The following is a 54,939-nucleotide window of genomic DNA, read 5'->3' as shown; positions in this document are numbered from 1 at the left end:
GGCTGCCTCTACAGGGCGACCGTGACAGGAAAGTCTCAGACTTTCCGCTTCATACGAACCTCGCGGACGGTGCCCGTCGACGAGTTCATCACCAGGGTGTGGGTGTGCACGCAGCCGTCGCGGAAGATCACCCCATCGACCAGGCCGCCACGCGTGACGCCGGTCGCGGCGAAGATCGCCTCGTCACGGACGATCTCGTGGAGGTCGTACTTCTTGTCGAGCTCGGTGATGCCCCAGCGGGCGGCGCGGGCGCGCTCGTCGGCATTGCGGAACAGCAGACGGCCCTGGAACTGGCCGCCGACGCACTTGAGGGCCGCGCAGGCCAGCACGCCTTCCGGTGCGCCGCCCGAGCCGACGTACATGTCGACTCCGGTCGAGGGGTCGGTCGTGTTGATGACGCCGGCGACGTCACCGTCCGTGATCAGATGAACGCGCGCGCCGACCGAGCGGACGCTGGCGATGATCTCGGCGTGGCGCGGACGGTCCAGCACGCAGACGGTGATCTCGGTGGGCGCCACGCCCTTGGCGGCGGCCAGGGCCTGGACATTCTCGGCCGGCGACTTGTCCAGGTCGATCACCCCGGCGGGCAGACCCGGGCCGCAGGCGATCTTGTCCATGTAGGTGTCGGGCGCGTTCAGCAGCGTGCCCTTGGGCGCCCAGGCCATCACGGTCAGGGCGTTGGGCTGGGACTTGGCCGCAAGCGTGGTGCCTTCCAGCGGATCCAGGGCGATGTCGACCTTGGGGCCCTTCCCCGTGCCGACCTTCTCGCCGATGTAGAGCATGGGCGCTTCGTCGCGCTCGCCCTCGCCGATGACGATCTCGCCGTCGATGTTCAATTCGTTCAAGGCGTTGCGCATCGCGTCGACGGCCGCCTGGTCGGCGGCCATCTCGTCGCCGCGGCCCAGTTGGGTCCACGACGCGATGGCGGCGGCTTCGGTAACGCGAACGGCGTCCAGGACCAGTGAGCGGTCCAGGGTGTTCGAACTCATCCGTCTCTCCCGGCCTCCGAACGGAGACCTGTTCCCACACTCACCTTGGACGCCCGCTTTGCGCGAGTCGTCAGATGCGCGCGACGCGCAAAAGGCGAGGACGCTCTAGCACGGTCTCGAGCCTTTCGATGCGGCTAATCGCATCCAGCAGCTTCGATTCCGGGGTCGCATGGGTAACGAGCACGATCGGCACGCCACCCGCTCCTTCGACGGGCTTCTGTAGGAAGCTGTCGATCGAAACGCCGCACTCGGCCAGGGTCTCGGAAATCGCGGCGATGACGCCCGGCTGGTCCTGCACCATCACGCGCAGATAGGCCTTGCCCACGGCGCGGGACGGATCGACGGCGATAAATGGGGCCAGCTCGCCGGCCGGGGCCTGGAACACCGGACGCTGGGCCTTGGTCATCACGTCGGCGATGTCGGCGGCCACGGCGGCGGCGGTCGGACCTGCGCCGGCGCCCGGACCTTGCACGAAGATGCGGCCGATGCGGGCGCCTTCGATGAAGAGCGCGTTCAGCGCGCCGCCGGCCTGGGCCAGCGGATGATCCAGCGGCACCAGCGACGGGTGCACCTTCACGGCCACGCCGCCGTCAGCCTTGGACGCGCCGGCGATCAGCTTGATGCGATAGCCCAGGTCCTTGGCCAGCTTGATGTCCAGCAGGTCGACGTCGCTGATGCCCTCGATCTCGGCGGCCTCGAAGTTCGGGGCGCAGCCGAAGGCCAGGGCGGCCAGGATGCTGATCTTGTGGCCGGCGTCGAAACCGCCGACGTCCATGGTCGGATCAGCCTCGGCATAGCCCAGGCCTTGCGCTTCACGCAGCACGTCGGCGAACGAGCGGCCGGTGCGCTCCATCTCCGACAGGATGAAGTTGCAGGTGCCATTGAGGATGCCGGCGACCGAGACGATGTCATCGCCGACCAGGGCCTCGCGCATGATCTTCACGGCCGGAACGCCACCCATCACCGCGGCTTCGAACAGCAGCGGTGTCCCCGTCGCTTCAGCCAGGGCGGCCAGTTCGGCGCCATGCACGGCGATCAGGGCCTTGTTGGCCGTGACCACCGGCTTGCCGGCTTTCAGGGCAGTTTCGACGGCGACCTTGGCCGGACCGTCGGAGCCGCCGATCAGTTCGACGAACAGGTCGACGTCCGGCGACGCGGCGAGCGCCACCGGATCGTCGAACCAGGCCAGACCCGAGATGTCGATCGTGCGTGGACGCGACTTGTTGCGGGCCGACACGGCGGTCACGACCGCCTTGTCGCCGGCCGGCGCGAAGCCCGGGCGCTCGGCCAGGAACTGCAGGAGGCCGCCGCCCACGGTGCCCAGGCCCGCGACGCCGACGCGCCAGGTCTTGTTGGTCATCTCGGAATCCTTGGAAGCGAACTGGAGGCCCTAGGCCTGTTCCATCTTGTTGTGGGCCTTGGCCAGGATGGAGTCGGCGTTGGCGATGAATTTCTTCACATTGCGCGCCGCCTGGCGGATGCGGTGCTCGTTCTCGACCAGACCGATCCGCACATAGCCTTCGCCGTACTCACCAAAGCCGATGCCTGGAGCCACGGCGACGCCGGCCTCCTCGATCAGCAGGCGCGAGAACAGCATCGAACCGGCCTCGCGATACTGTTCGGGGATCTTGGCCCAGGCGAACATCGAGGCCGGCGGATTGGGGATGTCCCAGCCCGCGCCCTTCATCGACTTAATCAGGGTGTCGCGGCGGCTCTTGTAGATGCCGCGGATCTCGTCGACGCAGTCCTGCGGGCCGTTCAGCGCCGCGGCCGCGGCCACCTGCACCGGGGTGTAGGCGCCGTAGTCCAGATAGGACTTCACGCGGGCCAGGGCCGCGCAGATGCGGGCGTTGCCGACCACCATGCCCACGCGCCAGCCGGCCATGGCGTAGGTCTTCGACAGCGAGTTGACCTCGACGGCGATGTCCTTGGCGCCGTCGACCTGCAGGATCGACGGCGGCGGGTTGTTGTCGAAATAGATCTCGCCATAGGCCACGTCGCTGATGACCAGCAGATCGTGCTTCTTCGCGAGAGCAACCGCGTCCTTGTAGAAGTCCAGGTCCACCCACTGGGCGGTCGGGTTCGACGGATAGGACAGGATCAGCACGGACGGCGGCGGCACCGAGTGCTTCACCGCGCGGCTGATGTTGGACAGGTACTCTTCCGGCGACAGCGCCGGCACGTGACGGATGATGCCGCCGGCCATGATGAATCCGAAGGCGTGGATCGGATAGGCCGGGTTCGGACAGATGATGACATCGCCCGGACCGGTCAGGGCCTGGGCCAGGTTGGCGAAGCCTTCCTTCGAGCCCAGCGTCGCGATGACTTCGGTGTCGGGGTTCAGCTTCACGCCGAAACGGCGGCCATAGTAGTTGGCCATGGCCTTGCGCAGGCCAGGAACGCCCTTGGACGCCGAATAGCGGCCGGCCTTGGGATCACGCGCTGTCTCGATCAGCTTGTCGACGATGTGTTGCGGCGTCGGCATGTCGGGATTGCCCATCCCGAAGTCGATGATGTCAGTCCCCTCGGCGCGGAGGCGCGCCTTGATCTTGTTGACCTCTTCGAAGACGTACGGCGGCAGGCGGCGGATACGGTGGAAATCGGTGCTCATGAGGGCTCTGTGCGCCGCTTCGGCGCTCTGGGAGCGGAAAGTCGGGCATGGATAGACCCCAAGCGGGGCCGCGCCAAGCCAGTTCAAGGAAGATTATGCCTCCGTCGCCCGATTAAGGCTTGGACGGAGGCGCGCTAGCTCGGCCGCGGGCTGCGCGGGCGAAGGCTTCGGTGGCTGCACGGTCGGCGTCGGTCGGCGCGGCGATGGCCGAAGCCTTCACGTCACGCTGCGCCTTGGCGGCGTAGCCTTCGCTGTCCTTCAGCTCCCAGGTGTTCGGCGCGACGGCCTTGGTCACGGCCGCGCCGGCGGTTTCCTGCTGCGAGACAGCCGCACGGATCTGGTCGTTGGTCGGCACATCCTTCGGAATTTCCGGGATGTCCGAGAACTTGCGGCGCTCGCCCTTCTCGCTGGCGGCGGCGGTCACCGAGGCGGCGACCGGCGAGCTGGGATCGACCTGGGCGGTCTTGAACGGGCTGGCGCACGCGGTCGCACCGGCGACGAAGCCGACGATCAGACCAAGGCGTACGATTTTGCGGGTTTCGCCGTTCATCGGTTCTGGTCTTATGCGATGATCGCGGCGAGCGAAAGGCGTTCGACGCGGCTTTTCGCAGACGGACTTCGGACCAGCGGAGGAAACACATGGCGACGGCGAAATCGGGTTCAAAGCCTCGGAAAGAAGCCGCCCCTGGAGCCGAAACGCCCGAACCCAAGCCTGCAGCCGCCAAAAAGGCCTCCGCGCCCAAGACCGCCCCCAAGGCTGACAAGCCCAAACCTGAGGTGCCCCGGCCGCCGCCGCGCCCCGAATCGGCCGCTGGCGCTGAACAGAAGGCTCCGCCCTTCTCCGGCTTCGCCGACATGCTGTCGGCCGACCAGCTGAAGGTGGTCGAGACCCTGTCGGCCAACCTGGCCCGCGCCGCCGTCACGGCCCAGGGCGCGATCGCCGAGGCCGCCCTGCGCCAAGCTGACCGCCCCGCCGCCCTGACGCCCGACCCGTTCCACGTCGCTCCGGCCCTCAACGAGGTAATGACCCGCCTCGCGGCGCAGCCCGACCGGCTGATGCGCGCCCAGGCGGATCTCTTCGGCCAGTACATGGAGCTGTGGCAGTCGGCCGCCCGCCGCGCGTCCGGCGAAGAGGTTGCGCCCGTCGTCAGCCCCGCCGCCGGCGACAAGCGCTTCAACGATCCCGACTGGGCGTCGAACCCGATGTTCGACCTGATGAAGCAGTCCTACCTGCTGTCCTCGAACTGGCTGAACGGCCTGGTCGCCGAGGTCCAGGGCGTGGATCCGGCCGCCAAGCGCCGGGTCGAGTTCTTCACCAAGATGCTGACCGACGCGTTCTCGCCGTCGAACTTCCTGATCTCCAACCCCGCCGCCCTGCGCGAAGTGGTGCAGACGCAGGGCCAGAGCCTGGTGCGCGGCATGGAGAACTTCGCCGCCGACCTGGAGCGCGGCGGCGGCCAACTGGCCATCAGCCAGACGGACCTGGCCAAGTTCAAGGTCGGCGAGAACGTCGCCACCGCGCCTGGAAAGGTCGTCTACCAGAACGACATCCTGCAGCTGCTGCAGTTCGATCCGACCACAGAGACGGTCTGCGAGATCCCGCTGCTGATCTTCCCGCCGTGGATCAACAAGTTCTACATCCTGGACCTTCGCCCGGAGAACTCTATGATCCGCTGGCTGACGGGCCAGGGCTTCACGGTGTTCGTCGCCTCGTGGGTCAATCCTGACCGGCAGCTCGCGGCCAAGACCTTCGAGGACTACATGCTGGAAGGCGTCTATGACGCGACCCAGCAGGTCATGACCCAGTGCGGCGTCGATAAGGTCAACACGGTCGGCTACTGCATCGGCGGCACCCTGCTGTCGGTGGCCCTGGCCCACATGGCCGCGCGCGGCGACCAGCGGATCAACTCGACCACCTTCTTCGCCGCCCAGCAGGACTTCGCCGAGGCCGGCGACCTCTTGCTGTTCACCAACGAGGAATGGCTGCAGTCGATCGAACAGCAGATGGACGCCGCCGGCGGCTTCCTGCCCAGCCAGTCGATGGCCGACACCTTCAACGCCCTGCGCGGCAACGACCTGATCTGGTCGTTCTTCGTCAGCAACTACCTGATGGGCAAGGAGCCGCGCCCCTTCGACCTGCTGTTCTGGAACGCCGACCAGACGCGCATGCCCAAGTCGCTGCACCTGTTCTATCTGCGCAATTTCTACAAGGACAACGCCCTGACCACGGGCCAGCTCAGCCTGGGCGGCGAGCACCTGGACCTGTCCAAGGTGAAGACCCCGATCTATGTCCAGTCGTCCAAGGACGACCACATCGCCCCGTTCCGTAGCGTCTATCGCGGCGCCAAGGCGTTCGGCGGGCCCGTGACCTTCACCATGGCCGGCTCGGGCCACATCGCTGGGGTGATCAACCATCCGGACGCCAAGAAGTACCAGCACTGGACGAACGAGGCCCTGCCCGCCGATGTCAGCGACTGGATCGCCGGCGCCCAGGAGAACCCGGGCTCGTGGTGGCCGCATTGGGCCGAATGGCTGCGCGCCAAGTCCGGCAAGCAGGTCCCGGCCCGCGATCCGGCCAAGGGCAAGCTGAAGCCGCTGGAGAACGCGCCGGGCAGCTTCGTGCTGGTGAAATCCCAAGCCTGATTAGGGCCTAGAGTTCGCCGGCGGCGTAGACCTCCTCGAACACGTCGGTCTCGACGCGCTCGACCAGCGGCCGGATGCGCTCCAGGTGGGCCAGCCGGCGTGGGTCGCGCGCGAACTCCAGCACGTCCAGCGGATCATCGAAGCTGGAGATCACCACCACCACCTGACCGGCCCGCAGGCAGCGGACTCCGCGCAGGCCCGCGACTCGGCCGGCCAGGCGGCGATGTTGAGCCTCCTGCGCGGCCAGCACAGCCTCGAGCCGCCCAGGCTTGGGATGGATCACGCTGATCGAGACGGCGGGCGCGGCCGGCCCCAGCACTTCGAAGACCTCCAGGCGGATGGCGGCGGCGGGCGACATGCTTGCTCCTTTGGCGTTGCCGGTCGGGAGCCCTTCTCGTAAAACCTCAAGTATGGTTGAGGTCAAGCATCGATCCGCGACAGGCCCCCTGCCCGCCACGCTCAGCGTCGGGGACGTGTCGCGCCGCAGCGGCGTGGCCGTTTCCACCCTGCACTTCTATGAAGCTAAGGGCCTGATCCGCAGCCTGAGGACCGAGGGCAACCAACGGCGCTATCCGCGGGCGGTGCTGCGCCGGGTGGCTATCATCAAGATCGCTCAGCGCACCGGCATCGCCCTGGCCGATATCCGTCAGGCGCTGGAACACCTGCCCCAGGACCGCCCGCCCAGCACCGAGGACTGGCGAGCTCTGTCCGAGGCCTGGCGTAGCGAACTGGACGCCCGCATCCGCGCCCTGACCGGCCTGCGCGACCAGATGGATGGCTGCATCGGCTGCGGCTGCCTGTCGGTCGAGGCCTGCCCTTTGCGAAATCCTGGGGACATCATGGGGGAGTCCGGGGCCGGACCTCGCGTCCTGGTCGACGACTGAGCTATAGACGATCAACGTTCGCCCAAATCTCGCCGGGATCGTAGCGAAGCTTCCGCCCATGCTCAGCTTGAGTCGCCGCACAGCCCTGACGATGTTCGCCGCGCTGCCTTTGGCGGCCGAGCGCGGCCATGCGGCGATCACCAACGCCGGGGCCAAACTGGCCGCAGCGGCGCGCTAGCAGATCGGCGTGACGGTGGAGTACGACCCGGGCTATCGGGCGATCGGCTATCCGGGCGGCGACGTGCTGCGCACCAGCGGCGTCTGTTCCGACGTGCTGGTCCGCGCCGCCCGCGACGCCTGGGACATCGACCTACAGCAGCGGGTGCACGATGACATGGTCAAGGCGTTCGCCGCCTATCCCTCGCGCCGGGAGTGGGGCCTGACCAAGCCCGACGCAAATATCGACCACCGGCGGGTGCTGAACCTGGAGACCTTCCTGGCCCGGCAGAACGCCAAGCTGCCCCTGCCCGACTCAGGACCGCTGGGCGGCGACGCGTTCACCGCGCCGCAGCCGGGCGACATCCTGACCTGGCGGCTGAGCGGCGGCGGGCGTCCACACCTAGGCGTGGTCGTGGCCGGCCCTCAGAACACGCGTGTCGCCCACAACATCGGCGATGGCGTCCGTGAGGAGCCGCTATGGCGCTTCAAGCTACACAAGCCCGCCGGCCACTACCGCTGGCGGGTATAGACGCGCGCTAGAGGCCCGCGTCTTCCTTCAGGGCCAGGGCGATGTTCAGGTTCTGAACCGCCGCGCCCGAAGCGCCCTTGCCCAGATTGTCGAGCAGAGCCACCAGGCGCGCCTGACCGCTGGTGTCCGAGCCGAACACGAACAGCTTCAGACGGTTGGTGCCGTTCAGGCCTTCCGGGTCCAGGCCCGTCAGGCTCTTGGCCTCGTCCAGCGACGCGACCTCGACGAAGTGCTCGCCCTTGTAGTGTGCGACCAGGGCCTCGTGGATGGCGCCCAGAGACGGCGCGCCTTCCAGGCAGGCGAAGTGCAGCGGCAGCTCGACGATCATGCCCTGGTAGTAGCGACCCACGGCCGGGGTGAAGATCGGACGGGTCAGCAGGCCGCCGTGCGTCTGGATTTCCGGTACGTGCTTGTGGGTCAGCGACAAACCATAGATCCGATAGGAATCGCGGCTGAAGTTCGGGAGGCTCTCGTCCTCGAACTCGGCGATCATGGCCTTGCCGCCGCCGCTGTAGCCCGAGACGGCGTTGTAGGAGAGCGGCAGCTCCGGCGGGATGATGCCGGCGCTGACCAGCGGCCGCGTCACGGCGATGGCGCCGGTCGGATAGCAGCCGGGGTTCGAGATCCGCTTGGACGCGGCGATCTTGCCGCGCTGCTCGCCGTCCAGCTCGGCGAAACCATAGGTCCAGCCGGCGGCGGTGCGATAGGCGGTCGAGGCGTCGATGATGACGGTGTCGGGATTGGTCACCAGCGACACGGCTTCCTTGGCCGCGTCGTCGGGCAGGCACAGGATCACCGCGTCGGCGCCGTTCAGCATCTCGGCGCGAGCGTCGGCGTCCTTGCGCTTGTCGGGATCGATCGAGACCAGCTGCAGGTCGGTGCGGCCAATCAGGCGCTCGCGAATCTGCAGGCCGGTGGTGCCGGCTTCGCCGTCGATGAAGACCTTGGGGGCGTTCGCCATGGCGCGCTCCAATCCAGACTAGAGAAGAACTTGAGGAGTCAAATGACCAAGAAAAAGGGCGCTTCGGAAACCCGAAGCGCCCTCTTCCAAACGCGTACGAACCGCGTTTAGCGCTTCGAGAACTGGAAGCTGCGGCGGGCCTTGGCCTTACCGTACTTCTTACGCTCGACCACGCGGCTGTCGCGGGTCAGGAAACCGTGCGGCTTCAGGACCGGGCGCAGGCCGGGTTCGAAGTAGGTCAGAGCCTTCGACAGGCCGTGGCGGATCGCGCCGGCTTGGCCCGACAGGCCCGAGCCTTGCACGGTCACGAAGACGTCGAATTGACCCAGGCGCTCGGTCACTTCCAGCGGCTGGGCGATCATCATGCGCAGCACCGGACGAGCGAAGTAAACTTCCTGGTCGCGGCCGTTGATGGTGATCAAACCCTTGCCCGGCTTGATCCAGACGCGAGCGATCGCGTTCTTGCGCTTGCCGGTCGCGTAGGCGCGGCCTTGGGCGTCGATCTTGGGCTCGGCCGGAGCAGCGGCGACCGGGTTGCTGGACAGGCTGGCCAGCGCGTCAAAGCCTTGTGCGTCGGTCATGGCTTAGATGCTCCGGGTGTTCTTGGCGTTGCGGCCCGCGAAGTCGACGACTTCGGGGTTTTGCGCTTGGTGCGGGTGCTCGCCGTTGTTGTAGATGAGCAGGTGGGTCAGCTGCTTGCGAGCAAGCGGGCTTTCCTTCGGCAGCATGCGCTCGACGGCCTTTTCCAGGACGCGTTCCGGGAACTTACCGCCCAGCACCTTGCGGGGGGTGGTTTCCTTGACGCCGCCCGGGTGACCGGTGTGACGGTAATAGACCTTGTCGTCGAGCTTCTTGCCCGTGAACTTCACCTTGTCGGCGTTGATGACGACGACGAAGTCGCCGCAATCGACGTGCGGGGTGTAGTCAGGACGGTGCTTGCCGCGAAGACGCATGGCGATGAACGTCGCCAGACGACCGACAACGGCGTCCTGGGCGTCGACCACGATCCACTTCTTTTCGACCTCGGCCGGCTTCAACGAAGCCGTGATCTTCTGCATGGGATTGATCCGTATTTCTTGGGCGTTCGAACCCGAAAAATCCGGCTTCGTCCGTGTGAGGTGCGGCCTGTACGGGACACGTAGACGACTGTCAACAACGATCGCGCCAAAAACATGGAAAAATCAACAAATACAACATCATAAAGAATGAGGTATTATAATACCGCAGACTTCATCGTTGAACTGTCACGAAAGCCGGGCATAGGCATCGCTGTTACATATTAACAGGAATATCCGATGCCCTTTTCCCGCAGGCGCTTCCTTGGCGCGGCCGCCACCAGCCTGGCCTTCGCCGCCTTCTCGACCCGGGCCCAGGGCGCCGAGACCTATCTGAACGAAGTCGAGGGCTATGGTCCGCTGATCGAGGATCCCAAGCGGATGCTCGACCTGCCCAAGGGCTTCAGCTACCGCGTCATCGCCCAGGCTGGCCAGACGATGGACGACGGCCTGCTGATCCCTGGCAAGTTCGACGGCATGGGCTGTTTCGCGGCCGGCGAGGACAAGGTCTTGCTGGTCCGCAACCACGAGCTCTCGCCTGGCGACGACAGCGCCTTCGGTCCCGGCGCGCGCCTGCTGGATAAGATCGACCGCAGCAAGGTCTGGGACTTCGGCCAGGGCGCGCCCCTGCCCGGCGGCACGACCACCCAGGTCTACAATCTCAAGACCGGTAAGACCGAACGCCAGCACCTGAGCCTGGCCGGCACGCTGGTGAACTGCGCCGGCGGAATCACGCCCTGGGGCTCGTGGCTGACCTGTGAGGAGACCGTGACCCCGGCCGGCGACAAGGCCGGCAAGAGCCACGGCTGGGTGTTCGAGGTCCCCAGCGCCCACGCCGGCCTGGTCGAACCCGTCGCCCTCACGGGCCTGGGCCGCTTCCGCCACGAGGCCGCCTGCATCGATCCGCGCACGGGTGTGGTCTATCTGACCGAGGACGTCGCCGACGGCCTCTTCTACCGCTTCCTGCCCAACGACCGGCGCAACCTGGCCGCCGGCGGACGGCTCCAAGCCCTGGGACTGGTCGATTCCCCCCAGGGCGGCGACACCCGCAACCAGGCTGAAAAGTCGTTCCCGCTGGGCAGCTGGAAGGCCGCGCGCTGGATCGATCTGGACGGCGTCGACAATCCGCACGACGACCTGCGCCGGCGCGGCCATAAGGCGGGTGCGGCGGTCTTCATGCGCGGCGAAGGCGTGTTCTTCGGCCAGGGCGAGCTCTACTTCACCTGCACGTCCGGCGGCGCGGCGGGTGCGGGCCAGATCTTCCGCTATGTCCCCAGCGCGCACGAGGGCCACGCCGGCGAGACCGATGCGCCCGGCCGCCTGCAGTTGTTCGTCGAGAGCGGCGACAAGACCATCCTGGACTATGCCGACAACCTGGTGGTCGCGCCCTGGGGCCACATTGTGGTCTGCGAGGATCGCTATTCGGACACCCTGCGCAACCACCTGCGGGGGATCACGCCCGACGGCAAGGTCTACACGCTGGGCCGCAACGTCCATGCCGACAATTCGGAGTTCTGCGGCGCGTGCTTCTCGCCGGATGGCGGCACGCTGTTCGTCAACCTGCAGAACCCGGGCTTTACCCTGGCGATCACCGGCCCGTGGGCCAGCGTGAAGGCCTAGCGATCAGGGGCGTCGCACCCGCCACGCGAAGACGGTGGCGACGCCCAACAGCACGGCCGCACCGGCCTGGTGCAGAATGCCCAGGCTGATCGGCACGGCGGCCATCAGCGTCCAGACGCCCAGGCCCGCCTGCAGCGCCACGACGATGGCCACGGCTAGAGCAGCCTGCTTGCTGCCCTCGGCCAGCGGCCGATCCCGACGCGCAAACACCGCCAAGACGATCCCGCCGACGAACAGGGCATAGGCCATCAACCGGTGGTGCAGCTGCACCGCGCCCTGACTATGCGCCAGCGTGCCCCACAGGCCCTTGCCGGCGTACTCGGCGGGGAAGAAGCCGCCATTCATCAGCGGCCAGTCGTTATAGACCATGCCAGCGTCATTGCCGGCCACCAGCGCGCCCAGCAGGCTCTGGAAGAACACCGCGCCCAGGAAGGCCAGCGACCAATTGCGCCAGGCCGAACGCTCCTCGACGCGGGGCGAACCGCTCCAGGCGTCCAGGGCCGTCCAGATCAGGACGACGAACAAGGCCAGGGCCAGGCCCAGGTGGATCATCAGCCGCTCAGGCGCGACCGAGACCCGTTCCGACAGGCCGCTGGACACCATCCACCAGCCCACCAGGCCCTGCAGGCCGCCCAGGCCCAGCATGATGGCGCAACGCGCGATCAGGCGGCGCGGGATGTCGCGGCGGATCAGGAAGACCACGAACGGGATGGCGAACACCACGCCCACGGTGCGGCCCAGCAGGCGGTGCGCCCACTCCCACCAGAAGATGCCCTTGTAGCCCTCGACGGTCATGTCGGGGTTCACCAGCTGGAACTGGGGGATCTTCTTGTACAGCTCGAAGCTCTCACGCCAGGCCTGCTCGGACATGGGCGGCAGCGCGCCCATGATCGGCTTCCACTGGGTGATCGAGAGGCCCGAGTCCGTCAGGCGGGTCGCCCCGCCGACCACGACCATGGCGAAGACCATGGCGGCGACGATGAAGAGCCAGATCGCGACGGGGCGCGAACGGTCGGAACGCAGGAAAGACGTCATGGGGTCGGAAAAGCGTCACTTCTGGGCCGAAATGCGGCAGGCCCTCCCTACGCCTACCGTTGGCGCGCATCAATGTTTCTGTGGCTCAGCATGACGGCGGCCGTGCTTCGTGCGAGAACGCCTTCTGTCTCGGGGGAGAAACGATGAGCGGCATGGGGGTTTTTGCAGCAGCGGTTATTGGCATCTTGGCCGGCTGGATCGCCGATCTGGTGCTGGGTCGCCGGCACTCGCTGTTCATCAAGCTCTTGATCGGGGTCATCGGCTCGTTCATCGGAGCGTTCATCGCCTCGCGCATCGACCTGCGCCTGCCAGGCTTCCTCGGCGAGCTGGTGGTCTCCAGCGTCGGGGCGATTCTGTTTCTGGCCGTGCTCGGCCTCTTCCGGAGAACCGCGTGAGCGCTCCCCTCATTCCGGCCCGTCTTCGCAAGCTGATCGGCTCGATCGGCGTAATGGCGATTCTGTTCGGCTGGATCTGGGCCTTCGCCGGCCTCTACGACCACCTGCCGCAGAACCGCTTCGTGCACCTGATCTACTTCGTAGCGCTCGGCATGGGCTGGGTCGCGCCGGTGATCCCGCTGATCACCTGGATGGGCAAGGCCGACAAGCCGCTGGACGTCGGTCAGCGCTAGACCCGGAAATGAAAAAGGCCGCCCCGAAGGGCGGCCTTTCGTCTTCCGCTACTTCCCGAAGGAAATGGTCGGAGCGACAGGATTCGAACCTGCGACCCCTTGACCCCCAGTCAAGTGCGCTACCAGGCTGCGCCACGCTCCGACACGGAAGAGGCGCTCTTATAGGCGCCGCTCTTGGGGAGGGCAACAGCGATTTCGGACGAAATCAAACACGGGATCAATCGCGCGTCAGAAGCCCGTCGAGGCGCGATTTGATGGCCGTCAGATCGTCCAGCGCAAAGGCCAGACGATCGCGCGCCTCGCCATCCAGACGCTGCACGCGAGCAGCCGGCGCCTCGTAGTCGATGTCGGGATCCAGGGTGGCCGAGCCGTTCGAGCCCAGGCCTGCGGCGATCACCTGGGCCAGCCCCTGGTCGCGGTGCAGCTTCTGCACGCCCTTGATGGTCAGACCTTCGCTGTGCAGCAGCGTGCGTACGCCGTTCAGCACGGCCACGTCCTGCGGGCGATAGAAGCGTCGCCCGCCGGCCCGTTTCATCGGGCGGATGAAGGAGAACTTGGTTTCCCAGAAGCGCAGGACGTGCTGCGGCACGCCCAGCTCGTCGGCGGCCTCTGAAATCGTGCGGAAGGCGTTCGGCCCCTTCGCCACCGCATCGATTCCCTTAGTCGCCGAGGGCGCGATCGATTCGCGCCTTCATGACCTGCGAGGCGCGGAAACCGATCACCCGACGGGGTTCGATCTCGGCCGGCTCGCCGGTCTTGGGATTACGGCCCATGCGGGCCCGCTTGGCGCGAACCTGAAAGACGCCGAAGCCGGACAGCTTGACCGTCTCGCCCTCTTCCAGCGCCTCAGCGACGAGGTCGAGAGTGCGCTCGACAAGGCCGGCGCAGTCTTGACGAGTCAGGCCAACCTCCTCGTGAACCGCCTCGCACAGGTCGGCCCGGGTCAAAGTAGCGCCCTTCATGCAACCCCTCACGCGTATCTTGGCGGCCTGAGCGACCACCTCTGATGGAGTACTCGCGGTGAATGGCGGCGTGTTGCGGCCGCCCTCAACTGGCCGCGCCCCCATTCATCGAAGACCACATGCCGCGAATATCGCATGAAGTCAAAGACTCAAGGTAATCAGTTCATGCCCGGCGCGAAGGCCGGGCAATTGCTGCACCTAAAGACGCACCACGCAGGCGCCCCAGGTCAAACCGCCGCCCATCGCCTCCAGAAGGAGCAGATCGCCCTTCTTGATTCGACCGTCCTTGACCCCGTGGGCGAAGGCTAGCGGGATCGAAGCGGCCGAGGTGTTGGCGTGGATGGCGACCGTGGAGATCACCTTGTCCTCGTCGATGCCGCAGCGGTTGGCGACACCGGCCAGGATGCGCTGATTGGCCTGGTGCGGAATGAACCAATCGACGTCAGCCACCGCCACGCCGGCCTTTTCAGCGGCGGCGTGGATGGCCTCGGAGATATTGACGACGGCATGCTTGAAGACCTGGTTGCCCAGCATCCGCAGCTTGCCGACCGTGCCCGTGGTCGACGGGCCGCCGTCGACATACAGCAGGTCCTGCTTGGTCCCGTCGGCGCGCAGGGCAAAGCCCAGCATGCCGCGATCGTCCGTGGTGCCCTGCCCTTCGCCCGGCTCCAGCACGACCGCGCCGGCGCCGTCGCCGAACAGCACGCAGGTGCCGCGGTCGCTCCAGTCCATCAGGCGGGTCATGGTCTCGGCCCCGATGACCAGGGCGCACTTGGCATGGCCGCGGGCCACGAAGCCATCGGCCACGCTCATGGCGTAGACGAAGCCCGAGCAGACGGCCTGGACGTCGAAGGCGATGCCGACCGGCGCGCCCAGCTTGCGCTGGACCATGGTCGCCACCGCCGGGAAAGTCAGGTCGGCCGTGGTGGTGGCCACGATGATCAGGTCGACGTCAGCGGCGCTCTTGCCGGCCGCAGCCAGGGCGTCCTTGGCGGCCTCGACCGCCAGGTCCGAGACCGGCTGGTCATCGGCGGCCTGGTGGCGCTGGCGAATACCGGTGCGCTCGACGATCCACTCGTCGCTGGTGTCGACGAACTTGGCCAGGTCGTCATTGGTCACGACCTTGGGCGGCAGATACGCGCCGACGCCGGTCACTACGCTGCGGATCACGCTCACTCGGCCGCTCCCTGATCCGGCTGCTGAGCCGGAGCCTCGTCCTTGGCCGCGACGGCGGTCAGGCGCTTCAGATTCCTGTCGATCTCGGCGCGGAAATCGCTGCGCGCGAGGTTGGTAGCCACCCGGATGGCCGAGGCGAAGCCGTTGGCGTCGGCGCCGCCGTGGCTCTTGACCACGATGCCGTTCAGACCCAGCAGCGGGCCGCCGTTGACCCGACCCGGATCCAGGCGCGCGCGCATCTTCTTCAGCGCGCCCGAGGCGATCACCGCGCCCAACATGGCCATGGGGCCCGAGGTCAGGGTCGTCTTGATCTCGTGCGAGAAGAACCGGGCCAGACCCTCAGCGGTCTTCAACGCGACATTGCCGGTAAAGCCGTCGGTGACGACCACGTCCACCGTGCCGTAGGCGATGTCGGTGCCCTCGACGAAGCCGTGATAATCGAAGTCCAGCTTGGTCTCGCGCAGGATGGCGTGGGCTTCACGCACTTCCTCGTGGCCCTTCTGGTCCTCGGAGCCGACATTCAGCAGACCCACGGTCGGGCGCTTGGAGCCGTGCACGGCGTGGTGGAAGGCCGCGCCCATGATCGCGAACTCGACCAGCTGGGCCGCGTCGCTCTCGACATTGGCGCCGACATCGAGCACCGCCGTGACGCCCTTCAGGGTCGGCCAGTTGGCGACGATGGCCGGACGCTCCAGGTCCGCGCCCATGCGCAGGATCAGCTTGGAGATGGCCATCAGGGCGCCGGTGTTGCCGGCCGAGACGCAGGCCTGGGCCTCGCCAGTCTTCAGCGCCTCGACGGCGTTCCACATCGACGAGCCCTTGCCCCGGCGCATGGCCTGGGCGGGCTTTTCGTCCATGGCGATGGCCTTGTCGGCGTGCCGGACCTCGCTGACAGCCTTGGCGGCGGGGCATTTGGCCAGTTCGGCTTCCAGCTTCGCCCCGTCGCCGTGCAGCAGGAACCGCACGCCAGGCAGGGCCTCCGCGGCCTTGGCGACGCCGGGCACGACGATGGAGGGGCCGTGGTCGCCGCCCATGGCGTCGACCGAGATGACTACGGATTGGGGCACGTGGCGCTTAGAGCTCCGGCAGGCGGACTCGCCGCCCTCAAGGCGGCGGACGATACATCCGCGTGAATATCACGCAAGCGGTGGAATTTGAGCCGCTTAGCTGTCTTCGCCCTTCGTTTTCAAACCCTTCAGAGCCGCAAACGGGGAGATTTCAACCGGTTCGGGCGGCTGCACGAACACCGCGCCCGGCTTGCGGGGGAACGGGTCCAGCTCCAGCGCCAGATGCTCGACCACATAGCCCGAAACGTCGATGGTCTCGCCCTCCAGCACGTCCGGCGGATCATCGCCCTCGGCGTCAGAGGCCAGGTCACCGGACTCTTCCTGCGGGGCGTTCTCGCTGTTTGCCGGCAGGACGCGCAGCGAGAAGCGGGCGTCGATCGGGGTCTCGAAGTCGTCGGCGGTCGCGCTGCAGGTCTGCACCACGCGGGCGCGCAGCACGCCCGACACCTCGGCCCCGTCCAGCCACGAGGCCAGGAACACCTCGGCGCTCAGGGCTTCCAGGCTGACCAGGTCCAGTTGCTTGGCGATGGCCTTGCGCTGGTCAGCCGACGGCTCGAGCCGCAGCTTGACGGCGCCGCGGTCGACCTGGGCCAGCTGGATTTCGCACGGCCAAGCGGCGGTCACGGGTTCGGCCACGTCACATCTCCTTGCAGCACAGTGTCCAGCGGCTGTTCCGCCAGCGCCGCGCGCGTCTTGATCACATAGGCGGTCAGGGCCGCCACGTCGCCCTCGCCGCGTTCCTCGAACGCGTTGCGGGCCAGAAATTCGGTCGTCGCGGCCGAATCCGGCAGGCTGGCGACGGCGTCGTCATAGGCCTTCAGGCGGCCATAGAAGGCGCCGGCCAGCTTCTTCATCTTCTTGCCCACGGCGGTGTCGGAGACGCCGATCTCGCGGAACGCGTCGTCCAGGCCCTTCACGTAGGAATCAAACACCGCCTGCGAGGTCTCGCCGGCGGCCTCGCCCTGCCCTTTCAGGCGCTCAATCAACAGGATGACGTGCAGGCTGAACAGCTCGAAGCGGCCCTCCATCGAGTCGCGGACGCCCATGTCGCGATAAAAAGTCGCCGACCGGGCCTGCGCCACCGCCGAAGCATACAGCTTGGCCCCCGCCGCCTTGGCGGGCCTGGGCTTCAGCCACCTGTCCAGAAACATTAAACGCCTCGATTTCGCCGCGACATCCCGCTAGACGCGGGCCCTGCTCTCACGCGGGCATTGAACTAAGCCCGCGCGAGCGATAGGTCAAAGTCTGCATTTTCCGGTTCGGAGCCTAGATGTCTCGCCCCGCCGTCCTCGCCGCCGCCGTTCTGGCCCTGGCGTTCGCTACCTCGGCCTGTACGCCGCTGACGAGCTATTCCGGCTTCCAGGCCATCGAGGCCAAGCCCGCCGACATGAAGGTCGGCGAAGACAGCAAGTCGACCCTGATGGAGAAGCTGGGTTCGCCGTCGACGGTTTCGACCTTCGACAACAACACCTGGTACTACATCTCGCAGACCACCGACCGCGTGGCCTTCTACATGCCGCGCGTGATCAAGCGCGACGTCGTGGCCATCAAGTTCAATCCGGCCGACGAGAAGGTCGCGTCGGTGAACACCTACACGCTCAAGGACGGCAAGGTGATCGCTTACAACGGTCGCGAAACGCCGACCCGCGGCCGCGAGATGACCATCCTGGAACAGCTGCTGGGCAACGTGGGTCGCGGCGGCATGCTCCCGCGGGACGACGAAGTTCCTGGCCAACGCCCCGGCGGCCGCTAAGCCTCTTCGTCGACAATCCGACAATGACGAAGCCGCCCATCGCAAGATGGGCGGCTTTTTCACGCGCGCGAGTTGCGGCGACATTCCGCAATCCACCGCCGGTGGCGAGTAAACCATCGTCGTTTACTGTGAACTTGAATTTGACCAGCTTTGCGACGACAGATTGTCGCACCTTAAACATTTCATAAACCCAGATTGGGTCACGCTTGAGCTCTGATCGTTCAAGCAATTGCATGACGAATTCACGGCGGCGGTGGAGGCGCACTGTGGAGGCGATGAATCTACGTGCCGTGTCGTTCCTGCTGGTCGACGACAACGCCAACATGCGCAAGGTCATCGCCGCGATCCTCAAGGCCGCCGGCGCGCGCAGGATCTTCGAGGCCGATGATGGCCTCGAAGCGCTGAAGGTGTTCCAGACCCAGGAGATCGACATCATCTTCACCGACCTGGTCATGCACCCGGTCGACGGCCTGGCGTTCGTGCGCTGGGTCCGCACATCCAGCGCCAGCCCCAACCCCTATGTGCCGATCATCATGATGACGGGCCACGCCACCCAGCGAATCCTGACCGACGCCCGCATGGCCGGGGTCACGGAGTTCCTGGCCAAGCCGCTGACCGCGCGCGGGGTCATGCACCGTATCAACGAGGTCATCAACAACCCCCGCCCCTTCGTGCGGGTGAACGGCTATTTCGGCCCGTGCCGTCGTCGGCGGATCGACCATGACTTCCAGGGAACCGAGCGTCGCGCCGGACAGGAGGTCGAAATCCAGGACGCCCTGACCGAGATGGCCATGGAAGACGTCTACTAGTTTCGCGCCATCCCCCGAAAACAGGATGACCGCAGAAAGAACGCCCCGGAGTCTCCTCCGGGGCGTTCCAGCTTTCTGGCTATCCCGAAAGATCAGCCTCCGTGGGCCAGCACCGCCAGCAACAGCAGGGCCACGATATTGGTGATCTTGATCATCGGGTTCACGGCCGGACCCGAGGTGTCCTTATAGGGGTCGCCGACGGTGTCACCCGTAACGGCGGCCTTGTGGGTGTCGCCGCCCTTGCTGTGCAGGACGCCGTTCTTGTCGGTGAAGCCTTCCTCGATCACCTTCTTGGCGTTGTCCCAGGCGCCGCCGCCGCTGGTCATCGAGATGGCGACGAACAGGCCGGTGACGATCACGCCCATCAGCATGGCGCCGAGTGCAGCGAACGCGTCGACCTTGCCGGCGATGGCGTTGATCACGAAGAACAGCACCACCGGCGAGACGACCGGCAGCAGGCTGGGCACGATCATCTCGCGGATGGCGGCCTTGGTCAGGATGTCCACGGCCTTGCCGTACTCGGGCTTGACCTCGCCGGTCATGATGCCCGGGTTCTCGCGGAACTGACGGCGCACCTCGGCGACGACCGACTCGGCCGCGCGGCCGACGGCGGTCATCGACATGCCGCCGAACAGGAACGGCAGCAGGCCGCCAAACAGCAGGCCGACCACCACGTACGGGTTGGACAGGTCGAAGGTGACCGGGCCCATGCCGTCGAAGAAGCTGCCCGGTGTGGCGTTTTCCGAGAAGAACTTCAGGTCCTCGGTATAGGCGGCGAACAGCACCAGAGCGCCCAGGCCGGCCGAACCGATGGCGTAGCCCTTGGTGACGGCCTTGGTCGTGTTGCCCACAGCGTCCAGGGCGTCGGTGGTGACGCGAACTTCCGGCGGCAGGCCGGCCATTTCGGCGATGCCGCCGGCGTTGTCGGTGACCGGTCCGAAGGCGTCCAGCGCGACGATGAAGCCGGCCAGCGACAGCATGGTCGTGGTGGCGATGGCGATACCGAACAGGCCCGCCAGGTTATAGGTCACCACGATGCCGACGATGATGGTCAGGGCCGGCAGGGCCGTGGATTCCAGCGACATGGCCAGACCCTGGATCACGTTGGTGCCGTGGCCCGAGACCGACGCCTGGGCCACCGACTTCACCGGGCGGAAATTGGTGCCGGTGTAGTATTCGGTGATCATCACGATGGCGGCGGTGACCGCCAGACCGACCAGGCCGCAATAGAACAGGCTGTCGGCGGTGTAGACGCGGGTCGCCGTCTCGATCGGCGCCGGAACCAGTTGGTGGATCACGTACCAGACGGCCGGGATCGACAGCACGCCGGTCACGATCAGGCCCTTGTACAAGGCGCCCATGATGTTGTTGCTCTTGCCCAGGCGGACGAAGAACGCACCGATGATCGAGGTGACGATACAGACCGCGCAGATGGCCAGCGGCAGTAGCATCATCGCGCTGACGGTGTCGGTCCCGCGGAAGAAGATCGCCGCCAGGACCATGGTGGCGACCGTGGTCACCGCATAGGTCTCGAACAGGTCGGCGGCCATGCCGGCGCAGTCGCCGACATTGTCGCCCACGTTGTCGGCGATGGTGGCGGCGTTGCGGGGGTCATCCTCGGGGATGCCCGCTTCCACCTTGCCCACCAGGTCGCCGCCCACGTCGGCGCCCTTGGTGAAGATGCCGCCGCCCAGACGGGCGAAGATCGAGATCAGCGAGGCGCCGAAGCCCAGGGCCACCAGGGCGTCGACGACGCCGCGGCTGGTCGGTTCCAGGCCCAGGACGCCCGTGAGCACCCAATAGTAGCCCGCCACGCCCAACAGGGCGAAGCCGGCCACCAGCATGCCGGTGACAGCGCCGGAGGTGAACGCCAGCGACAGGCCCTTGGCTAGCCCCTCGGACGAGGCCTGGGCCGTGCGGACGTTGGCGCGGACCGAGATCAGCATCCCCGCGAAGCCCGCCGCGCCCGAAAGCACCGCCCCGACCAGGAAGCCGCCGGCCGCCCATTGGCCGATCAGCAGATAGACGATGACGAGGATGACCACGCCGACGATTGAAATGGTGAGGTATTGCCGACGCAGATAGGCCTGGGCCCCTTCCTGGATCGCCGCGGCGATCTCCTGCATCCGCGCATTGCCGGCCGAGGCCCGCATCAGACTGGCCGTCTGCACGGCGCCGTACAGCACCGCCAGAAGCCCGGCCCCGATGGCCAGATAAAGCCAAAGACTCATTAGATTGATCGCCCCTTCGCGCTTCCTTGTCACGAGGGGACGCCGATCCTTCGGCGGCGACCTTGAGCCATCGCAAAACGCGCGCTCGAGACGCCGTAGAGGTCGACTGGCGGGCCTTTGGCCTCGTGCCCCCTCGATGCTCCCTGAACAGACGCTCGAACGGCGTCATGCGAAAGAGACTGTCAGAGGACCGAGAGGCGCGCAACCCGCGTCAGGACAAGCGATTCCGTAGCGTCAAGGACACCAGGACGCTGGAATCAGGGGTTCATCTCAGCCGTACGCGACGCCGTCGCGGTCCGCGGTTTGGGCGGCATCAGCTGCTGGCGGGGGATCTGCTTAACGATCTCGACCGAGGACACCTTGCCCTTACCGAACAGCACGCCGCACTGGGTCTTCACGAAGCCGGTCAGCTTGGGGCCGTCGACTTCCTTCCAGGTGTCGGGACGCACGAACGGGGTCTTGTAGGCGGCCTTGACGATGGCGTCGCGCAGCTCCGGCTCCTTCTCCTTGAAGGCGCCGGCGTCCGTCCCCGTGGTCAGCTTCAGGGTCATGGCCACGAAGACGTAGTTGACGATCCGACCATTGACGATGATCGGGATGGTCATCGAGCCCAGCTTGTAGGTGGGGTCGAGCGCCTGGCCCTCGCCTTCCTTGGCTTCCTTCTTGTCACTGGCCCAAGCCGGCGCAGCCCCGGCGGAGAGCGTCGCGACAAGCGCGGCGGCGAGCAGGAAACGGCGCGAAGGCGTGCGAAGAGCGGTCATGGGACCGTCCGATACCGCACAGCCCTTGAGATTAACCTAACCGGTCAGCCGTGCAGCCAGCCCAGGCGGGACGGCGTAACGTCGCGGCCCTTGTAGTAGGCGCTGACCCCCTCGCCTTCCACGAACTCGCCGATCTCGCTGACCTTGACGCCCGCGGCTGCCGCAGCGACGCGGAAGGCCCAGGCCTCGTTGGGATCGACGGCGCAGACGATCTCGTAGTCGTCGCCACCAGAGGCCAGGGAGATGCGCCCCTCGACCTGCTCGGGTTGCTGGTCCAGCCAGGCCTGGCCGCTGGGCGACAGCGGCAGGCGCTCCAGGTCGACCCGGACGCGGCAGCCGCTGGCCTTGGCAATGTGGCTGCTGTCGGCCAGCAGGCCGTCGGAGACGTCGGCGGCGGCCTTGGCGTGGACCCGCATGGCCTCGCGCAGCGAAATGCGCGGCTCGGGCTGGCGATAGCGGCGCAGCAACGAGCCGTCTGGATCCATCACCTCGCCCCACTGGGCTAGCAGGCCCAGCCAGCCGTCGCCGATCGTGCCGGACACCATCAGGCGGTCGCCTGGCTTGGCGCCCTTGCGCAGAACAGCCCCGCCTTGCGGAACCCAGCCAAGCAGCGTGGCCGAAACGACCAGAGGACCCGAGGTGGTGACGGTGTCGCCGCCCAGCAGCGAAATGTCGAAGGCCGCGCCGTCCTCGGCCAGGCCGCGGGCGAAGGTCTCGCGCGAGGCGACGTCCGAGCCCGAGGGCCAGCCGACGGCCAGGAAATAGCCGTACGGCTCGGCGGCCTTGGCCGCCAGATCCGAAAGATTGGTGCGCAGCAGCTTGCGGGCGACGACGTCCAAGGCCTCGTCGGCCAGGAAGTGCACGCCGGCCACCATGGCGTCCTTGGTGATCACCAGATCGTAGCCGGGGCGCGACGGCAGCACCGCCGCGTCGTCCAGCAGGTCCAGCGCCACCGGATCACCGCGGGTCAGCGGCCGCAGAAGACGTTCGATATGGTCGAATTCCGTCGCCGGCGCCACCACCGTGGGCGGGGCGTCGTCTTCGGCGAACCAGTCTTCTTCGTCAGTCTCGTGCATCACGGGCGATCGCGTCGAGGGCGCCATTGATGAAGCCTGACTCGGGGCCTTCGAAAAACGATTTCGCGATCTCGACGTACTCGTTGATGACCACTTCGGTCGGAACGTCGGGCCGGTACATCAGCTCGTAGGCGCCGGCGCGCAGAACCGCGCGCGCCGTGGCGTCCAGGCGCTCCAGGCGCCAGCCCGAGGCCAGCCGCTTGACGATGCCCTGGTCGATCTTGGCCTGATTGGCGACAACGCCCTTGGCCAGCTCGGCGAAGAAGCTCTCGTCGGCGGCGGCCAGCTGCTCGCCCTCGACGTCGCGGTCGAAGCGGTGCTCACCGAACTCGCGGATCACGGAATCGACGCCCGCGCCCGAGACTTCCATCTGGTACAGGGCCTGAACGGCGGCGAGACGCGCCACCGAGCGCGGTTGAATGCGGTTGCCGCTCATCGGGCCTGTCCCAGCAGTTGACGCTTCAGGGCGATGGTCTCTAGGCAGGCCTTGGCGGCCGCGCCGCCACGATCGCCTTCGCTGACCTTGGCGCGAGCCCAGGCTTGAGCCTCGTCGTCCACCGCCAGCACACCGAAGCCGATCGGCAGACGCTTACCGATGCCGAGATCCTGCAGACCCCGGGCGGTTTCGTGAGCGACCAGCTCGAAATGATAGGTTTCGCCGCGGATCACGCAGCCCAGGGCGACATAGCCGTCATAGCGAACGCCGACCGGGCGCGCGCCCGCTTCTTCGGCGATGGCCACGGCGGTCGGGATCTGCAGCGCGCTGGAGACCGTCACCACGTCGTACTCCGCGCCGTAGCCTTCGATCGCCTGGGTGGCTCCGCGCAGCAATTCGTCGGAGATGCCCGAATGGCTCCGGCCCTCCACGATCAACAGGCGGATGTTGTCGTCTACCATCTCGGTTCGAATCTCCACGGCCACGCTCGCGGCGCGACCAGAACACACATCAAGGCTTAACGGACTATAGCTCGTCCTCGACGCCGTCGCTCAGGCCTTCTTCAGTCAGGAACTTGGCGAAGTCGCGCGTTTCCTTGAAGTCCCGATAAACGGACGCGTAGCGGACATAGGCCACGTCATCGAGCGATTTCAACGCCTTCATGACCATTTCGCCCACCGTCGAGGACGGAAGCTCGGTTTCGCCCATGCTTTCCAGCTGTCGGACGATGCCGTTGATCATCCGCTCGACCCGTTCGGCCTCCACGGGACGCTTCTGGGTCGCCAGGGCGATCGAGCGGACCAGCTTGTCGCGGTCGAACGGCGAACGCCGCCCCGAACGCTTCTGGATGATCAGCTCGCGCAGCTGGACGCGTTCGAACGTGGTGAAGCGACCACCACACTCCGGGCACATCCGGCGACGGCGGATCGCCGCGCCGTCTTCCGACGGGCGACTATCCTTGACCTGGCTTTCGGCGTGTCCGCAGAAGGGGCAACGCATGATGTGGCCCCTCCCGCGGCGCCTGAAGGCTATTAGTTGTAGATCGGGAAACGGGCCGTCAAGGCCAGCACTTCCGTACGGACGCGGGCCTCGACCTCGGCGTTGCCGTCCGGACCGTTGGCCGCCAGACCGTTGACTACTTCACCGATCAGCTCGCCCACGCGGGTGAACTCGGCTTCCTTGAAGCCGCGGGTCGTGCCGGCCGGCGTGCCCAGGCGGATGCCCGAGGTGATCGTGAACGGCGCGGTGTCGAACGGCACGCCGTTCTTGTTGCAGGTCATGTGGGCGCGCTCGAGGCTGTGCTCGGCGTCGCGGCCGGTCACGCCCTTGGGACGCAGGTCGACCAGCATCAGATGGCTGTCGGTGCCGCCGGACACAATATTGACGCCCGACTTGCCCAGCGCTTCGGCCAGGGCCTTGGCGTTGGCGATGATCTGGGCCGCGTAGTCTTTGAACGCCGGCTGCAGCGCTTCACCGAAGGCCACGGCCTTGGCGGCGATGACATGCTCCAGCGGACCGCCTTGCAGGCCCGGGAAGACGGCCGAATTGACCTTCTTGATGATGGCCTCGTCGTTGGTCAGCACCATGCCGCCGCGCGGACCGCGCAGGGTCTTGTGGGTGGTGGTGGTGACGACGTGGGCGTGCGGGACGGGGTTGGGGAACACACCGCCGGCCACCAGACCCGCGAAGTGGGCCATGTCGACCATCAGATAGGCGCCAACGCTGTCGGCGATCTGGCGGAAGCGGGCGAAGTCGATCTCGCGGCTGTAGGCGCTGCCGCCGGCGATGATCAGCTTGGGCTTCTCGCGCTCGGCCACCTCGGCGACGTTGTCGTAGTCGATCAGCTGATCCTGCTGGCGCACGGTGTAGGACACCGGCTTGAACCACTTACCCGACTGGTTGGCGGGCGAGCCGTGGGTCAGGTGACCACCGGCGGCCAGATCCATACCCATGAAGGTGTCGCCCGGCTGCAGCAGCGACATGAACACCGACTGGTTGGCCTGCGAGCCCGAGTGCGGCTGGACGTTGGCGAAGGCCGCGCCGAACAGCTTCTTGGCGCGTTCGATGGCGATCGTCTCGATCTCGTCGACGAATTCGCAGCCACCGTAGTAGCGCTTGCCGGGGTAACCCTCGGCGTACTTGTTGGTCAGGATCGAGCCCTGAGCCTGCAGAACCGCCTTGGAGACGATGTTTTCCGAGGCGATCAGTTCGATCTGGTTCTGCTGCCGATCCAGCTCACGACCGATGCGATCAAAGATGTCGCGGTCGGCGTCAGCGAGGTCCGCACCGAAGAAGGCGTTGAGGTTGTCTTGGGTCATCACGCGCTCCAGGCGTTTCGGGGAGTCGGCAGAGGCGCCCTCTTTAACGGGATAGCCGCGGCGATCAATCTCGGAACAACATCCCGGCTTGAGCGTTGCCGTCCTGCAAGGCGGCGTCGATCGCCTGCAGAGTAGCAATTGCAGCAACGGGAATGGGGTATCTCATGGCGTCTCAAGGTGGCGGCACGGACACGGCGAATGACACCAGCGTCGATATCCTGGGTCTCAGCGCCGAGATCGTGGCCGCCTATGTAGGCCAGAACACCATCTCCCACACCGCCATTCCGGAGTTGATCCGCACCGTTCACGAAGCTCTGTCCTCGCTGGGCAACGGCAGCGAGCCGCCGCGTCCCGTCGAGAAGGCCAAGCCCGCTGTGCCGGTCGGCCGTTCGGTGCAGCACGACTACATCGTCTGCCTGGAGGACGGAAAGAAGCTGAAGATGCTGAAGCGCTATCTGCGCTCGCACTACGACATGAGCCCCGAGGAATATCGTCGCAAGTGGGGTCTGCCGCCCGACTATCCGATGGTGGCGCCGGCCTATGCGGCGCGTCGCTCGGACTTCGCCAAGAAGATCGGTCTGGGCAAGGGCGTACGGCGCGGCAGCTGACGTCCTTGCGCCTATCAGGCACGCGAACGCCGCCGGACCCCGGCGGCGTTTTTCGTTTCGGCGATGTGTGTTTCGGTCGAAGTTGAAGGTCTGATCGTTCCTTAGGCCGCGTGGCCGCCCATGCGCGCCACGTTGCAGTGGGCCCATAGCTTTTCCATCGACGCCACCAGCTTACGCATCATTTCATCAGTGTGATACGGCGTCGGCGTGAAGCGCAGGCGCTCGGTGCCGCGCGGCACGGTCGGATAGTTGATCGGCTGCACATAGACGCCGTGATCGGCCAGCAGCATGTCGCTGATCATCTTGCAGTGGACGGGGTCACCGACCAGCACCGGGACGATGTGGCTTTCGCTATCCATGACCGGCAGACCGGCGGCCTTGAACATGGCCTTCAAGGTCGCGGCGCGCTCCTGGTGGATCTCGCGGACTTCCGGGTGCTGCTTCAGCCAGCGGACGCTGGCCAGCGCGCCGGCCACCAGGGCGGGCGGCAGCGAGGTCGTGAAGATGAAGCCGGCGGCCATCAGACGAATGGCGTCGACCACTTCGGCGTCGCCGGTGATGTAGCCGCCCATTACGCCGTAGGCCTTGCCCAGCGTGCCTTCGATAATGTCGATGTCGGCCATTAGGCCTTCGCGCTCGGCGACACCGCCGCCGCGCGGGCCGTACATGCCGACCGCGTGGACCTCGTCCAGATAGGTCATCGCGCCATACTTCTTGGCCAGGGCGATGGTGCCGGCGATGTCGGCGATGTCGCCGTCCATCGAATAGACGCTCTCGAAGGCGATCATCTTGGGCGCGTCGGCCGGAGCCGCGGCCAGCAGTTCCTCGAGGTGCGCCAGGTCGTTGTGACGGAAGATCTTGCGCGGACCACCGCCGTTGCGGATGCCGGCGATCATCGAGGCGTGGTTCAACTCATCCGAGAAGATGATCAGACCCGGCAGGATCTTCTGCACGACCGACAGCGAGGCTTCGTTCGAGACGTAGCCCGAGGTGAACAGCAGCGCGGCTTCCTTGCCGTGCAGGTCGGCCAGTTCCTGCTCAAGCAGGACGTGGTCGTGATTGGTGCCGGAAATGTTGCGGGTGCCGCCCGAGCCCGAGCCGTGCTCGTCGACGGCGGCCTTCATGGCGTCCAGCACGACCGGGTTCTGGCCCTGGCCGAGATAGTCGTTGCTGCACCAGACCACGACTTCGCTCTCGCCGCCGTCCTGGCGGGTCCAGGTCGCGCGCGGGAAAGCCCCGCGCTGACGCTTCAGATCGGCGAAGACGCGATAACGGCCTTCGTCACGGATCTGGTCGACGGCGCTACGGAACGCGGCTTTGTAGTCCATGGTCTTCTTCAAACCGACGTCGGATTGCTCCGGCGGTCCCTTAATTTCTGGCTCGGCTTTTCGCACCAAGAACACTGAGTGTCTATCTAGGGGCATTTACCTAGCAAATTGAATTGCGCGATTGGACGCATCGATTGCGTCTATCGCGCCTTACGACAGGGCGCCCAGCCTTCCGCGCATCAGCTCGATCACGGCCGAGAAATCCTTGCCCCCAAAGCCATTGGCGGCGAACAGGGCGTACAAAGCCTCGGCCTGGGCGCCCATCGGCGTGGCCGCGCCGGACTTGGCGGCCGCGTCCTGCGCCAATTTCAGGTCCTTAAGCATCATCGCCGTGGCGAATCCCCCCTCGTAGCCCCGATCGGCGGGAGTCTGGGGGCCCACGCCCGGAACCGGGCAGTACGAGGTCACCGACCAGCACTGGCCGGACGACTTGCTGGCGATCTCGAAGAATCGGTCGGCGGCCAGGCCCAGCTTCTCAGCCAGGGCAAACGCCTCGCAGGTCCCCAGCATGGAAACGCCCAGCAGCATGTTGTTGCAGATCTTGGCCGCCTGCCCCGTGCCGTGCTCGCCGGCATGGATCGTCGCTCGTGACATCGGGGCCAGCGCCATCTCGACGTCGGCGAAATCGACGGCCTCGCAGCCGACCATGAAGGCCAGGGTCCCGGCCTCGGCGGCCATCACACCGCCCGACACTGGCGCGTCGGCGAAGCGGAAGCCGTTGGCGGCCGCCTCCCCCGCCACGGCGCGGGCGCTCTCGACGTCGATGGTGGAGCAGTCGATCAGCAGCGCCGACTTGGGCGCGCTCTTGAAGATTTGGTCGCTGTAGACCGCGCGCACGTGCGGACCGGCCGGCAACATGGTGATCACCACCTCGGCGCTGGCCACGGCCTCGGCCGCCGAGCCCGCGGCCTGGCATCCCGCCGCCACGGCGCGCTCCAGCGCCGCCGCCGACAGATCGAAGGCCATGACGTCGTGGCCGGCCTTCGCCTGGTTGGCGGCCATACCGCCGCCCATGTTGCCCAGGCCGATGAACGCGATACGCGCCATTGTAGAGCTCCCTGCAAAGACGAACCGCGCCTCATGGGCGCGGCTCTTATCGTTGTTTAGTCTGGTCTTTTCGCTTACCGCGCCGAGGCGGGCTTGCGGAACTTGTAAACGAACTGATCGGTCTTGCCCCGGATCGACGGGTCGAAGACGTTGGCCTTGCGATTGTCGCCGGGAGTCCGCAGCACGCGGCTCTCGCCCTCGAAAACAAAGCCGGCGGCGGTGACCTCGGCGCGAACCGTGGCCGCGTCGATGCGGTGCAGATCCTCGGTGTGGCGCAGGCCCGTGCCCGGCTCGGCCGCGTGGTCGATAACCATGTAGACGCCGCCCGGCTTCAGCGAGCGGAAGACCTGACGATTGACCACCGACAGGTCGGCCGGGCCCATGAACTTGTCGTGCATGTCGTGATAGTTCAGGGCCGTGAACACCAGATCCAGCTTCTCGGGGGCCGAGAAGTTGGGCAGCGTGTTCAGGATCACCTTCACGTTGGAATATTCGGAATCGCGAGCGATGGCGTTCACCGCCGGCTCGCGCTTGGCCAGCTTGGTCAGTTCGTCAGGCACATAAGCGTAGACAGCCCCGCGCGGCCCGACGGCCTTGGAGAAGATGCGGGTGAAATAGCCCGCGCCCGGGATCAGGTCGGCGACCTTGGCGCCCTGGCGCACGCCGGCGAAGGCCAGGACCTCGCCCGGGTGACGGTCGCCGTCGCGCACCATGTCGGCGGCCGGACGCGACGGATCGCTGAGCGCGGCGGCGATGTTCGGGGGAATCGCCGCGGCCACGGGACCGGAAGGCGGCGGCGGGGGCGGTCCCAGCATCGGCTGCGTGGCGCAGGCGGCGAGGCCTAGCACGGCGACGAGACTGAGAAGCGGCTTACGCATAGCAATCCTTCCGAACCGACAAGTGTTCTTGGTTGTGGCCACGTTAGCCTAGGAGGATGGCAGCTGAAAGTGTGGGCGGTTTCAGCGCCCGCCATCCTCACCAGAAGAAACAGAGCCTGCTTCGCAGGCTCTGCCGCGGCTACGTCAGCGGCGACCACTCCTCGCCGCGAGAAAGTGGGGCGAAAATCTCGTCCAGCATGGCGTCGGTGACGTTCTCGACCCGCGCCGGCTCCCAGCGCGGGGCATTGTCCTTGTCGACGATCACGGCCCGGACGCCCTCGATGAAGTCGTGCTTCATCACCACGCGCGCGCCGATCCGGTACTCCATGACCATATTGTCGGCGAAGTCGGTCATGGCCGCGCCGCGCTTCAACTGCTCGAAGGCGACCTTCAGCGTCTGGGGTGACTTGGTCTTGAGGATTTCCAGCTGGGCCTTGCCCCAGTCGCTGGAGTCCAGGGTCAGGAACTCGAAGATTTCCTCGACGCTCTCGCCGACGAACAGGCGGTTGAGGTCCTGCTCGAAGCCCAGCAGCGCGGCCTTGCCGGCGTCGGCGCGGTACTTCTTGAGGATTTCTTCGATACGGCGCGGATCGGCGATGATCGCCTTCTTCAGCCCCTCGACGGCGCCGAACTCAACGAAGTGGGTGGCGATGCCTAAGCGCATGCAGTCCGCGCCCTTGATCCGCGCGCCGGTCAGGGCCAGCCACAGGCCCGCCTTGCCCGGCAGACGCGGGAGGTACCAGCCGCCGCCGACGTCCGGGAACAGGCCGATACCGGTCTCGGGCATGGCGTAGGTCGTGCGCTCGGTGGCGATGCGGAAGTGCGCCGGCATCGAGATGCCCACGCCGCCGCCCATGACGATGCCGTCCATCACCGCCACCACCGGCGTCTCGTAGGTGAACAGCAGGTGGTTCAGCTGATACTCGGTGTGGAAGAACCGCCGCGCCTCGACCCCGTCCTTGGCCCCGCTCTCGGCCAGCATGCGGATGTCGCCACCGGCGCAGAAGCCGCGCTCGCCCGCATGGTCGATCAGGACCATGTAGATCTCGGGATCGTCCTGCCAGTCCAGCAGCGCGCCGATCATGGTCTCGCACATGCCCAGCGTCAGGGCGTGCAGGGCCTTGGGGCGATTGAGCGTGATGCGGCCGACGTTCTTCTCGACGCGGATCAGGACTTCGGGTTCGTCGGTCATGCGGATCCGGGCTCTAGACGGGTTCGGTGACGGGCGCGCAGGCCAGGCGCTGCATCTGGCCGGCGTGCAGGCGGAAGATAGCGTCCTGCGGCACGTCCTGGGCCATGACCTCGGCGCGCGACAGCCCACCATAGGCCCCGCGCAGCAGGCGGCCGGCGATGCCATGGCTGACTACGATCAGCTTGCGCTCGGGCTCGGGCGCCTGCTCGGCCAGCCAGGCCGACACGCGGACCATGATGTCGTCATAGGTCTCGCCGCCGGGGGCGCGGAACGCCCAGTCCGGATCGTCCAGCAGCGCAGGCGTCTCGGCCCGAACCTCATCGCGCAGCCGGCCGGACCAGTCGCCTACATTGATCTCCAGCAGGCGATCATCGAACGCCACCGGCAGCGACAGGGCCGTCCCGATCGCCTGAGCCGTGTCGCGCGCCCGGCGCAGCGGGCTGGCGAGGATGCGCCATTCCGCCGGATCCTCGATCAACCCTGCCAGAAGTTCGCCCATCGCCGCGGCCTGGGCGCGGCCCAGTGGGGTCAGGTCGGACTCGGTCTGGCCCTGCAAGCGGCCTTCGCGATTGTGGAAGGTCTGGCCGTGGCGACAGAGGTAAATCACTGCCTGAACATCTCGCGGGCGATGATGACGCGCATGATCTCGTTGGTCCCTTCTAGGATCTGGTGTACGCGCAGGTCGCGCACGATGCGCTCCAGCGGATAGTCCTGGAGGTAGCCGTAGCCGCCGTGCAGCTGCAAGGCGTCGTTGGCCACCTGGAAGCCGGCGTCGGTCGCGAACCGCTTGGCCATGGCGCACAGCTTGGTCGCCTCGGGATGTTTGTTGTCGAGTGCGTGGGCGGCGCGGCGCACCATCAGGCGGGCGGCCTCCAGCTCAGTGGCCATGTCGGCCAGCTTGAACTGCAGGGCCTGGAAGTCTTTCAGCGGCCGGCCGAACTGGCTGCGGGTCTCCAGATAGGCCTTGGCGGTGTCGAGCGCGAACTGCGCCCCGCCCAGCGAGCACGAGGCGATGTTCAGCCGCCCGCCGTCCAGGCCCATCATGGCGAAGCGGAAACCCTCGCCTTCTTGGCCGATGCGATTAGCGACCGGCACCCGGCAGTTGTCGAAATTGACCTGGGCGGTCGGCTGGGCGTTCCAGCCCATCTTGCGCTCATTGGCCCCGAAGCTGAGCCCTTCGGTCCCCTTCTCGATCACGAAGGCCGAGACGCCCTTGGCGCCCTCGCCGCCCGTGCGGGCCATGACGACATAGATATCGGACACACCACCGCCCGAGATGAAGGCCTTGCCGCCGTTCAGCACATAGTGGTCGCCGTCCAGCTTGGCGGTCGTGCGCATGTTGGCCGCGTCCGAACCCGAGCCCGGCTCGGTCAGGCAATAGCTGGCGATCAGCTCCATGGTTGTCAGGCGCGGCAGGTAGCGCTGGCGCAGCTCGTCCGAACCAAAGCGGTCGATCATCCACGAGGCCATGTTGTGGATGGTCAGATAGGCGGCGGTCGGCACGTCGCCGTAGCTCAGGGCTTCGAAGATGATCGAGGCGTCCAGGCGGGTGAGGCCGCTGCCGCCGACATCTTCATTTACATAGATGCCGGCAAAGCCTAGCTGGGCGGCCTGCCGCAGAACGTCGACGGGGAAGTGTTTGCGCTCGTCCCATTCGGCCGAATGCGGGGCAAGCTGTCCTTCGGCGAACGCGCGAGCGGCGTCCTGGATCGCGACCTGGTCTTCATTCAGCGCGAAATCCATGCGCACTTCCTCCCACCTCGGGGCAGAACCGCCCTCACCTTCTTGCCGCTGACGTGCCGCGCTGGCGGGCGGGTGTCAATCAGGCGGCGGGCCGATTTCGGGCCCCGCCACAGGTTTCGCTCCGCGTTCGGAAGGTGTGACCTGAAATCCTCCGTTACACGGTGTGTATCGCGTGTGACGTCTCACCCCCTTGATAACCATCGCTCTTCGCTCCAAATGGCGATCTTCGAGTCTGAGCGTTCTCAACAACAATAAACTGCATCAACGACTATGCGTTTCGCAAAACTTGCTCTGGCGGCTCTCGTGGCGGCCTTCGGAATGATCGCGGTCTCCGCTCCGGCCTATGCCGGCGGCGACATCTCGCGCAGCTATGGCGTCTGGCGTAACCCGAAGAACAGCGTCCACCTGGAAATCAAGGACTGCGGTCCGTCGACCTGCGGCGTCGTCGTGTGGGCCAGCGCCAAGGCCGAGGCCGACGCGCGCAAGTCCGGCACCGACACCCTGATCGGCAAGCAGCTGCTGCGCGACTTCGAAGCTCAGAACAACGGCACCCTGAAGGGCCGTGTCTGGGTTCCGACCCTGAAGGTCACCCTGATCGGCTCGGCCGACATCGTCGACACCAAGACCATGCGCGCCAAGGGCTGCGTGCTGGGCAACTTCCTGTGCAAGAGCCAGCTGTGGACCCGCATCGACGGCCCGTCGGTTCTGGCCTCGCGCGCGGCTCCCTAAAGCCTCCTTCCCCTACGACATCGAAATCGCCGCTTGATCCCGGTCAAGCGGCGCGCCACCTTCTAAGTGTACGTTGATCACCTAGGCGCCCCACAGAGACGCCGGGAACTCAATGCGGCCGCAAGGCCAGCACGGGAGGAACGGCATGAGCGAGGCGGCGACGCTTCCCAAGACCGCGCGTGACGCGGCCATCCAGCATTTTGACGTCATCGTCGTGGGCGCGGGCATTTCCGGCATCGGCGCGGCCTATCACTTGACGACCCAGAGACCGCAGACGAGCTTCACCGTCCTCGAGGCCCTGGACGGCTTCGGCGGCACCTGGCTGACCCACACCTATCCGGGCGTGCGCTCCGACAGCGACCTCTACACCTTCGGCTATCGCTTCAAGCCTTGGGTCGGCCCGCCGATCGCCACGGCCGCCGAGATCCTGAGCTATATGGGCGAGGTGATCGCCGAGAACGATCTGGCCGACCACATCCGCTATCGCCGCCGCATCAGCGCCGCCAGCTGGTCGTCCAAGGACAAGCTGTGGACCCTGGAGGTCACCGGCCCGGACGGCGTCGAGCGCTATACGACCGGCTTCCTCTGGATGTGCCAGGGCTATTACCGCCATTCGGTGGGCTACACGCCCGAGTGGCCGGGCATGGAAAGCTACAAGGGCAAGGTCGTCCATCCGCAGACCTGGCCCGCCGACCTCGACTACAAGGGCAAGAAGGTCGTGGTCATCGGCTCGGGCGCGACCGCCGCGACCCTTGTGCCGGCCATCGCCGCCGACTGCGCCCACGTCACCCTGCTACAGCGCTCGCCGACCTATTTCGTGCCGGGCCGCAACGAGAACGAGCTGGCCGACACCCTGCGCCAGCTACAGGTCGACGAGACCTGGATCCACGAGATCGTCCGCCGCAAGGCCCTGTTCGACCAGCACGAGTTCACCCGCCGCTCGGTCGAGGAGCCTGAGGTGGTCACCGCCGAGCTGCTGGAGGGCGTGAAGGCCTTCCTGGGTCCCGACTACGACATCGCCAAGCACTTCACGCCGCGCTACCGCCCCTGGCGCCAGCGGATCGCCTTCGTGCCGGACGGTGACCTCTTCCAGGGCGTCGCCTCGGGCAAGGCCAGCGTCGTCACCGACGAGATCGAGCGCTTTACCGAGAGCGGCCTGCAGCTGAAGTCCGGCGAGACGCTGGAGGCCGACATCATCGTCACGGCCACGGGCTTTGACCTCTCGGTGCTGGGCGACATCGCCTTCGCAGTCGACGGCCAGCCGCTCGACTTCTCCAAGACCGTGACCTATCGCGGCATGATGTTCACCGGCCTGCCCAACCTCATCTGGGTGTTCGGCTATTTCCGGGCCAGCTGGACGCTGCGGGCCGACATGATCGGCGACTTCGTCTGCCGCCTGCTGGGACACATGGACGAGAAGGGCGCGCGCCAGGTCGAGGTCGCCCTGCGCCCGCAGGACGCCGACATGCCGATCGGCGACTGGATCGACGCCGAGGACTTCAATCCCAACTATCTGCTGCGCAACATGCACCTGCTGCCGCGGGCCGGGAACAAGCCGGAATGGCGTCACACCCAGGACTACTGGAGCGAGAAGGAGATCTTCCCGGCCATCGACCTGGACGATCCGGCCTTCCGCTATTCCTGAGGCCTCTTAAGGGCCTGGCAGACTTGCCTCGTTGGGCGGCGCGGTTCAAATCAAAGCCATGACCGTGCCGCCCCTCGCCCCCTATCCCGCCAGCCGCCTGCGTCGCGTGCGCCAGGCCGACTGGACCCGCCGCCTCGTCCGCGAGACCGAGGTCACGCCGTCAGACCTGATCTGGTCGATGGTCGTGCATGAAGGCGAAGGCGTGATCCCCGTGGCCTCGATGCCGGGCGTTGAGCGCCTGTCGGTCAAGGAAGCCGCCAAGGCCGCCGTCCGCGCCCGCGACCTGGGCATCCCCGCCATCGCCATCTTCCCGCACATCGACGGCTCGCGGAAAGACGCCACCGGCTCGATCGCCGCCGATCCGGACGGCGTCATTCCCCGCGCCGTGAAAGCCATGAAAGACGCCGCCCCCGAGGTCGGCATCATGTGCGACGTGGCCCTGGACCCCTTCACCGATCACGGCCATGACGGCGTGGTCGAGGGCGGCAAGATCCTCAACGACCCGACCATCGAACGCCTGATCGAACAGGGCCTCATGCAAGCCGAGGCCGGCGCCGACATCCTGGCCCCGTCCGACATGATGGATGGCCGGATCGGCAAGCTGCGCGCGGCCCTGGAGGGCGCCAGCCACCAGGACGTGATGATCATGTCCTACGCCGCCAAGTACGCCTCGGCCTTCTACGGTCCGTACCGCGACGCCATCGGCTCGGCCAAGCTCTCCGCCGGCCAGGGCGACAAGAAGACCTATCAGATGGACCCCGCCAATACCGAGGAAGCCATCCGCGAGGTCGCGCTCGACATCGCGGAGGGCGCAGACATGGTCATGGTCAAGCCGGGCATGCCCTATCTCGACATCCTGCGCCGCCTGGTCGACGAATTCCGCATGCCGACCTACGCCTTCCAGGTGTCGGGCGAGTACGCGATGATCAAGGCCGCCGCCCAGAACGGCTGGATCGACCACGACCGCGCCGTGCTGGAAAGCCTGACCGCCTTCAAGCGCGCGGGCGCGGCGGGCATCATCACCTATTTCGCCCCCTGGGCCGCCGAAAAGCTGGGCTGACATGGCCGCGCCGCGAACCGCCTTCCGCCAAGGCCGGTTCTACGGCGCGCCGACCGTCGAGCGGCAACTGCCAGGCGTGCGCCTGGCGCACCTGGAAGCCACCAAGCGCGCCGAGCACGTCGACGAGCACAGCCACGACGACGCCCATTTCGTGCTGGCCACCCACGGCCGCTACATCACCACCGCCGCCGGGCCTGAAACCGAGGGGCCGGTGCTGGTCTACAATCCGCCGGGCGTGATCCACCGCGACCGCTTCGTCGACGTCGGCGGATACTTCCTGGCCGTCAGCTTCGCGCCGGGCGACTGGCGGGCCCTGGCCGATGCGGGACGCGGCGCGGCGATCGACGCCCTGCGGCTGACCGGTCCCGCCGCCCGCAAGGCGGCGCTGCGCCTGACCCGTTCGCTCTTGGCGCGCGACAATGAGGCGCTGTCGCTGGAGGGCCTGAGCCTGGAGCTGGCCGCCCAGGCCCTGACGCCAACGCCCGAAAGCGACAATCGCCCGCCCTGGCTGGACGAGGCCGAGACCTATCTGGCCGACAGCTTCGACCAACCGATCGGCGTGGCGGACCTGGCCCGTGTCGCCGGCGTGCATCCGGTGCACCTGGCGCGCGGCTATCGCCGCTGGCTGGGCGCCGCGCCCGGCGATCGCCTGCGCACCCGCCGGCTGGAGCGCGCCGCCGACCTCTTGATGCGCGGCCGCGACCCGATCGGCGAGATCGCCCTGGCCTCGGGCTTCTGCGACCAGAGCCACCTCAATCGCCAGTTCCTCAAGGCCTATGGCGTCACGCCCGGCGAGTTCGCGCGACTGTGCGGCCGGCCCCATGTTGCAACGGTCCAAGACGAGGCCTCCGAAGCGGCCTAGACGGAGAACATCGTTTTCGGAGCCGCACCGTTGAAAGTCCTAGCGTTCGCCGCCGCCCTTACTCTCGCCCCAATGACGGCTCACGCCGCCGATGGCGTCTCGACCGCCAAGCTCGAGGCCATGTCCGCCGCCATCAAGGCCGGCCAGTTCCAGCAGATCACCAGCATCCTGGTCTCGCGCCACGGCAAGCTGGTGTTCGAAGCCTATTACGAGGGCGATGCGGAGACCCGTCGCAACACCCGCTCCACGACCAAGACCGTCACCGCCATGCTGGCCGGGGCCGCGATCGGACGCGGCGCCCTGCCCAGCGTCCAGGCCCCCATGAAGACGTACCTCAAGGACCGCCCGCCGGCCGCCAATCCCGACCCGCGCAAGGACAAGGTCACGGTCGAGGACCTCTTGACCATGAGCTCCATCGCTGAATGCGACGACGACAACCAGTACTCGCGCGGCAACGAAGAGCGGATGTACCTGATCGAGGACTGGGTCGGCTTCTATCTGGACCTGCCGGTGCGCAGCTTCCCGGAATGGAGCCCACGTCCCGAGGCCTCGCCCTATGGCCGCAGCTTCAGCTACTGCACCGCCGGCGTCGTCACCCTGGGCCAGGTGGTTCAGAACGCGACCAAGACGCCCCTGCCCGCCTTCGCCGACGCAGTGCTGTTCAAACCGCTCGGGATCGAGGGCCCGAAGTGGCAGATGTCGCCGGCGGGCCTAGCCATGGGCGGCGGCGGTCTTGGCCTGCGCAGCCGCGACCTGCTCAAGCTGGGCCAGCTCTATGCCAATGGCGGCCAGTGGGAGGGCCAGCAGGTGCTGCCGGCCGACTTCATCAAGGCCTCGGTCACGCCGCACGCCAACGCCCGCGAGAATACCGACTACGGCTACCTGATCTGGCTGCAGACCTTTGCCGGCCACAAGGCCTGGGTGATGAGCGGTTCGGGGGGCCAGAAGGTCGCCATCGTGCCGGACCTGGACCTGGTGGCGGTGATCACCACCGCCAATTTCGGCGTCCGCCAACCCCACGTCATTTCCGAGAAGCTGCTGGCCGAGCACATCCTGGCGGCGGTCGAGAACTAGAGACTCGGCTTATGGGAAGGCATGAGCCGCGTCCTCGACATCGTCACCGCCGTGATCCGCGACGCGGACGGCCGCATGCTGCTGGTCCGCAAGCGCGGCACGACCACCTTCATGAAGCCCGGCGGCAAGCGTGATACCGGCGAGGACGACCTGACCACCCTGGCCCGCGAGCTGGAGGAAGAGCTGGGCTGCCGCCTGGTGCGCGCCGAGCTGCTGGGCCATTTCTCAGCCCCGGCCGCCAACGAGGCGGGCTTTTCGGTGCAGTCGGCGACCTATCTGGCCACCGTCGCGGGCGACATCGCCGCCCAGGCCGAGATCGAGGAACTGGCCTGGATCGACCCGGCCGCGCCGGGCGATCTGCGCCTGGCGCCGCTGCTGACCGACAAGGTGCTACCGGCGTTGCTGGCCCGGACTTAGCCGGCCCTCGATCAGTTCCAGCGCCAGCTCGCGCGGCCGCTCGGGCGGACGGCCCAGCAGCGCGCTCAACGTCGGGCCAAACAGGCCCACCCCGACGGCCAGGATGATGTTCAGCATCACGAAGTCGATCGCCGTGTTGCGATCGACGCCGGCGTCGCGGGCGATCCGCGTGTCGATGATCTCTTCCACGACCTGACGCACCAGGGTCATGCGCTGGCCTTCGCCGGTCAGCTCCAGCCAGGCCGCCAGCCGCGCTGCGCCCTTGGCCTCGAAGGCGTCGAACAGGGCTTGGGCGCCGACGCCCAGCACCGCGTCGTCGCGGTCCAGCACCGACAGCACCTTGTCGGCCAGCTGGCGGATCATCCGCTCCATCAGCGCCGTCTCGACCCCGGCGATCGAGCCGAAGTGGTGGATGACGTTGGCATGGACCACGCCCGCGCCCTTGGCCACGTCGGCCAGCTTGATGGCCTGGGGCCCCTGCTCGACCAGCAGCGCCTCGGCGGCGGCTAGGATGTTCTCCCGGGCGGCCTCAGGAGAGCGGCGCACGCGCGGCGCTTTGGGAGCAGGCGTCTCTATTGACATTTTTGTCAGTACAACTCAGGTTGGCCACAGGACGGCTGTCAGCAGCCCTAAACCGGCGGAGCCCAGAACGCCATGACCGACGCCAAAACCACGCCCGACGACCTCCACATCGCCCCGCGCGACATCCGCTTCGACCTCGCCTCCGCCCACGAAGGCCATTGGCTGGGCGGCGATCCCGTCGGCACGGCGGTGTTCAACGCCCTGTCCCTGACCTTTCCGGACGGCGAGCGCCTGTTCATGGACGCGGTCAAGAACTACCGCCACCTGCTGACCGGCAAGCTGCTGGAAGACGCCAAGGGCTTCCTCCGCAATGCGGCGCGCAACGATGTGCAGTTCTTCATCGGCGGCACGATCTCGGTGCAGCACGCCGGGCGTGACCCGGCGACGGGTCTTCGTCGCCTGCATGGGCGCGTCAAACTATGTATACGCTGAGGCCCTTCAAACCCAATCCAGTCGAGATTGGCTGGGCGTGCACGTCAGGGCCTTTGAAGCGCTCGGCGGCGTGCCGCAGGTGCTTGTACCGGACAATCTGAAGGCGGCGGTGACCGCCCGGCCGAGGGGGAGGCTACCGGTCCTCAACCCAGCTTATGCAGCGCTTGCTGATCACTATGGGACTGTGATCGAGCCGGCTCGGCCCAACCACCCGAAGGATAAGCCGCTTGCTGAGCTTTCGGTGAAGCTAGTCCACCGCGCCCTCACGGCCATCCTGCGTCGGCGCAGCTTTTTCTCGCTTCGCGAGCTCAACGAGGCGGTGAAGGAAGTCGTTGAAAAGCTAAACTCCAGGCGTTTCACTTTGGTGCCTGCGCAGTCTCGCGCCAGCCTCTTCGAATTGATAGATCGGCCGGCGCTACTGCCTCTTCCCGAAACAAGCTTCCAGTACGAAGCGATGCAGGTCGGATTGCCCGTCGTTTATGGCCAGGGCGCCCATCGTCTTCGGCGACGAGTGGCCGAAACACTGTCCAAATGCACCGAGATCGAGGAGACCGTGCGCGGTCGCGTGAAGATGGCCCGCGATCGGAGCAAGATGGGCATGCTGCTGTCGACCATCGCCCTGGAGCACTTCACGGCGATGATGGCTGAGATGCACGCCCGCCACCGCGACCTATTCGACGAAACCCCGGCCGGCGTCGAGCAGCTGTGGCGCTGGCACGCCATGGAGGAGACCGAGCACAAGGCGGTCGCCTACGACGTCTTCCTGGAAGTGACCAAGGACTGGTCGCCCTGGAAGCGCTACCTCATCCGCTGCCGGACGATGGCCCTGGTGACCCTCATGTTCACCCGCAACATCAGCCGCTACGCCGCCCGCCTGCTGGAAGCCGACGGCTATACGCCCGAGGCGGCGCTGAAGGCGGTGAAGCGGTTCGTCTGGGGTAACCCCGGCATCTTCCGCCGCGGCTGGAAGACCTATCTCGCCTGGTACCGCCCCGGCTTCCATCCGTGGGACCAGGACGACCGCGAACAGTTCGCCGACTGGAAGGCGGAGTTCGACGCGGCGGTGGCTTAGAAACAAAAACGGCGGCCCGAAAGGCCGCCGTTTCCATTTGAACCCTGGAAGCGATCAGCCCCCGATCAGGCCGAAGTCCGCCACCTGGCCCATGGCGTCGCGCACGGCGGCTAGGGTCTTGAGGCGGTTGTCGCGGTGCTCGGGCTCGTTGACGAAGACGCCGTCCAGATAGGCGTCGACCGGACCGCGCAGCTCGGCCAGCTGGGTCATGGCCCCGGTGAAGTCTTCCTTGGTCAGGGCGTCCTTCAGCGGCTTATCCAGCAGACGCAGGGCATTGTAGAGGCCGACTTCCGCATCGCTGTCGGCGGTCGGGGCCTCGGGCGCGCCGGTCGGCAGAGCGCCCTTCTTCTCCTCGGCCTTGAGGATGTTGGAGGCGCGCTTGTAGCCGGCCAGCAGGTTCTTGCCGTCGTCGGTCTTCAGGAAGCCGTCCAGCGCCTCGACCCGCGCGACGATGCGCGCCAGGTCGTCGTCGCCCAGGGCGAAGACCGCGTCGACGAGGTCGTGACGCTTGCCTTGGTCGCGCAGGGTGACCTTCAAGCGGTCGGCGAAGAAGGCGATCAGGTCGTCCTTGCCGAACTTGGCCAGCGAGAGGCGCAGGTTGTTCTCGAGAATGATCCGGATCACGCCCAGCGCCGCGCGACGCAGGGCGTAGGGGTCCTTAGAGCCCGTCGGCTTCTCATCGATCGCGAAGAAGCCGACCAGGGTGTCAAGCTTGTCGGCCAGGGCCACGGCGATGCTGACCGGGGCGGTCGGCACGGCGTCCGAAGGCCCCTGCGGCTTGTAGTGGTCGCGCACGGCGTCGGCGATCTCGCCGTCCAGGCCGAAGGCGCGGGCGTAGTAGCCGCCCATGACGCCTTGCAGCTCGGGGAACTCGCCAACCATCTGCGAGGTCAGGTCGGCCTTGGCCAGGCGCGCGGCTTCCTTGGTCTTATCGACATCGGCGCCGACCAGCGGGGCGATCTCGCCGGCCAGGGCGACGATACGCTCGACGCGCTGGGCCATGGTGCCGAGCTTGGCGTGGAAGGTCACGCCCTCCAGCTTCTTCAGCCAGGCCTCGAAGCCGACCTTGACGTCCTCGTCCCAGAAGAAGCGGGCGTCGGACAGACGCGAGGACAGCACCTTGGCGTTGCCGGCCGCGATCACCGCCCCGCCGTCGGCCGCCTGGATGTTGGCGATGGTGATGAAGTGCGGGGCTAGGCCCTCTTCACCGGCCTTGCGGACGGCGAAGTACTTCTGGTGCGTGCGCATCGAGGTGCGGATGACTTCGGGCGGCAGGTCCAGGAACGCCGGGTCCATGTCGCCCAGCACCGGGGTCGGCCATTCGGCCAGGCCGGCGACCTCGTTCAGCAGGCCCTCGTCCTCGACCAGCTCGAGGTGGCGGGCGAAGCACAGGGTCTTGCAGCCTTCTAGGATGCGCTCCTTGCGCTCCTCGACGTCGAGCACGACGAAGTGGGCTTCCAGGCCCGCCGCGTACTCGTCGAAGTCCTTGGCCACGAAAGGCTGGGCGTCGCCCATGAAGCGGTGGCCCTCGGTGACGTCGCCGCTCTCGATGCCCTCGATGGCGAACGGCACGACTTCCCGGTCCAGCACGCACAGGATGCGCTTCAGCGGACGCACCCAGCGCAGCTTCTTGGTGCCCCAGATCATCGACTTGGGCCAGGGGAAGCCGCGGACGATGGCCTCGACCATCTCGGCGACGATCTCCGGCGTTGGGCGGCCCTTCTTCTCGATGAAGGCCATATAGACGCCATCGCGCTCGACCAGCTGGTCCTGGGTCAGGCCCGCCTTGCGCAGGAAGCCTTCCATCGCCTGCGGCGGGGCGCCGACTCGCGGGCCCTTCAGCTCTTCCTTGCGGTCGGCCTGGGCCAGCGGCAGGCCTTCGGCCACCAGGGTCAGGCGGCGCGGGCCGGCGAAGGTCTTCAGGGCCTCGGGCAGGAAGCCGGCGGCGGCCAGATGCTCGCGCGCCATGCGCTCCAGGTCCTTGGCGGCCTGAGCCTGCATGCGGGCCGGGATCTCTTCGGAGAACAGTTCGAGAAGAAGTTGGGGCATCGGAACTTACGCGGCTTCCTGCTGATCGACCCACGCTTGCGCGCACAGTTTGCAAAGGTCGCGGATGCGGCCGATGTAGCTGGCGCGCTCGGCGACGGCGATCGCGCCTCGGGCGTTCATCAGGTTGAAGAGGTGGCTGGCCTTGAGGACCAGGTCGTAGGCCGGCAGGACCAGGGCCTTGCCCTGATAGCTCTCGGCCAGGATGCGCGGCACCTGGGCTTCCATGTCCTCGAACTGACGCTTCAGGGTCGCGACGTCGAAGACGTTGAAGTTGGCTTCCGACTGCTGGCGCTCGTTCTCCAGGAACACATCGCCATAGGACTTGGCGCCCAGAGGCGAGTCCGGGTCGTTGAACGGCAGGTCGTAGACGTTGTCGACGCCGAACACGTACATGGCCAAGCGTTCCAGGCCGTAGGTCAGCTCGCCGGCCACCGGCGAGACGTCCAGTCCGCCCACCTGCTGGAAGTAGGTGTACTGCGACACTTCCATGCCGTCGCACCAGACTTCCCAGCCCAGGCCCCAGGCGCCGACGGTCGGGTTTTCCCAGTCGTCCTCGACGAAGCGGATGTCGTGGGTGCGCAGGTCCAGGCCGATCGCTTCCAGAGAGCCCAGGTACAGGTCCTGCATGTTCTCGGGGTTCGGCTTCAGGATCACCTGATACTGGTAATAGTGCTGCAGGCGGTTGGGGTTCTCGCCATAGCGGCCGTCGCCCGGACGGCGCGAAGGCTGCACATAGGCCGCGTTCCAGGCCTTGGGGCCCAGGGCGCGCAGCACGGTGGCCGGGTGCAGGGTCCCTGCCCCCACCTCCACGTCGTGCGGCTGCAGGATCACACAGCCCTGTCGGCTCCAATAGTCATGGAGCGTCAGGATCAGGCTTTGGAAGGACTTGGGTTTTTCGCGCGACATCAATCGAAGCAGGCCTAAAAAAAGTCGGCGGACCATAGGGCCCGCCGACTGGCGCTTCAAGCGATGTCCTAGGCTTTGAAAGCCTTAGTTGCCCTTCGGCGTCGTGCGCTTGCCGGCATTGGAGTCCGGCTTGCCGTACTTGGCGCGGTTGGCCGTGGTGTCGGCGACCGGCGGGTTGGAGACGACGTTCGGGTCGCCGGCCTTCAGCGTAGCCTGAGCTTCCGGGGTCTGCGACGAGACCGGCACGACGCCCGAGGCGTTGACGCCAGCGGTCGGCGCGGCCGTGGCGGTCGGCGAAGCGGCCGGATCGGCGACCATGTCGGTGGCGGTCGGAGCCGGAGCAGCCATCGGGTCAGCCTTAGCCGGGGCGGCCTGGTCAACCGGCGCCGACTGGGCCGGCGCGGCCGGGGCGACCTGCTCGTTGGCGGCGACGTTCATGGTCGCGCCGGCGTCCATGGCCGAGGCGGCCGAGGCTTGCAGGCCCGGGACGTCCTTCGGGATCAGGACCTTGTCGACGACGTGCAGCACGCCGTTGCTGGCCATGACATCGGTCTGGGTGATCGTGGCGCCGTCGACCATCGGGGTGGTCCCGCTACCGTCCAGCAGCAGCGGCGAGCCTTCAACGCTGGCGACCTCACCCTTGCTGCCCTTGATCTTGGTGGAGTCCACCTTGGCGTTGATCACGTGGTAGGTCAGCACCTTCTGCAGCATCGGCCCGTTTTCGGGCAGCATCAGCTTTTCCAGCTGGTCGGCCGGGAGGGCCGCGAAGGCCGCGTCGGTCGGCGCGAAGACGGTCAGGTTCTGGTTAGTCTTCAAGACACTGGTCAGGTTCACGGCCGAGACCGCCTTCAGAAAGGTCGTGAACTGGCCCGACGCCGTGGCGGTGTCGATCAGGTCGCCCTTGGCGACAACCGGAGCAGCCGCGGCGGGAGCCGGCGCAGTCTGCTCGGCCGGGGCCGGAGCGGTCTGGGCGTGAGCGGCGCCGGCCAGCAGGGCGATAGCCGCGGCGGCGGTCAGGAGACGCTTGGTGTTCATGGTGGAGTTCCTTTCGGTTCGAGCCGTTTACGCCCAGACCGGGGACTCGGTTCCATGATCACGGCCACGTGATCGCTGAAAGCGTCACCGAAAATAGAAAACCACAGCCACGCCTGCGACGATCAGACCGAACCCGGCAATGGTCGACCACTTGATCGCCTCGCCTAGGTAGAAATACGAAAACAGGATGAAGACCAGCAGGGTTATGACCTCCTGGCCTACTTTCAACTGTGCTGTGGAATACACCCCGCTGCCGATTCGGTTGGCTGGAACGGCCAGCATGTATTCCGGCAGGGCGATCAGCCAGCTCGACAAGATCGCCACGGGCAGCGCCAGGCTCTTGTTCTTCAGATGGCCGTACCAGGCGAAGGTCATGAAGACGTTGGACGCCACCAGCAGCGCCCAGGGCGCGATCTTCAGGACGAGCGGCGGCATGTCAGGGGCTCCGAGCGGGGCTTTGGGGATTCCGCCAAGCTAGAACAAGACCCCCTACGCAAACCAGCGCCCTCCCGTCGGCCGAGATCGCCGTTTTTTGACGCACGTGAGCGCCTCGCGGCTCAAATTTTGGGCGCCGCGCCCAATTCGTTTCCGAAACCTTGTCCGCAAGACCCGTCACGGAACCGTCGCCGATAGCGTGGCCCTGCCGGGGAAACGGCGCTGCGGACGCGGCGTCGGCGGTGATCTCACCGGGGGCGGTCTTTCGCTTCCACAACCAAGCCAACGAGCCCGCGGCTTACGCGGGGTGGAGCAAGGCGGATGAAACTGATCGTAGCGGTCGTCAAACCCTTCAAGCTGGACGAGGTGCGCGAAGCGCTCGTCGCCGCCGGCGTGGAAGGCCTGACGGTGTCGGAAGTGAAGGGCTACGGCCGCCAGAAGGGCCAGACCGAGATCTATCGGGGCGCGGAGTACCAGGTGAACTTCGTGCCGAAAGTGAAGCTTGAAGCGGTCGTGGACGATGCGTCCGCCGCCAAGGCGGTCGAAGCGGTCAAGGCCGCCGCCGCCACCGGCAAGATCGGCGACGGCAAGATCTTCGTCCTGAACGTCGAAGAAGCCGTCCGCATCCGTACCGGCGAAACCGGCTCGGCCGCTCTGTAACGCATCGGGAAAAGGGGATACCGACGATGAAACTGACCTTTAAGCCGCTGGCCGGGCTGATGCTCGCCGCGACCCTGGCGGGGGCCCCGATGGGCGCTGTCGCCTTCGCTCAGGAGGCCGCGCCCGCCCCGGCCGCCGCCACCGCCGCGCCGGCTGAAGCCGCGCCCGCCCCGGCCGCTGCGCCAGCGCCAGCCGAGGCCCCTGCGCCCGCCATCGTCGACAAGAACGACAAGGGCGACAACGCGTGGATGCTGACCTCCGCGATGCTGGTCCTGCTGATGATCCTGCCGGGTCTGGCGCTGTTCTACGGCGGCCTGGTCCGCTCGAAGAACATGCTGTCGGTCATGATGCAGGTCTCGACCGTCGCCCTGATCAGCTTCGTGACCTGGGTCCTGTGGGGCTACAGCTTCGCGTTCTCGGACGGCGGCAGCTGGGACACCTTCGTGGGCGGCCTGGGCCGTCTGTTCCTGAAGGACGTGACCCCGGCCAGCAACGTCGCGACGTTCTCCACCGGCGTCGTGATCCCCGAGTTCACCTTCATCGCCTTCCAGTCGACCTTCGCGGCCATCACCGCCGCCCTCGTGGTCGGTTCGCTGGTCGAGCGCATGAAGTTCTCGGCCATCGTCGCCTTCGCCTTCCTCTGGCCGCTGCTCTCGTACTACCCGATGGCCCACATGGTCTGGTGGTGGCCGGGTCCGGACGCGATTGCCCTGGCGCCTGACGCCCCGGTCAAGTCGGGCCTGATCTGGAGCTTCGGCGCCCTCGACTTCGCCGGCGGCACCGTGGTGCACATCAACGCCGGTATCGCCGCCCTGGTCGGCGCCCTGATCCTGGGCAAGCGCCAAGGCTACGGCAAGGAGCCGATGCCCCCGCACTCGCTGACCCTGACCCTGGTGGGCGCTGGCCTGCTGTGGGTGGGCTGGTTCGGCTTCAACGCCGGCTCGAACCTGGAATCGAACGGCTACGCCTCGCTGGCCATGATCAACACCTTCGTCGCCACCGCGGCCGCCGGCCTGTCGTGGATCGTCGTTGAGTGGATCACCCGCAAGAAGCCGTCGGCCCTGGGCCTGGCTTCGGGCATCGTCGCCGGCCTGGTGGCCATCACCCCGGCCGCCGGCTTCTCGGGCCCGATGGGCGCGGTGATCCTGGGCCTGGTCGTCTCGCCGATCTGCATCGTCTTCTGCTCGACGATCAAGAACGCCTTCAAGTACGACGACAGCCTGGACGCCTTCGGCATCCACGGCGTGGGCGGCATCGTCGGCGCCATCGGCACCGGCCTGGTCGTCAACCCCGCCTGGGGCGGCGCCGGCATCGTCGACTACACCAGCTGCGGCAAGGACGGCGACTTCTCGACCTGCGACAACGCCACCTACGACATGGTCGCCCAGGTCATCGCCCAACTGAAGGGCGTGGGCGTCACCATCGTCTGGTCGCTGGTCGCCTCGGTCATCGTCTTCTTCGTCATCAAGCTGGTGATCGGCCTGCGCGCCTCGCCAGAAGCCGAAGAAGAAGGCTTGGACATCTCGGAACACGGCGAACGCGCCTACCACAGCTAAGGCTGGCGTAGGGTGTAAGCCGAAGGGCGAAGGGCGCGGAGGGAAACCTCCGCGCCCTTTCTCTTTGGCCCCTGCCCTGTCCGATCAGACGCGGCGGGCGCTGACGATCGGCACCGGCGGGTCCAGGATCTGGCCCTTCATCACCGGGTTCACGGCCACGCCGGGGGTCGGCAGGTTCAGGATCTTGTGGACCAGGTCCATGCCGGCCACGACCTGGCCAAAGGCGGCGAAGCCGGTGTTGTCGCCCTGCGCGGCCGGGTTGGCGTCCAGATACGGCGCTTCGCCCACGCAGATGAAGAAGTCCGAGGTCGCGGTGCCCGGCTCCATGCGGGCGATCGACACCGTGCCGTCGACATGGCGCAGGCCGGTCTGGCTGGTCGGCTCGTGGGCGATGGGCGGCAGCACCTTGGCCGGATCGCCCTGCAGCCCGCCCTGGATCAAGCCGTAGTCCACCGGCCCCGGCGACTTCGTCGCCCGGAAGAAGGTCGCGCCGTCATAGCGCTTCTCGTCGACATAGCGCAGGAAGTTGGCCGTGGTGATCGGCGCCTGGCGCACCTTCAGGGCGATGGTGATGACGCCGAGGCTGGTCTCGACATTGACCAGCACATCGCCGGCGCCCGGCACGATCGGCGCGGGGGCCAGCTTCAGGGTCTGGGCGGCGGCCGGCGCAGCGGCAAGGCTTCCCAGGGCGGCCAGCAGATCACGGCGCTTCATGCAGATCTCCTAACTGAGGCGGCAGCGCCGCACCCACCATTCCGGCCGCAAGGCCTCGATGCGCTCGGCCAGGCTCTCGGCCTCGATGTCGCCAGCGCACAGGGCGAAGCAGGTCGCGCCCGAGCCGGACATCCGCACCAGCAGACTTTCGGGCTCATCGCGCAGCACGTCCAGAACCTCGCCGATCAGCGGCTGCAAGGCCACGGCGGGCGCCTCCAGGTCATTGCGGGTGGCCATGGCCAGCCAGGCGGCGGCTTCTTCGGCGGTCTCCAGCTCGGCGGGAACCGGCGGACGCTCAGCGCCTTCGGGATGCACGGCCGTATCATAGGCGCGATAGACTGCGCCGGTCGGCGACGGCACGCCCGGATTGACCAGCACCGCGTGCAGCACCGGCAGGCGCGGCGCGGGCGACAGCACCTCCCCTCGCCCCTCGGCCATCAGGGCCACGGCGCGCAGACAGGCTGCGCCGTCGGCGCCCAGGCCGGCGGCCAGCGGTTCGAGCTCGTCATCGGAAAGGCTCGGCGCCAGGGCGTCGCGCAGCAGCTTCAGGGCCGCGCCCGCGTCGCTGGAACCACCGCCCAAACCCGCCGCGATCGGCAGGCGCTTGTCCAGGATCAGCCGGTACGGCGGGACCGGCCCACCCAGCCTGGCGTGGAAGGCCCGCGCGGCGCGGACCACCAGGTTGTCGCCGTTTGTCGGGATGCCACCGCCGAACGGGCCCACGGTTTCGAAGTCCGGCGCGTCGGCCGGCTGGATCACCACCTGATCGCCGACATCAGCGAAGACCATCAGGCTGGAGATCGGGTGATAGCCTTCGGCGTCCGGCCCGCCCACGTGCAGGAACAGATTGACCTTGGCGGGGGCGAAAGCGGACAGCCGCATGTCGGACTACTCAGAAAGGACGCGTTCCGAGCCGATAGCTCAGTTGCGCGCCGCGGTCGACTTCGACGCCGCCGGCCCCGTCGGACCCAGGCCGCTCTTCAGCTTGGCCTCGGCCTCGGCCTTCTGCTTGTCGTCTGGCTCCAAGGTCAGCACGCGCCGCCATTGGAACTCGGCCTCGATCTTGCGACCGGCCTTCCAGTAGGCGTCGCCCAGGTGACCGTTCACGTCCGGATCGCCCGGCTCCATCTCAACGGCGGCTTCCAGCTTCTCGACCGCGGCCTTGTAGTCGCCCAGGCGGTAATAGGCCCAGCCCAGCGAGTCGAGCATGGCCCCCGAGGTCGGACGGGCGGCGACGGCCTTCTGGACCATGCCCAGGGCCTGGGCCAGGTTCTCGCCCCGGTCGATCCAGCTGTAGCCCAGGAAGTTCAGCAGCTCGGGCTCAGTCGGATTGATCTTCAGCGCCGCCTGCAGGTCGCGCTCGGCCTCGGGCCAGCGGCCGGCCTGCTCCAGGGCCGCGGCGCGCAGGTACAGCAGGCGCCAGTCGGGGCTGTCGCCGTCGCGAGCGATCACGGGGTCCAGCACGGCGACGGACTCGCTCCATTTGCCACCGGCCCGCAGCAGATCGGCCAGCGCCACCTGGGCGTCGCGTTCGTCAGGCGCGCTGGTCGCGGCGGTGCGGGCCACCTCCAGCGCCTTGGCCTTGTCGCCCAGGTCGTTCCAGGCCCAGGCCGACTTGCTCTGGGCCGAGATGTACTGGGTCGAGGACGGCGGCACATTGGCGTAGGCCTCGATGGCGCCGCGCGGGTCCTGGCTCTGGTTCAGCAGGTCGCCGATCAGCACCCAGGCCTCGTCGCGACTGGGGTCCAGGCGCAGGGCCAGGCGCAGATAGGCCAGGGCGAACTGCACCTGACGCTCGCCGGCGAAGGCGGCGGCGCAGGCCACCAGTCCCTCGGCCGCGCCCTGGCGAACGGTCGGCATCGGCGGCGGTGCGCCCTTGGAGGCGGCCCGGTCGCGGGCACGCAACAGGCCAGCGTCGTTCGGCGCGGCGCGCAGGGCCGTGTCGTACAGGGCGATCGCGTCGTCGTGGCGCTTGCGGCGCTCCAGGAACGCGCCGTAGTCCAGAGTGAAGATGCTGGCCGTGGCGGCGTTGGAGGTCAGGGCCTTGTAGTCGGTCTCGGCCTCGTCATAGCGCCGGGCGCGTTCGAACAGGCGTGCCTGCCCCTGCTGGCCGAAGTACTGCACCAGCTTGTCGTTGCGCAGGGTCGGCAGGACGATCGCGCCCTCCTTGTCCCCGGCGGCGGCGGCGGTCCAGGGGCCCAGAAGCGCCGCGGCCTGCTGGTGCGGGAAACCCAGCGGCTGGGTGGTCAGCAGCAGTTGCGCGTCCTTGCCCTTGCCGACGGCCAGGGATTCCACGACGCGGGTCAGCACGCCCAGACGTCGGACGCCCTCGGTGGAGTCCTCGCCGACCGGCGCAACCGCCGCGGCGCGCGTGATGTCGCCAGCCAGCAGAAGCGCCGTGAACGAACGCTCGCCGATGATGCCCGGGTCCTCGCCCAGCACGGCGGCCGTGCCGAAGTAGCCCGCCGCCTCGGACGAGCGACCATCGCGCAGCGCCGCCTGCCCTGCCAGGAACTGACCATACGAGCTACGCGCGCCGAACAGCGGCGAGTTGATGCTCATCGGGCCGCGCACCGTCACATGGCCTGGCGGCGTTGAGGCGCAGGCGGCCAGAGCGGTCAACGAAACGCAGGCGAGGAGGACTTTGATACGCATCCGGCCACCCTCCGAGGTTTCGCAGCCGTCCGCAAGAAAAAGCCTCCCAGCTTGGGGCTGGGAGGCTCTGTCATTTCTACATGTTCGGATAGTTCGGTCCGCCGCCGCCTTCGGGCGTGGTCCAGACGATGTTCTGCGACGGATCCTTGATGTCGCAGGTTTTGCAGTGGACGCAGTTCTGGGCGTTGATCTGGAAGCGCGGGTCCTGGCCCTGCTCGTTGTAGAGCACCTCATAGACGCCGGCCGGGCAGTAGAGACGCGCCGGCTCGCCATACTTGGGCAGATTGACCGCGATCGGGATCGACGGATCCTTCAGCTTCAGGTGGGCCGGCTGATCTTCCTCGTGGTTGGTGGCCGACAGGAACACAGAGCTCAGCTTGTCGAAGCTGATCACGCCGTCCGGCTTGGGATAGACGATCGGCTTGTAGTCCTTGGCCAGACCCGTCGAGGCCGCGTCGGTCTTCTCGTGCTTCATCGTGCCGAAGAACGAGAAGCCGCCGAACAGGTGCGTGCACCACATGTCCAACATGCTAACCGCGCCGCCCAGGGCGGTGCCGAACTTGCCCAGCATCGGCTTGGCGTTACGGACGACCTTCAGTTCCTTGGCCACCCACGAGTTGTCGTAGGCGGTCTGGTAGGCGGTCAGCTCGTCGCTGGTCCGGCCGGCCTGTACGGCGGCATAGGCGGCCTCGGCGGCCATCATGCCGGTCTTGACCGCGTTGTGGCTGCCCTTGATGCGCGGCACATTGACGAAGCCGGCCGAGCAGCCGATCAGCGCGCCGCCCGGGAAGGTCAGCTTCGGCACCGACTGATAACCGCCCTCGGTGATGGCCCGCGCGCCGTAGGCGATGCGCTTGCCGCCTTCCAGATAGGGTTTCACGCCCGGATGCTGCTTGAAGCGCTGGAACTCGTCGAAGGGCGAGATCCACGGGTTCTTGTAATTCAGGTGCACGACGTAGCCGATGGCCACGTAGTTGTCCCCGAAGTGGTACATGAAGCTGCCGCCGCCGGTCTGGTTGTCCAGCGGCCAGCCGGTGGTGTGCTCGGCCAGACCCGGCTGGTGCTGCTCGGGCGGGACCTGCCACAGCTCCTTGATGCCGATGCCGTACTTCTGGGGCGACTTGCCGTCGTCCAGCTTGAACTTGGCGATCAGCTGCTTGGCCAGCGAGCCGCGCACGCCCTCGGCGATGAACACGTACTTGCCGTGCAACTCCATGCCCGGCTGATAGTCCGGCTTGTGCTCACCGTCCTTGGCGATGCCCACGACGCCGACCACGACGCCCTTGACCGAGCCGTCGTCGTTCCAGACCAGGTCCGAGGCGGCGAAGCCCGGATAGATCTCAACGCCCAGCTCTTCAGCCTTGCCCGCCAGCCAGCGGGTCAGATTGCCCAGCGAGGCGATGTAGCAGCCGTGGTTGTGCATGAACGGCGGCATGGCGAACATCGGCAGGGACAGTTCGCCCTGCGGCCCCAGCAGCTTGAAGCGGTCCTTGGTGACCGGCGTTTCCAGCGGCGCGCCCAGTTCCTTCCAGTTCGGGAACAGCTCAGCCAGGCCCTTGGGATCGATCACCGCGCCCGACAGGATGTGCGCGCCGACTTCCGACCCCTTCTCCAGAAGGGCCACCGAGATCTCCGTCCCGTTCTTCTCCGCCATCTGCTTGAGCCGGATCGCGGCCGAGAGCCCCGCGGGACCGCCGCCGACGATGACGACGTCGTACTCCATCGACTCGCGTTCGAGGTCTTCGCTCATAAGGTCTCCCGTCAGGCTCGGCCGCCTGTCTTATGACTGTTTGAATCACAGCTTATCGGAACGTGACGCGTGGGCGGTCAAGCATTTGATCTCGCTTTTTTGCTGCGCCGCAGCGTGGAGCTGTCCGTTATTCCGCGATAAGAACGTCTCATGAGCCTCGCCGTCGATCAACGCGCCGTCGAAAGCCTGCTGGCCTTCTGGGCCGATGCGGGCGTCGAGGCCCTGTATGCGGACGCGCCGATCGACCGCCTGGCCGAGGGCGCGGCCATGCTGCGCGCAAAGAGCCAACCGCCGCCTCCGCCGATCCCGATCATGCGTCCTGTCGCCGGAAGCGGACCCGATGTCGGTTCGGCCGTCGCCATGGCCAAGGCCGCCGCGGCTGCCTGCAATGACCTGGAGAGCCTGGCCGCCGCCATCGCCGCCTTCGACGGTTGCCCACTGAAGACGCAAGGCGCCAAGCAGGCGGTATTCTCGCGCGGCGTGGCCGACGCGCCGCTGATGATCATCGGCGAAGGCCCCGGCGCCGACGAGGACGCCCAAGGTCAGCCGTTCGTCGGCCGCGCCGGCAGGCTGCTGGACAGGATGATCAAGGCCGCCGGCCTGGAAGATCGGGTCTTCATCACCAACACCGTCTTCTGGCGCCCGCCCGGCAACCGCACGCCCACGCCGCAGGAGCAGGCCGTCTGCGCCCCGTTCGTCGAGCGCGCCATCGCCCTGGTGAAGCCCAAGATGCTGCTGCTGGCCGGCGGGGCCTCGGCCAAGGCCATGCTGAAGCGCGAGGAAGGCATTCTCTCGATGCGCGGCCGCTGGTTCGAATGGACCTCGGACGACAAGGCCATGGAGTTGCCGGCCATGCCGACCCTGCACCCGGCCTTCTTGCTGCGCACGCCCGCGCAGAAGAAGAAGGCCTGGCAGGATCTCCTGACCCTGACCGAGCGACTTGATCGCCCGGACCGCCCGCATTAAAACTTTCTCTACAAGTCGGAACGGGGGACGCGCGCCTGCGGGGGAGCGCGGATCACTTTTTTGAAGCTTTGGGCTCGATCTCTGGCCGCTCTGTCGGCCGCTTTGCTGTGCGCGACCTCGTCGCTCCTCGTCGTGGGGGGCGCCTCCGCTGGCGTGCTCGATCCGCTGTCCCAGGACGACATCCGCTATTACCGCGCCGCCTTCGCCGCGACCGATCGCGGTGACTTCGACGCCGCCGAGGCCGCCTTGGCCAACGCCCGCGACCGCAGCCTGGCCGGCCGCCTGACCTTCGCCAAGCTGATGCATCCGTCGCTGTATTCCGCCAGCTACGACGACCTGACCGGCTGGCTGAAGCGCTATGGCGACGAGGCCGGCGCCGACCGCATCTACGGCCTGGCCGTCAAGCGCCAGCCCGGCGGCAAGCGCGCGGTCGCCCCGCCGATCCCGAGCCTGTTCATCACCGGCGACAAGGGCCCGCCGCCCGCCGACAAGGGCCGCGCCGCCCGCGAAGCCTATTATTCCGGTGACGTCGCCAAGGCTCTGCCCCTGGCCGTGGCCGGCGGCGACCGCTGGATCGCGGGCCTGTCGGCGTTCCGCCTGGGCGACACGACCAAGGCCCAGCGCTTCTTCGAGCAGGTCGCCGGTGACCAGCACGAGGACGAGTGGCTGCGCGCCGCCGGCGCCTTCTGGGCCGCCCGCACCGCCAGCCAGGCCGGCCAGGAGGCCCAGGCCCGCTCGCTGCTGGTCCAGGCCGCCCACGCTCCCCACACCTTCTACGGCATGATCGCCTCGCGGCAGCTGGCCCTGGCCGGCGCCTCGGCGGCCGACGAGCTGGAAGACCCGATCGCGGCCCTGTTGACCAAGGCGTCCTACAGCGGTCCCGACACCAGCAGCCTCACCACGCTGATGAAGGTCGACCCGCGCGCCCGCCGCGCCGCCGCCCTGGCCCAGGTCGGCCGCTGGCGCGATGTCGGCCTGGAGCTGCGCGCCGGCCTGTCCCTGGCCGGCACCGAGGCCCAGCGCGCCGACTGGACGACCCTGGCCCTGGCCCTGAACGCCAACGCCCCGCTGAACGGCGGCCGTCCGGTCCGCCGGATCGGCGGCGAGGACTATCCCCTGCCCCCGCTGGAGCCGATCGGCGGCTTCACCATCGACAAGGCCCTGGTCTACGCGCTGGTGCGCCAGGAGAGCCGCTTCGACCCGTCGGCCATGTCCAACGCCGGCGCCGTGGGCCTGATGCAGGTGATGCCGACAGCCGCCGCCCGCGCGGCCGGCGACGACAAGCTGCTGACCGACCAGACTCCGCTGCTGGACCCGGCTTTCAACCTGCGGGTCGGCCAGGACTATTTCACCTGGCTGATGGATCGCGGCCTGCAGAGCACCGACATGCTGCGCGCCGTCGCCGCCTATAACGGCGGCCCGGGCACGCTGAAGAAGCTGGAAGCCCAGCTGGGCGCAGACTGCGACAGCCTGCTGCTGATCGAGAGCCTGCCAGCCCAGGAAACCCGCAACTACGTCGAGAAGGTGATGGCCAGCTACTGGACCTATCGCCGTCTGATGGGCGCGGAAACCAAGACCCTGGACGCCGTGGCCAGCGGCGCCCGCACCGTCGACTTCCGCCTGGATCCGCAGGTGCAGACTCCGCTGTCGATCGAACAGCTGCTGGCGACGCGATAAGGCTGTAGAGCACGACATCTCGCCCTCACGCGGCTGGCCGCTGAAGTTGGGTAGGGAGGCGACGGAGCGGCCGGGCGAACCCGGAGACCGTGAGGTTTGTTGTGTTTCGGCTCGCTTACCGCTCCGCCAGGCTGTTCTTGTCCGTGAGGGCGGGGGGCGTGAAC

General features: G+C 67.1%; 55 protein-coding genes, 1 tRNA gene and 3 pseudogenes. 21 read left to right on the top strand and 38 right to left on the bottom strand.

From position 1 onward, the window contains the following. Positions 1-35: 35 nt before the first annotated feature. The 4 genes from glpX to ABDW31_RS23975 form a co-directional block, all read right to left on the bottom strand. Positions 36-989: a class II fructose-bisphosphatase gene (gene glpX, locus ABDW31_RS23990; protein ID WP_172264746.1), complete on the bottom strand. Its 954-nt coding sequence runs from the start codon at positions 987-989 to the stop codon at positions 36-38. Positions 990-1,059: 70 nt separating this feature from the next. Next, positions 1,060-2,349, bottom strand: a complete 1,290-nt coding sequence (locus ABDW31_RS23985) for a homoserine dehydrogenase (protein ID WP_184720048.1) — start codon at positions 2,347-2,349, stop codon at positions 1,060-1,062. A 30-nt stretch (positions 2,350-2,379) separates the two neighbouring features. After that, positions 2,380-3,600 carry an LL-diaminopimelate aminotransferase gene (locus ABDW31_RS23980; protein ID WP_184720050.1) on the bottom strand — a complete coding sequence of 407 codons (1,221 nt, stop codon included), beginning with the start codon at positions 3,598-3,600 and terminating at the stop codon, positions 2,380-2,382. A 112-nt stretch (positions 3,601-3,712) separates the two neighbouring features. Further along, positions 3,713-4,150, bottom strand: coding sequence for a hypothetical protein (locus tag ABDW31_RS23975; protein ID WP_184720052.1), 438 nt, complete (start codon positions 4,148-4,150; stop codon positions 3,713-3,715). A gap of 89 nt (positions 4,151-4,239) precedes the next feature. Here ABDW31_RS23975 and ABDW31_RS23970 point away from each other — a divergent pair, with 89 nt between their 5' ends. Then, positions 4,240-6,243: a class I poly(R)-hydroxyalkanoic acid synthase gene (locus tag ABDW31_RS23970; RefSeq protein WP_184720054.1), complete on the top strand. Its 2,004-nt coding sequence runs from the start codon at positions 4,240-4,242 to the stop codon at positions 6,241-6,243. 7 nt (positions 6,244-6,250) lie between these two features. On the opposite strand, the gene ABDW31_RS23965 is transcribed toward ABDW31_RS23970, so the two are convergent. Next, entirely contained in the window at positions 6,251-6,601 is a 351-nt protein-coding gene (locus ABDW31_RS23965; RefSeq protein WP_184720056.1) for a hypothetical protein, read from the bottom strand. Between the two features lie 52 nt (positions 6,602-6,653). Here ABDW31_RS23965 and soxR point away from each other — a divergent pair, with 52 nt between their 5' ends. Both soxR and ABDW31_RS23955 read left to right on the top strand, forming a co-directional pair. Further along, a complete protein-coding gene (soxR, locus tag ABDW31_RS23960; RefSeq protein ID WP_184720058.1) occupies positions 6,654-7,127 on the top strand; it encodes a redox-sensitive transcriptional activator SoxR in 474 nt (157 codons plus the stop codon). 58 nt (positions 7,128-7,185) lie between these two features. Next, a pseudogene (locus ABDW31_RS23955) lies at positions 7,186-7,815 on the top strand (DUF1287 domain-containing protein). 7 nt (positions 7,816-7,822) lie between these two features. Here ABDW31_RS23955 and argC read toward each other — a convergent pair. The 3 genes from argC to rplM form a co-directional block, all read right to left on the bottom strand. After that, the gene (gene argC / locus ABDW31_RS23950) at positions 7,823-8,776 is read right to left on the bottom strand and encodes an N-acetyl-gamma-glutamyl-phosphate reductase (RefSeq protein ID WP_184720062.1); all 954 of its coding nucleotides are present in this window, start codon (positions 8,774-8,776) and stop codon (positions 7,823-7,825) included. A 107-nt stretch (positions 8,777-8,883) separates the two neighbouring features. After that, positions 8,884-9,357 carry a 30S ribosomal protein S9 gene (rpsI, locus tag ABDW31_RS23945; RefSeq protein WP_184720064.1) on the bottom strand — a complete coding sequence of 158 codons (474 nt, stop codon included), beginning with the start codon at positions 9,355-9,357 and terminating at the stop codon, positions 8,884-8,886. A gap of 3 nt (positions 9,358-9,360) precedes the next feature. After that, positions 9,361-9,834: a 50S ribosomal protein L13 gene (gene rplM, locus ABDW31_RS23940; RefSeq protein ID WP_172264776.1), complete on the bottom strand. Its 474-nt coding sequence runs from the start codon at positions 9,832-9,834 to the stop codon at positions 9,361-9,363. A gap of 237 nt (positions 9,835-10,071) precedes the next feature. Here rplM and ABDW31_RS23935 point away from each other — a divergent pair, with 237 nt between their 5' ends. Beyond that, positions 10,072-11,451, top strand: a complete 1,380-nt coding sequence (locus ABDW31_RS23935; protein WP_184720066.1) for an alkaline phosphatase PhoX — start codon at positions 10,072-10,074, stop codon at positions 11,449-11,451. Between the two features lie 3 nt (positions 11,452-11,454). On the opposite strand, the gene ABDW31_RS23930 is transcribed toward ABDW31_RS23935, so the two are convergent. Next, positions 11,455-12,486 (bottom strand): COX15/CtaA family protein, encoded by a 1,032-nt coding sequence (locus ABDW31_RS23930; RefSeq protein WP_184720068.1) that lies wholly within the window; start codon positions 12,484-12,486, stop codon positions 11,455-11,457. A 143-nt stretch (positions 12,487-12,629) separates the two neighbouring features. Here ABDW31_RS23930 and ABDW31_RS23925 point away from each other — a divergent pair, with 143 nt between their 5' ends. Both ABDW31_RS23925 and ABDW31_RS23920 read left to right on the top strand, forming a co-directional pair. Continuing rightward, positions 12,630-12,881 (top strand): GlsB/YeaQ/YmgE family stress response membrane protein, encoded by a 252-nt coding sequence (locus ABDW31_RS23925; protein ID WP_184720070.1) that lies wholly within the window; start codon positions 12,630-12,632, stop codon positions 12,879-12,881. Next, positions 12,878-13,114 carry a DUF2842 domain-containing protein gene (locus tag ABDW31_RS23920; RefSeq protein ID WP_184720072.1) on the top strand — a complete coding sequence of 79 codons (237 nt, stop codon included), beginning with the start codon at positions 12,878-12,880 and terminating at the stop codon, positions 13,112-13,114. Before ABDW31_RS23925 ends, ABDW31_RS23920 begins: the two co-directional genes overlap by 4 nt. A gap of 65 nt (positions 13,115-13,179) precedes the next feature. Here the strand turns inward: ABDW31_RS23920 and ABDW31_RS23915 are convergent. From ABDW31_RS23915 to ABDW31_RS23885, 7 genes are all read right to left on the bottom strand, one after another. Next, positions 13,180-13,256: transfer RNA gene (locus ABDW31_RS23915), tRNA-Pro, on the bottom strand. Positions 13,257-13,331: 75 nt separating this feature from the next. Further along, positions 13,332-13,760 carry a MerR family transcriptional regulator gene (locus ABDW31_RS23910; RefSeq protein ID WP_184720074.1) on the bottom strand — a complete coding sequence of 143 codons (429 nt, stop codon included), beginning with the start codon at positions 13,758-13,760 and terminating at the stop codon, positions 13,332-13,334. A 13-nt stretch (positions 13,761-13,773) separates the two neighbouring features. Then, positions 13,774-14,076 carry an integration host factor subunit alpha gene (locus ABDW31_RS23905; protein ID WP_099578878.1) on the bottom strand — a complete coding sequence of 101 codons (303 nt, stop codon included), beginning with the start codon at positions 14,074-14,076 and terminating at the stop codon, positions 13,774-13,776. 198 nt (positions 14,077-14,274) lie between these two features. Then, positions 14,275-15,252, bottom strand: a complete 978-nt coding sequence (locus tag ABDW31_RS23900; RefSeq protein WP_184720075.1) for a beta-ketoacyl-ACP synthase III — start codon at positions 15,250-15,252, stop codon at positions 14,275-14,277. Continuing rightward, positions 15,249-16,319, bottom strand: coding sequence for a phosphate acyltransferase PlsX (gene plsX, locus ABDW31_RS23895; RefSeq protein WP_184720077.1), 1,071 nt, complete (start codon positions 16,317-16,319; stop codon positions 15,249-15,251). The genes ABDW31_RS23900 and plsX overlap by 4 nt, the downstream gene beginning before the upstream one ends. A 96-nt stretch (positions 16,320-16,415) precedes the next feature. Further along, on the bottom strand, positions 16,416-16,955 hold the full coding sequence (locus tag ABDW31_RS23890) for a DUF177 domain-containing protein (RefSeq protein ID WP_184720079.1): 540 nt from the start codon (positions 16,953-16,955) through the stop codon (positions 16,416-16,418). Next, positions 16,940-17,470 carry a ubiquinol-cytochrome C chaperone family protein gene (locus ABDW31_RS23885; RefSeq protein WP_184720082.1) on the bottom strand — a complete coding sequence of 177 codons (531 nt, stop codon included), beginning with the start codon at positions 17,468-17,470 and terminating at the stop codon, positions 16,940-16,942. Before ABDW31_RS23885 ends, ABDW31_RS23890 begins: the two co-directional genes overlap by 16 nt. Positions 17,471-17,589: 119 nt before the next feature. Between ABDW31_RS23885 and ABDW31_RS23880 the strand changes: the two genes are divergently transcribed. Together ABDW31_RS23880 and ABDW31_RS23875 are read left to right on the top strand one after the other, a co-directional pair. Continuing rightward, positions 17,590-18,072: an outer membrane protein assembly factor BamE gene (locus ABDW31_RS23880; RefSeq protein WP_184720083.1), complete on the top strand. Its 483-nt coding sequence runs from the start codon at positions 17,590-17,592 to the stop codon at positions 18,070-18,072. Between the two features lie 266 nt (positions 18,073-18,338). Continuing rightward, on the top strand, positions 18,339-18,881 hold the full coding sequence (locus ABDW31_RS23875) for a response regulator (RefSeq protein WP_184720085.1): 543 nt from the start codon (positions 18,339-18,341) through the stop codon (positions 18,879-18,881). Positions 18,882-18,973: 92 nt separating this feature from the next. Here ABDW31_RS23875 and ABDW31_RS23870 read toward each other — a convergent pair whose 3' ends face one another. The 7 genes from ABDW31_RS23870 to glyA form a co-directional block, all read right to left on the bottom strand. Then, complete coding sequence (locus ABDW31_RS23870; RefSeq protein WP_184720087.1) at positions 18,974-21,112, bottom strand: sodium-translocating pyrophosphatase; 2,139 nt, start codon at positions 21,110-21,112, stop codon at positions 18,974-18,976. 257 nt (positions 21,113-21,369) lie between these two features. Further along, entirely contained in the window at positions 21,370-21,873 is a 504-nt protein-coding gene (locus ABDW31_RS23865; RefSeq protein ID WP_184720089.1) for a hypothetical protein, read from the bottom strand. A 44-nt stretch (positions 21,874-21,917) separates the two neighbouring features. Further along, entirely contained in the window at positions 21,918-22,976 is a 1,059-nt protein-coding gene (gene thiL / locus ABDW31_RS23860) for a thiamine-phosphate kinase (protein WP_184720091.1), read from the bottom strand. Continuing rightward, positions 22,936-23,385, bottom strand: a complete 450-nt coding sequence (gene nusB, locus ABDW31_RS23855) for a transcription antitermination factor NusB (protein ID WP_184720093.1) — start codon at positions 23,383-23,385, stop codon at positions 22,936-22,938. The genes thiL and nusB overlap by 41 nt, the downstream gene beginning before the upstream one ends. Further along, a complete protein-coding gene (gene ribH, locus ABDW31_RS23850; protein WP_184720095.1) occupies positions 23,382-23,846 on the bottom strand; it encodes a 6,7-dimethyl-8-ribityllumazine synthase in 465 nt (154 codons plus the stop codon). Before ribH ends, nusB begins: the two co-directional genes overlap by 4 nt. Before the next feature lie 64 nt (positions 23,847-23,910). Continuing rightward, on the bottom strand, positions 23,911-24,384 hold the full coding sequence (gene nrdR / locus ABDW31_RS23845; RefSeq protein ID WP_184720096.1) for a transcriptional regulator NrdR: 474 nt from the start codon (positions 24,382-24,384) through the stop codon (positions 23,911-23,913). A 32-nt stretch (positions 24,385-24,416) separates the two neighbouring features. Then, positions 24,417-25,703 (bottom strand): serine hydroxymethyltransferase, encoded by a 1,287-nt coding sequence (glyA, locus tag ABDW31_RS23840; protein ID WP_184720098.1) that lies wholly within the window; start codon positions 25,701-25,703, stop codon positions 24,417-24,419. A 164-nt stretch (positions 25,704-25,867) separates the two neighbouring features. Here glyA and ABDW31_RS23835 point away from each other — a divergent pair, with 164 nt between their 5' ends. Then, positions 25,868-26,311 carry a MucR family transcriptional regulator gene (locus tag ABDW31_RS23835; protein ID WP_172264863.1) on the top strand — a complete coding sequence of 148 codons (444 nt, stop codon included), beginning with the start codon at positions 25,868-25,870 and terminating at the stop codon, positions 26,309-26,311. A 101-nt stretch (positions 26,312-26,412) separates the two neighbouring features. Here the strand turns inward: ABDW31_RS23835 and hemA are convergent, their stop codons facing one another. The 6 genes from hemA to ABDW31_RS23805 form a co-directional block, all read right to left on the bottom strand. Then, entirely contained in the window at positions 26,413-27,639 is a 1,227-nt protein-coding gene (hemA, locus tag ABDW31_RS23830) for a 5-aminolevulinate synthase (protein WP_184720100.1), read from the bottom strand. Positions 27,640-27,789: 150 nt separating this feature from the next. Further along, complete coding sequence (mmsB, locus tag ABDW31_RS23825; RefSeq protein ID WP_343699762.1) at positions 27,790-29,178, bottom strand: 3-hydroxyisobutyrate dehydrogenase; 1,389 nt, start codon at positions 29,176-29,178, stop codon at positions 27,790-27,792. A gap of 525 nt (positions 29,179-29,703) precedes the next feature. Further along, positions 29,704-30,756 (bottom strand): enoyl-CoA hydratase/isomerase family protein, encoded by a 1,053-nt coding sequence (locus ABDW31_RS23820; protein WP_184720106.1) that lies wholly within the window; start codon positions 30,754-30,756, stop codon positions 29,704-29,706. Positions 30,757-30,769: 13 nt separating this feature from the next. Further along, a complete protein-coding gene (locus tag ABDW31_RS23815) occupies positions 30,770-31,363 on the bottom strand; it encodes a histidine phosphatase family protein (protein WP_184720107.1) in 594 nt (197 codons plus the stop codon). Next, positions 31,360-32,505, bottom strand: coding sequence for an isobutyryl-CoA dehydrogenase (locus ABDW31_RS23810; protein WP_184720108.1), 1,146 nt, complete (start codon positions 32,503-32,505; stop codon positions 31,360-31,362). Before ABDW31_RS23810 ends, ABDW31_RS23815 begins: the two co-directional genes overlap by 4 nt. A gap of 69 nt (positions 32,506-32,574) precedes the next feature. Next, positions 32,575-32,700, bottom strand: coding sequence for a hypothetical protein (locus ABDW31_RS23805; protein WP_343699733.1), 126 nt, complete (start codon positions 32,698-32,700; stop codon positions 32,575-32,577). Between the two features lie 69 nt (positions 32,701-32,769). Here ABDW31_RS23805 and ABDW31_RS23800 point away from each other — a divergent pair, with 69 nt between their 5' ends. The 6 genes from ABDW31_RS23800 (at position 32,770) to ABDW31_RS23775 (ending at position 38,286) form a co-directional block, all read left to right on the top strand. Beyond that, positions 32,770-33,228 (top strand): DUF2147 domain-containing protein, encoded by a 459-nt coding sequence (locus ABDW31_RS23800; protein ID WP_172264885.1) that lies wholly within the window; start codon positions 32,770-32,772, stop codon positions 33,226-33,228. Between the two features lie 145 nt (positions 33,229-33,373). Next, positions 33,374-34,873, top strand: coding sequence for an NAD(P)/FAD-dependent oxidoreductase (locus tag ABDW31_RS23795; protein WP_184720109.1), 1,500 nt, complete (start codon positions 33,374-33,376; stop codon positions 34,871-34,873). Between the two features lie 58 nt (positions 34,874-34,931). After that, on the top strand, positions 34,932-35,933 hold the full coding sequence (hemB, locus tag ABDW31_RS23790; RefSeq protein WP_184720110.1) for a porphobilinogen synthase: 1,002 nt from the start codon (positions 34,932-34,934) through the stop codon (positions 35,931-35,933). 1 nt (position 35,934) lies between these two features. Continuing rightward, complete coding sequence (locus ABDW31_RS23785; RefSeq protein WP_184720111.1) at positions 35,935-36,795, top strand: AraC family transcriptional regulator; 861 nt, start codon at positions 35,935-35,937, stop codon at positions 36,793-36,795. Between the two features lie 30 nt (positions 36,796-36,825). Then, complete coding sequence (locus ABDW31_RS23780) at positions 36,826-37,869, top strand: serine hydrolase (protein ID WP_343699732.1); 1,044 nt, start codon at positions 36,826-36,828, stop codon at positions 37,867-37,869. Positions 37,870-37,890: 21 nt separating this feature from the next. Further along, the gene (locus ABDW31_RS23775) at positions 37,891-38,286 is read left to right on the top strand and encodes an NUDIX domain-containing protein (protein WP_184720113.1); all 396 of its coding nucleotides are present in this window, start codon (positions 37,891-37,893) and stop codon (positions 38,284-38,286) included. Here the strand turns inward: ABDW31_RS23775 and ABDW31_RS23770 are convergent. Beyond that, positions 38,260-38,868, bottom strand: coding sequence for a TetR/AcrR family transcriptional regulator (locus ABDW31_RS23770; protein ID WP_184720115.1), 609 nt, complete (start codon positions 38,866-38,868; stop codon positions 38,260-38,262). The genes ABDW31_RS23775 and ABDW31_RS23770 overlap by 27 nt on opposite strands. A 72-nt stretch (positions 38,869-38,940) precedes the next feature. Here ABDW31_RS23770 and ABDW31_RS23765 point away from each other — a divergent pair. Beyond that, positions 38,941-39,174: pseudogene (locus tag ABDW31_RS23765) on the top strand (metal-dependent hydrolase); the annotation flags it as partial. 664 nt (positions 39,175-39,838) lie between these two features. Next, positions 39,839-40,372, top strand: a pseudogene (locus tag ABDW31_RS23760) (metal-dependent hydrolase); the annotation flags it as partial. 54 nt (positions 40,373-40,426) lie between these two features. On the opposite strand, the gene glyS reads toward ABDW31_RS23760, so the two are convergent. The 4 genes from glyS to ABDW31_RS23740 form a co-directional block, all read right to left on the bottom strand. Beyond that, positions 40,427-42,421 (bottom strand): glycine--tRNA ligase subunit beta, encoded by a 1,995-nt coding sequence (gene glyS, locus ABDW31_RS23755; protein WP_184720119.1) that lies wholly within the window; start codon positions 42,419-42,421, stop codon positions 40,427-40,429. Positions 42,422-42,427: 6 nt separating this feature from the next. Continuing rightward, positions 42,428-43,327 carry a glycine--tRNA ligase subunit alpha gene (locus ABDW31_RS23750; RefSeq protein ID WP_184720121.1) on the bottom strand — a complete coding sequence of 300 codons (900 nt, stop codon included), beginning with the start codon at positions 43,325-43,327 and terminating at the stop codon, positions 42,428-42,430. Between the two features lie 84 nt (positions 43,328-43,411). Next, the gene (locus ABDW31_RS23745) at positions 43,412-44,362 is read right to left on the bottom strand and encodes a fasciclin domain-containing protein (protein ID WP_184720123.1); all 951 of its coding nucleotides are present in this window, start codon (positions 44,360-44,362) and stop codon (positions 43,412-43,414) included. Between the two features lie 84 nt (positions 44,363-44,446). Next, the gene (locus ABDW31_RS23740) at positions 44,447-44,797 is read right to left on the bottom strand and encodes a DMT family protein (protein ID WP_184720125.1); all 351 of its coding nucleotides are present in this window, start codon (positions 44,795-44,797) and stop codon (positions 44,447-44,449) included. A gap of 321 nt (positions 44,798-45,118) precedes the next feature. Here ABDW31_RS23740 and ABDW31_RS23735 point away from each other — a divergent pair, with 321 nt between their 5' ends. Beyond that, complete coding sequence (locus ABDW31_RS23735) at positions 45,119-45,457, top strand: P-II family nitrogen regulator (RefSeq protein ID WP_184720127.1); 339 nt, start codon at positions 45,119-45,121, stop codon at positions 45,455-45,457. Between the two features lie 26 nt (positions 45,458-45,483). Beyond that, on the top strand, positions 45,484-47,013 hold the full coding sequence (locus ABDW31_RS23730; RefSeq protein ID WP_184720129.1) for an ammonium transporter: 1,530 nt from the start codon (positions 45,484-45,486) through the stop codon (positions 47,011-47,013). Between the two features lie 84 nt (positions 47,014-47,097). On the opposite strand, the gene ABDW31_RS23725 is transcribed toward ABDW31_RS23730, so the two are convergent. From ABDW31_RS23725 to ABDW31_RS23710, 4 genes are all read right to left on the bottom strand, one after another. Then, complete coding sequence (locus ABDW31_RS23725) at positions 47,098-47,727, bottom strand: peptidylprolyl isomerase (protein ID WP_184720131.1); 630 nt, start codon at positions 47,725-47,727, stop codon at positions 47,098-47,100. Positions 47,728-47,736: 9 nt separating this feature from the next. After that, entirely contained in the window at positions 47,737-48,609 is an 873-nt protein-coding gene (locus tag ABDW31_RS23720; RefSeq protein ID WP_184720133.1) for a 4-(cytidine 5'-diphospho)-2-C-methyl-D-erythritol kinase, read from the bottom strand. A gap of 39 nt (positions 48,610-48,648) precedes the next feature. Then, positions 48,649-50,382 (bottom strand): tetratricopeptide repeat protein, encoded by a 1,734-nt coding sequence (locus ABDW31_RS23715; RefSeq protein WP_184720135.1) that lies wholly within the window; start codon positions 50,380-50,382, stop codon positions 48,649-48,651. A 76-nt stretch (positions 50,383-50,458) separates the two neighbouring features. Next, positions 50,459-52,132: an electron transfer flavoprotein-ubiquinone oxidoreductase gene (locus ABDW31_RS23710; protein WP_184720148.1), complete on the bottom strand. Its 1,674-nt coding sequence runs from the start codon at positions 52,130-52,132 to the stop codon at positions 50,459-50,461. 150 nt (positions 52,133-52,282) lie between these two features. Here ABDW31_RS23710 and ABDW31_RS23705 point away from each other — a divergent pair, with 150 nt between their 5' ends. Together ABDW31_RS23705 and ABDW31_RS23700 are read left to right on the top strand one after the other, a co-directional pair. Then, positions 52,283-53,098 (top strand): uracil-DNA glycosylase, encoded by an 816-nt coding sequence (locus tag ABDW31_RS23705; RefSeq protein ID WP_184720150.1) that lies wholly within the window; start codon positions 52,283-52,285, stop codon positions 53,096-53,098. A 60-nt stretch (positions 53,099-53,158) separates the two neighbouring features. Beyond that, complete coding sequence (locus ABDW31_RS23700; protein ID WP_184720152.1) at positions 53,159-54,775, top strand: lytic transglycosylase domain-containing protein; 1,617 nt, start codon at positions 53,159-53,161, stop codon at positions 54,773-54,775. Positions 54,776-54,939: the final 164 nt, after the last annotated feature.

The organism is Caulobacter sp. (assembly GCF_039596335.1).
Lineage (GTDB): Bacteria > Pseudomonadota > Alphaproteobacteria > Caulobacterales > Caulobacteraceae > Caulobacter.
The sequence above is the reverse complement of the archived record's forward strand: the minus strand, read 5'-3'. Positions and strand labels throughout refer to the sequence as shown.

What these genes read in the sequence shown, in the direction of transcription:
- glpX (WP_172264746.1), bottom strand. Translation starts at nt 989, where the DNA reads ATGAGTTCGAACACCCTGGACCGCTCACTGGTCCTGGACGCCGTTCGC.
- ABDW31_RS23985 (WP_184720048.1), bottom strand. Translation starts at nt 2,349, where the DNA reads ATGACCAACAAGACCTGGCGCGTCGGCGTCGCGGGCCTGGGCACCGTG.
- ABDW31_RS23980 (WP_184720050.1), bottom strand. Translation starts at nt 3,600, where the DNA reads ATGAGCACCGATTTCCACCGTATCCGCCGCCTGCCGCCGTACGTCTTC.
- ABDW31_RS23975 (WP_184720052.1), bottom strand. Translation starts at nt 4,150, where the DNA reads ATGAACGGCGAAACCCGCAAAATCGTACGCCTTGGTCTGATCGTCGGC.
- ABDW31_RS23970 (WP_184720054.1), top strand. Translation starts at nt 4,240, where the DNA reads ATGGCGACGGCGAAATCGGGTTCAAAGCCTCGGAAAGAAGCCGCCCCT.
- ABDW31_RS23965 (WP_184720056.1), bottom strand. Translation starts at nt 6,601, where the DNA reads ATGTCGCCCGCCGCCGCCATCCGCCTGGAGGTCTTCGAAGTGCTGGGG.
- soxR (WP_184720058.1), top strand. Translation starts at nt 6,654, where the DNA reads ATGGTTGAGGTCAAGCATCGATCCGCGACAGGCCCCCTGCCCGCCACG.
- argC (WP_184720062.1), bottom strand. Translation starts at nt 8,776, where the DNA reads ATGGCGAACGCCCCCAAGGTCTTCATCGACGGCGAAGCCGGCACCACC.
- rpsI (WP_184720064.1), bottom strand. Translation starts at nt 9,357, where the DNA reads ATGACCGACGCACAAGGCTTTGACGCGCTGGCCAGCCTGTCCAGCAAC.
- rplM (WP_172264776.1), bottom strand. Translation starts at nt 9,834, where the DNA reads ATGCAGAAGATCACGGCTTCGTTGAAGCCGGCCGAGGTCGAAAAGAAG.
- ABDW31_RS23935 (WP_184720066.1), top strand. Translation starts at nt 10,072, where the DNA reads ATGCCCTTTTCCCGCAGGCGCTTCCTTGGCGCGGCCGCCACCAGCCTG.
- ABDW31_RS23930 (WP_184720068.1), bottom strand. Translation starts at nt 12,486, where the DNA reads ATGACGTCTTTCCTGCGTTCCGACCGTTCGCGCCCCGTCGCGATCTGG.
- ABDW31_RS23925 (WP_184720070.1), top strand. Translation starts at nt 12,630, where the DNA reads ATGAGCGGCATGGGGGTTTTTGCAGCAGCGGTTATTGGCATCTTGGCC.
- ABDW31_RS23905 (WP_099578878.1), bottom strand. Translation starts at nt 14,076, where the DNA reads ATGAAGGGCGCTACTTTGACCCGGGCCGACCTGTGCGAGGCGGTTCAC.
- ABDW31_RS23885 (WP_184720082.1), bottom strand. Translation starts at nt 17,470, where the DNA reads ATGTTTCTGGACAGGTGGCTGAAGCCCAGGCCCGCCAAGGCGGCGGGG.
- ABDW31_RS23880 (WP_184720083.1), top strand. Translation starts at nt 17,590, where the DNA reads ATGTCTCGCCCCGCCGTCCTCGCCGCCGCCGTTCTGGCCCTGGCGTTC.
- ABDW31_RS23870 (WP_184720087.1), bottom strand. Translation starts at nt 21,112, where the DNA reads ATGAGTCTTTGGCTTTATCTGGCCATCGGGGCCGGGCTTCTGGCGGTG.
- ABDW31_RS23865 (WP_184720089.1), bottom strand. Translation starts at nt 21,873, where the DNA reads ATGACCGCTCTTCGCACGCCTTCGCGCCGTTTCCTGCTCGCCGCCGCG.
- thiL (WP_184720091.1), bottom strand. Translation starts at nt 22,976, where the DNA reads ATGGCGCCCTCGACGCGATCGCCCGTGATGCACGAGACTGACGAAGAA.
- nusB (WP_184720093.1), bottom strand. Translation starts at nt 23,385, where the DNA reads ATGAGCGGCAACCGCATTCAACCGCGCTCGGTGGCGCGTCTCGCCGCC.
- ribH (WP_184720095.1), bottom strand. Translation starts at nt 23,846, where the DNA reads ATGGTAGACGACAACATCCGCCTGTTGATCGTGGAGGGCCGGAGCCAT.
- nrdR (WP_184720096.1), bottom strand. Translation starts at nt 24,384, where the DNA reads ATGCGTTGCCCCTTCTGCGGACACGCCGAAAGCCAGGTCAAGGATAGT.
- glyA (WP_184720098.1), bottom strand. Translation starts at nt 25,703, where the DNA reads ATGACCCAAGACAACCTCAACGCCTTCTTCGGTGCGGACCTCGCTGAC.
- ABDW31_RS23835 (WP_172264863.1), top strand. Translation starts at nt 25,868, where the DNA reads ATGGCGTCTCAAGGTGGCGGCACGGACACGGCGAATGACACCAGCGTC.
- hemA (WP_184720100.1), bottom strand. Translation starts at nt 27,639, where the DNA reads ATGGACTACAAAGCCGCGTTCCGTAGCGCCGTCGACCAGATCCGTGAC.
- ABDW31_RS23820 (WP_184720106.1), bottom strand. Translation starts at nt 30,756, where the DNA reads ATGACCGACGAACCCGAAGTCCTGATCCGCGTCGAGAAGAACGTCGGC.
- ABDW31_RS23805 (WP_343699733.1), bottom strand. Translation starts at nt 32,700, where the DNA reads ATGGTTATCAAGGGGGTGAGACGTCACACGCGATACACACCGTGTAAC.
- ABDW31_RS23800 (WP_172264885.1), top strand. Translation starts at nt 32,770, where the DNA reads ATGCGTTTCGCAAAACTTGCTCTGGCGGCTCTCGTGGCGGCCTTCGGA.
- ABDW31_RS23795 (WP_184720109.1), top strand. Translation starts at nt 33,374, where the DNA reads ATGAGCGAGGCGGCGACGCTTCCCAAGACCGCGCGTGACGCGGCCATC.
- hemB (WP_184720110.1), top strand. Translation starts at nt 34,932, where the DNA reads ATGACCGTGCCGCCCCTCGCCCCCTATCCCGCCAGCCGCCTGCGTCGC.
- ABDW31_RS23785 (WP_184720111.1), top strand. Translation starts at nt 35,935, where the DNA reads ATGGCCGCGCCGCGAACCGCCTTCCGCCAAGGCCGGTTCTACGGCGCG.
- ABDW31_RS23775 (WP_184720113.1), top strand. Translation starts at nt 37,891, where the DNA reads ATGAGCCGCGTCCTCGACATCGTCACCGCCGTGATCCGCGACGCGGAC.
- ABDW31_RS23770 (WP_184720115.1), bottom strand. Translation starts at nt 38,868, where the DNA reads ATGTCAATAGAGACGCCTGCTCCCAAAGCGCCGCGCGTGCGCCGCTCT.
- glyS (WP_184720119.1), bottom strand. Translation starts at nt 42,421, where the DNA reads ATGCCCCAACTTCTTCTCGAACTGTTCTCCGAAGAGATCCCGGCCCGC.
- ABDW31_RS23750 (WP_184720121.1), bottom strand. Translation starts at nt 43,327, where the DNA reads ATGTCGCGCGAAAAACCCAAGTCCTTCCAAAGCCTGATCCTGACGCTC.
- ABDW31_RS23745 (WP_184720123.1), bottom strand. Translation starts at nt 44,362, where the DNA reads ATGAACACCAAGCGTCTCCTGACCGCCGCCGCGGCTATCGCCCTGCTG.
- ABDW31_RS23740 (WP_184720125.1), bottom strand. Translation starts at nt 44,797, where the DNA reads ATGCCGCCGCTCGTCCTGAAGATCGCGCCCTGGGCGCTGCTGGTGGCG.
- ABDW31_RS23735 (WP_184720127.1), top strand. Translation starts at nt 45,119, where the DNA reads ATGAAACTGATCGTAGCGGTCGTCAAACCCTTCAAGCTGGACGAGGTG.
- ABDW31_RS23730 (WP_184720129.1), top strand. Translation starts at nt 45,484, where the DNA reads ATGAAACTGACCTTTAAGCCGCTGGCCGGGCTGATGCTCGCCGCGACC.
- ABDW31_RS23725 (WP_184720131.1), bottom strand. Translation starts at nt 47,727, where the DNA reads ATGAAGCGCCGTGATCTGCTGGCCGCCCTGGGAAGCCTTGCCGCTGCG.
- ABDW31_RS23720 (WP_184720133.1), bottom strand. Translation starts at nt 48,609, where the DNA reads ATGCGGCTGTCCGCTTTCGCCCCCGCCAAGGTCAATCTGTTCCTGCAC.
- ABDW31_RS23715 (WP_184720135.1), bottom strand. Translation starts at nt 50,382, where the DNA reads ATGCGTATCAAAGTCCTCCTCGCCTGCGTTTCGTTGACCGCTCTGGCC.
- ABDW31_RS23710 (WP_184720148.1), bottom strand. Translation starts at nt 52,132, where the DNA reads ATGAGCGAAGACCTCGAACGCGAGTCGATGGAGTACGACGTCGTCATC.
- ABDW31_RS23705 (WP_184720150.1), top strand. Translation starts at nt 52,283, where the DNA reads ATGAGCCTCGCCGTCGATCAACGCGCCGTCGAAAGCCTGCTGGCCTTC.